Here is a 57,671-nt window from a genome sequence, read left to right as displayed (position 1 = left end):
GAGCGATGATACTACAAATAGACTGGCGAGGAGTAGGTGTTTGGCTTTCATTTTGTACATGGATATTTTGAAAAAATTTAGGAGATTATTCCGCGTAAACCGCCCGCTGTTACGAGAGGGGTAATAAGGCTACAGTTTCGGTCATAATTTTGCGTGTTCGTTTCAGCACACGCATCTTTCTGAAGCCTTCCTTAAATTACGCATTTATTGCTTTCCCTAAATAGTGATACCTCACCTTTGTGGTATAGACCGCAAGACCGAAAATTATCCCTTGTTCTTCCCGGAAAATTATCCGGCCCTGTGCGATCTCCACACGTTGCACACCCTTTGTAGTGAATCGTTAAAATATCCTCATTCAAAAAACGGAACGCCCTTTGTAGCATACTTGCGCATGCCCTCCTCGTTGATCTCCACTCCAATGCCCGGTTTTTCTGAAAGCGTGATGAACCCGTCTTTCACCATCGGCCCGTCGAAGGTGACGATCTCCTTGAACATGGGGTCGGTGTGGAAATAGATCTGCCATTCCAGGATCAGGAAGTTGGGCACAGACGCACACACATGACACGACGCCATCGCACCGAGATAGGAAGCCACCATGTGTGGCGCAAAAGGCACATAATAGAGATTGGCCAGGTTCGCAATGCGCTGCCCCTCTCCCAGCCCACCGGCTTTTTGCAAGTCGGGCATTACAATGTCCACGGCACCGATCTCCAGCATTCTCCGGAAACCATAGGCGAGGTAATGATTTTCACCGGCGCAAATGGGCGTTGTAGTCGACTCGGTGATGTTTTTGTAGGCTTCTACATTCTCGGCGGGTATAGGTTCTTCCAGCCAAAGCAGGTTCAGCGATTCAAAACGTTTGGCCACTTGCTGGCCCGTCACCGCATCGTACTTGCCATGCATATCCACACAGATGTCGATCTTGGGGCCAACGGCTTTTCTCACAGCCGAGATCTGGTCGAACATACGCTGCAATTCCGCGGGGCTTGCCGTCCAGTTGTAGGCGTCATATTTGTTGGGGTCCTTGGCCTCATCAATGTCGAACTTCACGGCGTTGAAGCCCATCTTCACGGCTTCCATGGCGCTCTCGGCAAATTTCTCGGGCGGCGGTGACTCAGCGCGATACAAGGCCGTGTCGCAATATACACGGATGCGATCGCGGAATTTTCCACCCAGCAATTGATACACCGGCAAACCCAACGCCTTCCCCGCAAGATCCCACAAGGCGCTCTCCACCGCCGACAGCACGGCGACATACATACCCGACTGCGCTCCTTCAAAAAATCCCGACTTGCGGATGTCTTCAAACAAACGGTTCACATTGAGCGGGCTCTTGCCCTTCAGCCGTTCGCCAAACATTTTCACGAGGTGGTACGTGCCCGGCGTGGCATCCACACCCTCGCCGCAACCCCAGACGTTTTGGTTCGTCAATATTTTTACAAAAAGACTATGACCGTTCCGGATATAGCCGCATTTGATGTCGGTGATCTTCAGGTCCGAGGGTGCAGACAACAAAGGCGTTCGCTGCAAGGCCGTCTCCAGTCCTTTTCCAAAACCTGATAGAGCAGAAAAACCCAACGCACCCGCCAGGGCACTTTTGGTGATGAACGCGCGTCGCGATGATTGATGAGTCATGTGGTTGTGCTGTTAGATGATAGATAGGTTACCATGTGCGCGTTTTCAGATACTCCTGGATCTGATCCTTGGGCACGGGAAGTTTGTCGATGTGTTGATTGAGCCACTGTGAGAAATCTTTTTCGATGGCGTCAGACCATTTGGAGTCGATCTGCCCCGGCGTGTACTTCTGTTCGCGCAAGCGCTGATGACCAAACATGTCACGCAACCGCACGATCTCGGAAGTCTTCACCACTTTTTCGGCGAGGTGCGGTGGAATAAAGATCACACCACCATTGCGACCCAACACCACATCGCCGGGGAGCACCATGGCGTGACCGATGCGAGTGGGTTTGTTAATGCCCACTAACGTGGTGTTCAGATCGCCATTGGGATCGTTGAGGTGGTGCGAGGGATGATACGTCCTGAAAAATGAAGTAAACGATCCGATCTCTTTCAGGCCCACGATGTCGCGGATGGCACCGTCGTAGACAATGCCATTACCGCTTTTGGTGTAGATGGAATTACCCAGGTTGTCACCAATCGTAGGCCCGTCTTCATGCGCACCGAATTGATCCACCACATACACATCACCCTTTGCCAGCATATCGATGGGCCACGAGTTTTGCGATTTGATGCGACCGTCCTGTTCGTGTCCCTTCTTGTCGATGACCCGCTGCACGTCCGGCCGGCCCGGCATGAAGGTGGCCGTTAACGCGCGGCCTACCAGCACGCTGTCGGGGTTGATGCATTCCCAGCCGTCTTCGTAGTTGTGTTTATAGTTCTCGCCCTTCAAGACAGCCCACGCTTCTTCCAGCGTGACCAGCTTCATGCGCTTCAGGATATTGTCGGGCACTTTCGGGCGCCCGTCTGGAAAGCGTTCGCCTTTCCATTCGGGCGTCAGAAAGAGCAGTTCCTCTTTGGAGATCTGTTGGGCTTGTGTGGCCAGCATCGGAAATACGGCACACAGAAATAAGACAAGTCGCTTCATGAGTCAAAGTCTCGGGTCAATGAAATAGTTAACATTCGGGATCAATTGGCATCCCACCATAATTTTGTGTCCAGGTTGTCGGGTCCTTGGTCGTCGATGGCCTGCTGAACGTTGGTGCTGTTCACCAGGATCTCCGAAGGCGGATACGTGAGTCGCGTGATGAAATCAACCGTTCTACCGGGATAGGGATTCACCGCCAGGACGGGAAAACCGGTGCGTCTGAAATTTGCCCAGGCCTCGGGACCATTCAGGAAGGAAGCGATCCAATATTCGTATCCGATCTGGGCCATTTCATTGCCGGTGAACGTTGCCAGCATGGCGGCTGCATACGTATCGCGATCGGCACCTGCCACGGCGGAGTTGGCATCGTACAACACCATCTGGTTCATGTGCGCATTGATGCCCGCCACGAAATAATCGGCTGCCACGCCGGTCGTTATCCATCCCCGCACACGGGCTTCAGACAACAACAAGTTGGTCTGACCGGCCGTGACCAGGAACATGGGTGAGGTTCGTTTCACCATGCGCGTCCGATCGATCTGGCTGAACGCATAGCGACTGCCACCACCTGGCAAGGCTGCGCCGGCCACGTCGGCCGTGCCGTCCGTGCTTCCCATCGGCATGCCATACTGGTTGGCCGCTGCGGTCGTTGCCACACCGGCGACTTGCGCCGGGCCCGACGACGCTCCAACATAACGAACAGCGATGGCCGACAGCCTTGGGTCGTTGTTGTTTTGAAGCGCCTTCACAAAAGGCTCCGCCAGATAGAAGTTGGCCGCTTCTGTACCATTTAACAAATTGCCGAGTGGGTTAACAAAATTGGCGTCGTGCTTGACCACCGCGTTGTCTACGTTATCCGTAATAACACCACCGGCAAACGCATGGGCCACAGCCGCAGCGGCTGCCGTTGCATCTCTTTCACTGAGACGCATCCCGGCCCGCAGCAAAAGCGAGTATCCGAATTTTTTCCACTTTGCAATGTTCCCGCCAAACAGCACGTCGGAGGTTTCAATTTTGCCACCGGCATCCAGGGCATCGGTGGCCGCCGTTAGCTCCGAAATGAGGCCAGGATAAATGACGTCCTGTTTTTGATAGTCTGGAAAGAAGACCTGGCCTGGGAAACCTTTTCCTGCATCGCTGTACGGAATGCTTCCATAGGTGTCGGTGAGGATCATGAACGCCTGGGCTTGCACGATACGGGCCATGTTCATCAGGTTGGCGCGCGTCGGATCAGCCTGGGTCTTGCCTATGGCGTCGCTGGTGTACTTCACCACGTTCTGATAGTAGTTTGTCCAATTCGCAGGCGTGTTGTTGATGTTCACCTGGTTGAAATTGGCACCCAACAGCACGCCCGTGTTCGACGAAATGGCCTGCTGCACAATACCCAATTCATAACTCGCCGTCCCGGCCGGATACGATAAAAAGATCACGGCATCGTTCAGGACCAATGCAGGGTCCAGGTTCGTGATGCCGGTCTTGCTCGTGTTGATATCGTCAAAGTCTTTTTCGCAAGAGGTGATGATGCTAAAAGCAAACACCAGCAAACTGAGGTTTAATATCTTTTTCATGCGATGTGTAGATTAAAATTTGACATTCAAGTTGAACCCGATGCTCCGTGTTGTGGGCACACTCGGCGACTCCAAGCCCACCACGTTGTCTGAACTGTAGCTGAAGCTCTCGGGGTCGATGTTGGGAACCCACTTCTTGATCATCAGCACGTTGTTGGCCACAAAGCTCAACCGGATGCCTTTGATGGGGAAGGTTGCCTTCAGGAATTTCGTGAAGTCATAGCCCACCGTGATCTGGCGAAGTTTCCAGTAGCCGGCATTGTAGATGACCGGCTCCACGATGCCCGAACCGCGCACCACCGAATAGAAGTCTTCGGCGAAGGCAGCCTTCTCATTGATGTTGCTGTTAACATCGACACCCACGCCGACCACGGCACCCTTCTGTGCACCCGTGACCGGATCTACGCCACCTTCCCTACCCACCAGGGTTTCCTTGGAAAGCCCGTGACGATAGGCATTGAAGTTTGTTCCCGACAACACCTTGCCTCCCAACTTGAAGTCGATGAGGAAGGACGCCGTGATGCCTTTGTAGTTGAAGGCGTTGGTGAACCCGCCCACCCATTTTGGCAATGCACTGCCGAAAGGAATCAATTTGGTCGTGGGCAAAGCCACGCCATTGGCCCCGTAAACGATCATGCCTTTGTGATCGGGGTTGATGGAACCGTCGTCTCTCCGGTAGCCGAAGCCAACGATCTGACCCATCTCCTGTCCGACGATCTGTTGTACATAGCCGTTGAATACGTGCGTTCCCACCGTGATATTCTCACCGGCATTGTCTGTCAGAAGGCTGATCACTTTGGTGATGTTATAGGCACCGTTGAAAGTAAAGTCCCATTGAAAATTGTCCGTCCTCACGGGAACCACGTTCACCATAAGTTCGATGCCCTTGTTTTCGCTTTTGCCATGGTTGATCAGCGTGTTGATAAACCCGGAGGCATCCGAGATCTGCGCCCGAACAATTTGATCGGTGGTGATCTTCTTATAGACGGCCACATCCATGTTGAGGCGGTTACCGAACATCTTCAACTCGAGTCCTAACTCCGTTTCGTCTACTTGCATGGGGCTTAAGGTGAGATTGGGTACGATGGTACCGGAAGTTCCCACGGGCTGTCCTTGAAACTGGTTGGCATTGACCGTATAGATCAACTGTTGTGAATACGGCGGCACGTCCGAGTCGCTGCCCACACGGGCATAAGCGGCCCTGACCTTACCGAAGTCCAGCCAATTCATATCGCCACCCAGCATCTGCGAAAAGACATAGCTGGCCGATGCCGAAGAATAGGACTTGCGCCGGTTGCCGGACGACAAGGTCGAGAACCAGTCGTCGCGCGTGGTGAGATTCAAGTAGAGGAATTGTTTGTAGTTTACTTCCGCCATGCCATAGAGGGAATTCACACTGCGTTCCACCAGGTCATAGGTCGGATCCTTTGCGCGGCCGTTTTGAACGGTATACAAATCTTTCACAGCAAAGTCCGTCACCTGCACGGTGTTGGCGTCCAACCGCCGGTGCATCCGGTTTCCACCCACGCTCACATCCAATCCAAAGTCTTTGAAATCCTTGTCAGCTGTAACAAGGAAGTCGACGTTGGTCTCGCGGAAGCGGCGCGACTCCTGCGTGTAGAGGCCGTTGTAGAACCCGGGCACGGCCGAGAGTATGGACCCCGAACTGATGGAGGCTTTTCCGGTAGGCAGGTTGATGTAGTCTGCGTCGCGAGACCAGTAATCTTGTCCGCCACGAACCTGCAGACTCAGCCACTTGGTGAAATTATATTTTGCCGAGAGGTTTCCGAAGATCCGGTCTCTGCGGATATTCTGCTTCACCTTGTCGAGCACCCAGTAGGGGTTGGTGCGGTTCGTGAACCGGGAATAGACATACTCGCCACCACCGGGATTGAAACGGTTGTCGCGCAACACATCGAGCGGCATGGTGTTGGCCATGGCATACAACGACGTGGGTATGGAATTGTCCTGGTCGGAAACTACCGGGGGATTTTTGTTATACTCGTTGGCATAGTTCACATTCCCCTTAAAACTCAACTTGGATGACAGGTCATAGCCAAAGCCCAGGTTCAACGTCTTGCGGTTGAAGCTGTTGTTGGGGGTGATGCCCTTGCTGTCCATGTTGGACACCGACAAATTCATCCCTCCCTTTTCGCCATTGGCAGACACCGAAACACTGTTGGTAAAATTCTGACCGTGGCGGTAGAACTGGTTGATGATACCCTTTTGAGCAACATAGGGAACCTGGACATTGTTGAACAGGATCTGCGTCATCCCCGGCTCGATCTTAGGTCCGAAAGACCACTGGCCTGTTGTGGGGTTGGGCAACGCTCCCGCAGAAGCGGGGCCGAGGCCGTTCTCGCCCTGTCCGTAGGTATATTGATAGTCTGTGTAATCCAGCGCTTTTTCGTCTGTATAGTTCATGTTATAGGTCACGCCCACCCCCTTGGTGAGGGAGTTCCGCGACTTGGTCGTGATCATGATCACACCGTTCTGCGCACGCGATCCATACAAGGCCGCAGCCGTTGCACCTTTCAACACCGTCATGCTTTCGACGTCGTCGGGATTGATGCTGTTGAGACCGTCGCCACCGTCGGTCGAGGCGCCACCACCTTTGTTGGCTACCGAATTATCGCCAGCGGTATTTCCCTGGTTGGTCCCAAAGTTCGTGTTGTCGATCGGCACGCCGTTGACCACGATCAGGGGTGTGTTCTGACCACCAATCGAAGACTGACCGCGGATGCGGATCTTAGAAGAACCACCGGGACCTGTGCCCAACGAGGTCACGTTCACCCCGGCGATCTTGCCTTGCAGTGTGTTCATCACGTTGGTCGAACGGTTCACGGCAAACGCATCGGAGCTCACCTTCGAAGTGGAATAGCCCAAGCTCTTTGCCGACCGCTCGATACCCAGCGCCGTGACCACCACTTCATCCAGCGACTTCAGGTCGGGCGTCATGTTCACGTCAATCACCGAGCGTCCCGCGATCGTAACTTCTTGTGTGGCATAGCCCACAAAAGAAAACACCAGCACGGCATTTTCGTTGTCCACCACAATGGAGTAGTGACCGTCGGCGTCGGTTGTGGTTCCGGTAGTGGTTCCTTTCACCACCACGTTCACACCCGGAAAGCCCGCTCCGCCTTCTTCGCGGATGGTACCCGTCACGGTCTGGGCCATCAACTCTTCGCGGCGTGCCATTTCACGCACCATGTCGCGCTCGTGGAAGGTGTTAAAATCTTCAGGCTTGTTGAGGGCGAGCGCGGGCACAAGCACCGTCGAACTCTGAGGTTGCTCAGCGGCGTGGACGGTTTTCTTGTAGATGACGTAGAAGCCATCGCCGGCCTTTTCGTAATAGAGACCCGTGTCTCTCAAGACGCTGTCCAGGGCTTGTTCCACAACTTTGAAGTTGTGGGCCGAAAAGCGTACCTGCTTGTTTTCAATCCACTCATCCTTGTAGGCGATGGAGATCGCAAAGGACCGTTCCAATTCAGTCAACGCCTGCTTCAACGAGCTGGCGTCCCCGGCGCGCTGCTGCATGGCGCGAGGACGGTTAGCCGCCGCATAGACGGGGTCGTGCTGCGACATGACCTGCAGATGCGTCAAAAGCAACATGCCGAGCAGTAGGTAGCGATTTTTCATAGGTTAGGTTTTTTTAGGTTGTAGCTGATTAGTTTTTTTTAGGATCTACATGTTTACAATTCGTTAGGTTATCTCTCTCTTTTCTATTTTATGTTTAGTGTGTTATTCATTCTATCTCATTCTTCGATGGTGATCGTAGACCCCTCGCGCGTGATCTTCAACTGAAAGGCCTTTGCCATTTGCTGCAACAGGTCTTCGGCACTCGCCAGCGGCATAGATCCCGACACCGTTTGCTCCAGCAACGTGGCATCGGCCACCTTCACTTCCAGTCCATAGTTATCGCGGAGCATGCGCACCATCTCGCCAAGACTGGTGTGGTTGAGGATGATCTTGTTTTGCGTCCAGGCCGTGTACAGCTGCGGGTCCACTTCCTCCTTCTTGTATTTCTTTCCCTTGAATTCCACCATATCGCCCGGCTTCATCAGGATCTTCTCCTGCGATTCCGCCATGGGCAGGTTCAGCCGGATCTGACCGGACTTGAGGATGACCGTGGTCTTGAGCGTCCGCTTATAAACATTGAACATCGTGCCCAGCACGTCGACGCTCACACCGTCGTCGGTGCGCACGCGAAAGGGTTGGTTGGTTTTGGTATGCACCACCGAGAAGAACGCCTCGCCTTCGAGCCAGATCTCGCGGTCGGCCTTATCGTTCCAGTCCTTGAGAATGCGCAGGGTTGAGTTGGCATTGAGGATGACCTGGGAATTGTCTGGCAACACCACGGTCCTGGTCTCGCCATAGGCCGTGTGGTATTCTTTCCAAGGCTCTTGCCGCTGGAACAGAAAAAACGCGCTCACCATAAGGATGAGTGTGACCGCCGCCGCGGCATACCAAGCGCGAGCGAGCCCCGGCTGATGGCTTTTAAGTTCACGGTCGTTGTCGATGTTGCGGATGCGGTCCCAGAGCTGGGTGAGGTCCTCGTGGCTCAGGGTATGGTTGGAGAACCGGATGCTCTCCAGGATGGCGCGGGCCTCCTCTACATCCTCTCGCTTTTCGGGGTGCTGCTGAAGCCAGCCCTCCCAAAAAACGCGCGGGCTTTCGTCGGCAGGGTGCGACACCCAATACTGAAAATAATCATCGGTAACGAAATCATTTACAGAGAAGTTAACGTACTTTTTCACGGGTCGTGGGTCTAGGATTTTGAACGAATAAGCTTTAAGAGGGGGCACCTGGTGATTTCTCACCGTTTTTTTTGAGATTTTTTTTGGGAGGCGTATTTCAGGCCCTGGGCATCGCGTTTTATTGCGGAGAAGACAGGATTTCAGAAAGGCAAGTATCTTAGGGCGGGTGAAATGCAACGGGGACCTTTAATTATAGGGAGATGACTATGTCTGAACAATACCACGAACTATCCCTCTGCACCCTCGCCCACCCCGACAAGTTTTATTTCATTCATCAACATATAGTAGACGCGCAAACCGCACAAACGGCGGATGCCAATACTAAACCCATAGCCATTGTTTATGCCTTGGCAGGACTATACCTGATGATTGAGAAAAACTACACCGGCCGCCAGGTTCAACAAGCCCATCTGCAGCTCTCCAAAAACAAAAAGAATTTACCCTCGATCAGTCTACCTGAAAAAAGAGGTGAAATAACCGCCCAGGAAATTTTGAAAGCGCCACCTGGGCCGCAACGAGACGCGGCGATCAAAGGTTGGTGTCTTTCGGTTTGGGATGCTTATGAAAACGTTAGGGACGCTATTATCACCTATTGTGACGAGAATTTAAAATAACACGGGAGCCCTACCGGATGCCCATGTCACTTTCTCAATTTCAATTGTCTGACCGTTAGAATTTTACAGAAACAGGAACACCACCTGCTAAATTTTGGCATTCGGGACTTGAAATATTCCGCTACTTTTGTCTTAAGGAAGTTAGCCGCTATTTATTGAATGCGTTGAAAAAATCCATCGATCTTGTTTTGGTAATTGATATATATAAATACCCATCCATTATTCTATAACCCTTAATCGTTAGTACCATGAAGAAAATGTTAATTCTATCCGCGGGTCTACTCGCAGCTTGTTTCGTAAATGCGCAAAATACATTTCCCGCAACAGGGAAGGTCGGCATTGGCACGTCCAATCCCACCACCAACTTGAGTATAGAAGCATTGGAGGATCAAACCGTATTGGGTGCAAACACACAGTCTGCCATTCGAATATGCAATTATTTTGTCACGTCGTTTGGCCGGCGGTCGGAACTCCAATTTGCGCTGTCCTATCTTCCGGACGAAACCCTTGCCGTTATCGCAGCCGAATATTCAGCATTTATTGGTGGAGACTTGATATTTGGAAACCGTGCAACCAATAGCGCCCAAATACAGGAACGCATGCGCATCAAGTGGAATGGCAATGTGGGTATTGGCACAAACACTCCCGCTGCTAAACTCGATATTTTTGGAAATAATGCAACCACTACAAACCTCATACTTTCAGCAGACTATAGCGACCGATATCGTTGGAGGATGAAAACCGTTGACCGGGGTAGTACCATCGACATGGATTTTACAGCTTCAGACTATAACGATGCAGAGCAAACTATTTTAACACTGACGCATCCTGGTTCAACCCGCCCCGAATTTAAGCTTATAAACAACACGATCGTGGCCAACGATGGAAACGTGGGCATCGGAACCGCCAATACCTCCGCAGCAAAACTTACCGTTGCCGGCGATATCAATTCACGGGAAGTGCGGGTGAATATAACCGCAGGTTCCGACTTCGTTTTTGAAAATAGCTATGATCTGAAAAGTCTGATCGACGTCGAGCAATTCATCAAGGCCAACAAACACCTGCCCGAAATTGCCTCGGCCGAAGAAATGAAAACCAACGGACTGCAACTCGGCGAAATGAATATCAAACTCCTCCAAAAAGTAGAGGAACTCACTTTATACATGATCGAGTTCAGGAAGGAAATGGATTTGATGAAAGCTGAGAACGAGGCTCTGAAGAGTCAAATAAACAATCTGAAAAAGTAAGTCAGTCAATATTCGCGATGAGTTAAAGGCCTTTATACAGGGCCTTTTCTTTTTTCCACATTTTGCGGCGCTCCAACCATCTAGACCGGACGAGACACCCGTTAAGATCCCTCCGCGACTTTTTCCCTTGTAACTGGACATTATTTTCCGCAAGATCTTGAGATCATCTTCCTTATTGGCCAGGTGCCCGGAAAACGCAATTTCATATTTATGCCTTTTCCCCTTCACGAGAAAATAGACCATGTAGTAATCTTGCTTGCCCACCGTCGTATGAAATTCAGCCCATTTGCAAGGGAATTTATGGATCACGGTGTCTTTTGGGTTCGACACCCAGGTCGTTTTTTCCCCTGCCTTCATTTTAACAAACAGGATCGAAAAACATAGATCCGCGGTCATGTCTTTGCTCAATTTTGCATCACTACGTTCTATGTAGCTATCACATCCGTTCGCAAATCCGATCTGCAGTGTCTCGCCGCGGGTAAAGGTTGCAAAATCAGAACCCCGCGAACGGGTTGCCTTAAAACCTTTGGGTAGCTTAAACCTTATTCCGTTTGACGCGTATTTTGTTTGCCCGAACAGGGCGATATTACTTATCCCAAAAAAAATGATCAGAATGAATTTCGTCATGAAAGAAAGTAACTAAAAAGCTTTGTCAGATCTGTAAAATCAAAAGTATAGCCATCGTTATGCAGCAAATTTGCCCGGCTCGCTAACGGCACTCATATTCCATCTCCCCAAAGGTGAATACGGGCGCCTCGTATAAAAAATTATTGGGCGTAACACATCGTATAGCCTTGACATAGCCGTCGTCATTGTAGTCAACGACATAATCGATCGCGGGCTCTGTCGGATAGGTGAACTGCGGTGTGGCATGTATCTTTAAAGAAAGAAGGTTGTTGATGCTCGGCTCATAGTCGAAAAAATATATCTCGATAGTCTTAAGATCCGGTGAACCCGCAAAGAATCTTTGGTGATTGTCGAACGAAAGCAATTCAGCGCCAACAATCTCCTCCTCATCCAGGGGGCGCAAATAATAGATCTTGGAGACATTACTGTCGGCATTATACTCATACCGGACACGATAGTATAACGTCTGCAGACTTTTAAACTCCTTCGATACCAGGCGATCTTTTTCATCGTACCCGTATACCACTTGACTCTCTACTGGGCGATTGCCTTGCTGAAACGTTCTCAAGCTTGGCTTTCCATTACTACCATAGCTAAAAATGTAGTTTTCACCGGGGGGATCGGGATTCTCCGGCCGGGGCAGGGTGTATGACAATTGTTTGACTTTCCCGTTCTCATACGTCATGCGGTATCGCTCGTAAATGAGATTTCCATGTAAATGCCGGATTTCTGTTAAATGGTGATCAGCATCATAGACATATGAATAGGATTCGACGCCCCCTAAAATGAGCGAGGTAGGTGAACAAATTTTGGTTTCATCGTCGTGGCTACACGTAATAAAAACAACAAGCATGATAACCAGCAAAACATAGACAGAAAGTCGCGAACCCATCGGCATTAGAATTTCCATAATGATACAAAAAAATATGATTTTCCTCGCCTTGTTTTAGCGCACCCGCTAATTTAGCGCAGCCAACGAAAGTTCACATCAAATGCGCGCATACCCAAAGGTAAAAGACCCAATTTAGTAGGCACCTATCCCGCGCTTGTCAAGGCAGGGGGTGGTCTGGTTTGGGATGATGTGTTGGAATACCGCGTTTGGTGCCATCCTCACGATGGGGCGCCAGATCTTGAGAATGGCAATGACTACTTCTATGCTTTCGACAACTATGAGGACGCCCTCACCTTCTCGCAACAAACCCAAGGCGCCGAACAACCCCTGGCCCTTGTCCAGCAAGACGAGTTCATAGACGAATCCGAACCCGGCAACTATGTTCATGTTAAAGAACAGCGATGGACCGAATGGCCCGTCGAGTTTCTGAACCGTCCCAGAAGGACAACCAATACCATTCCCGACTTTTTCTCTCCCGATGCTCCGCCGAATAAGCTTCAAATATTACGGGGACTGTTCTAAGATTTCGCGCATTCTTCCGTTCGAAAACCTATGAGTCGGGTCCATAGCGCCACAGACAAGCTAGCGTTTATTCTGTATCTTTAAAATCAGTTAACGCCTTGCATCAAAATCAAATATCTCAACTATTTTTTTCCCTGTGGGAATACTCTCGAACCGGCCATGGGGCATGTTTTAACTACAGCCATCTATCCTAAAACTTCTCCATTTTCCATCGCATTTTCTGCTCCACCATTTCCTTCTCAGCTTTTGTAAGCCGGATGACGAATGCATCTTGCCCAGTGCCGATGTAGACGTAAAACTTGTAGGGCGACCCATTGGCGGTCATGAACTTTTCCATGTAGTTGAAAAAGTCCTCGTCATACCAATCATCATAAGACTTTAGTTGGAAGGCGCGGAGGGTGTCGCCATCCTGAAATGAAATGTGGATGGGACCGTTATCGGTTTCCCATTCCTCCTTGATTTGTTCGGCTCGCAGATAGCCTCCTGACAGTTCGACGAATTCCTTCACGGTGCTGGCGTAGACCATGTTGCCATTCAGCACGTCGGCTTCCAGGTCGTGCCACCAAACTCTTTTGGGGTCTAGTTGGGCAATTTTAAGATTGATGTAGTCTTCTTCTTGAAGGGAATCGTAGACATCAAACTCCTCCCATAGTTGTCGCTCAGTGGCTATCGAAGATAGCCGTTGGGTGAGGGAATCGTCGCTAAGGCTTTTGTAGTCTTCAAACAAGCCTGCCTGTCTTAAGTTTATGACGCCCGTCTTGAAGCGGTCTTTTATCGAGGGACGCTCTTTTTTGGTGGACTCGTTGTGCTTCGACGTACACGCTGCAAGCAGCCATACGCAGAACATAAATAGTAAGTGTCGCTTCATGATCAAACTAGGTTAGAAACAGGTGACAGGCAAGCGGGTGATTTGCCTGTGTCGCGTCAATCGCAAAAGCATACCAAACCCATCCCTTTATTGAGGCATACCTGGAGAATATTATTCATTTTCTGGTAGGCTTTTTTATGGTATTCCGAGAACCCTCTTGAGGACAAGATGGTCTTAATATTGCCTGTCATCTCCTCGACCTGAAAATTCATTATACGAAAGTCTTTAAAGTACATGAACTCCATTGACTTTCCCTCATAAAATGCGGTTAACTCAGAAAGCAATTTAAATTCCTCAAAGTCAAAAGAATCGATATAGTCGTCCTCGTTCGGATATTCTGGGGTTCCCTGTGAATCAAGAATAGAATAGCAATCAAACATATATATTCATTACACAACAAAGTCTATCGTTTCTCCTGTAACGGTTGTCATGGTTACAAATATAAATTATTTCGCATACCCCCAAAGGGTCCCTACCGCTTAATCCGCCTTGGCGGATTTCCCATCAAAACCTGGGTGAAACCCCGGGGTAGGCTGAACAGGAAAAATCATGCGCCACGTGCGCACGAAAATCGAGCACCCGGCTATCACCGTCCGCACCATAGTCTCCCGTCTCGGGGACTATGGCGCCTCACGGGTTGCCCGCTCGATAATCTATGGAAGCTGAGAGGCGACATAGTCCCCGAGGCGGGAGACTATGTCGCGGGCGGGTCGTGGGCCGTCTCCCGTTTCGGGGACTATGGTGCCTCACGGGTTGCCCACCCGATAATCTATGGAAGCTGAGAGGCGACATAGTCCCCGAGGCGGGAGACTATATCGCGGGCGAGGGGCGGGCTGCGATGATATTGTCCCATTGAATAATGGCCTGTGAGTATTTGGAACCCCAGATCCTGGCACGGCCTTACCCATCGGTCAATGCCTTTCCGGTTAGGGGCAGTTAACAATCTTATAACATTCCTAATTCCAACCTTTGGTCTGGACAAAGCATCTATATAGACGTATCTTGCTGCACCCGATGGCGAGTTTTTTCTTAACCCTGATGCGATGAAAGCTATTGTAAAACTCCTTCTTCTCCTCGGCTGCGCCGCCTTGTTCGCGTCGTGCCACCTTTTAAATCATGGCGACTGCTGCACAGAGATCAGCGTCGATGTTGATGTGATCGTGAAAAACAAAGACGGACAGAACCTGCTGGACACCACCACTCACAACCACTACACGGCCGACAGCATCCGCCTTTACTACTTGAAAAACGGCGTGGCTAAAGAGGTGTATTTCCCCCTCCAGGACGCTCCCCGCAATTTCTTTATCGAGCAAACCAACGGAGAAGCCACCCTGCGCTTCTTTGCCGACGCGACGCCATCTGATACAGAAACCACCACCCTCATCCAATGGCGCGCCGGCGACAACAGCGATATCGACACGATCTACACCGAGATGTTCCACTTCAATTCCTCCTCAGTTACGTGCAACAAGGTGACCTATAAAAACAAAGTGTTCTACGACATCAACACCCCGTCTGATTCCACCGGGGACAGGTTTAGGGTGGTCAGGATTGTAAAATAATGTTCGCACACCTGTGACTTCCAGGGTTCTTTTTGATCCCAAAGTTGTACATTGGTCTTGAACGGCCTTTATCATGATGGCAAAAGGAAGAATAATCACGCTCCTGATTTCCCTATTGGCAACGGGCGCCTACGCGCAAACCGACATCCTGGTCGACGCGAGAGACGGAAAACAATACAAAACCGTAAAGATCGGGGACCAAATCTGGATGGCCCAAAACTTGGCCTACGCCAACGAACTCGACCACCGGCTTGATCCCCACAAAAAAGAACGGATCCTTTCCTACGGCGACTCCCTCGCCCTCGGCGACAAGTATGGCTTTTACTATACTTGCGAAGCCGCCCAAAAATCCTGCCCTGCCGACTGGCACCTGCCCACCCGCTATGAATATGAAAAACTACTGAACTCGTTCTCCTCAAAAAAAGAGGCCTACATCGAGCTACAACCCGCGGGCCACTCTGGTTTTAATGCCCTCATGGTGGGATGGTTCTATGTTTACGACAATGAAAGATTTGGCGAATTCAAATCCATGAACCATTCAACCATGTTTTGGACCGCGCCCGCCGGCAAAAGAAGTTCGCCCGCGGTAGTGTTCAATTTTCTGCACAAGGCAACGATCTTGGTGCAGAAGAATAGTCATGGGGTTTCGGTGCGGTGTGTTAAGGATTGGGCGAGGTGAACGTTTTATGGGAGCATACAATGTGTTACACACAAAAGTGACCTGCCCTAATTGCACAAGCGGCTATACCGGCAGGATCCAATTCAAAGTTGGAGAGGTTTGGCAGTATGACTATCAAATTGGCGACGTCCTAAAAGTAACCCCGGGTGATACGGCATTGCTTGGAGTGGATGTGATGGTATACGGCATTTCAGAAAACCCCGTGTGCCCGGCTTGTGACTTCTCCAATGGAGAAGAGTATGATATCCTTATTAAGGATCTAACCATCGTTGAGTGTAAACTGATGGTTGATCCTTCACTTTATTTATCTGTCAATCAGGGATGTTATTATTTCTTACCCGTTGGTCCAAAGACGCAGCCTGGCCAACTTAATGAAGCACCGGGTTCTAAATTTTAGGGCGGCATTCATTCTGCTAAAGGAATGATCCAACAGGATCTCACTTAGATCCATCCTCTCGGGGATGCTCGTTAGCCAGAATGCTGCCGGCAATTTGGAGGGCTTTTTCGAAAATGATCCCGTTTTGCTGGTCGATGGCGAGAGGGTGTTCTTCTTCGATTACTTGTATAGAGGGGATGAGGCCCACCTCATTCTCTGTGGCAACAGCCTTTATATTGATCGTGTTGCCGTAGGTGGGTACCGTTGTTTGCATCCATCCAAAATACGGCCCTTCATTCACGCGTTCTGGGTTGTTCCAAAGTTGATTTCGCTTTCGAAAGTTGTCTTCGCTGATGGATGTCCAGACGTTGAAGATCAAATTCTGGTGGTGATCAATGATAGGGATGGTGAGTCTCCCGCAGTGAAAGAAATGTTGCTCGTCTACAACGCATAGGCTTTCGGCCAGACTGATTCTTTGCGGTCTTTCATCGGGCGGAACGGAATGATAGTAGTCCGGACGGTCGCTTCCAAACGTAAGGGGTGCTTCATCGTACGTTCGGCCACAGCAAGAACATTGGTAGACTGTTCTCCCCCATGTTTTCTTTTTGATCAGTGTCAAGGTCTGTAGATTTTGATCAGTGGCTTGAAGATATCGGTTGGCCACTTGCCGTCAAAACGTCGCAAGATATTTAACAGGACGAGTAACCCCGGCCTTAAAAGGCCGGGTTACTCAAATGGCATTGATTGGGTTGCTGAATCTGATTTGATACTACATTTTAGAAACCGGCAGCAAATTTCGCCTAAGCATCCGGGATCACCGGCTCTACCAGTTTAGCCAGCTTCTCCAGCGATTCCTGCCAACCCAAATAGCACATCTCTACCGGTATTGCGGCAGGAATTCCTTCTTGTACAATTTTTATTTCCGTGCCGGCAATGGTTTTCCGGAGCGACACCGACGTCATCATTTCTCCCGGCAGGTTCGGGTCGTCAAATTTATCGGTGTACTTCAAAAACTCGCCGGGCTTTACTTCCACGTATGTGCCCCCGAAGGAGTGACTGTGACCGGTTGAAAAGTTTTCGAACGACATTCTGAAGGAACCGCCCTTCTTGGCATTCATTTCGTGGACCGTGCAAAGAAATCCGTAGGGAGGCAACCATGACGCGATGGCCGAAGCTTGTGTGAAGGCGCGGAATATTTTTTCCGGATCTGCTTTTAATATTCTATGGAGGGAAACACTGTTAGACATGAGATTTGTTTTTTTCTTTACTTCCTACTCATCAGGCTTTTCGGATGCGCCCGTTTTTTAAGTGGTGCTGCTCCACTGAACGTTGTGTTAACTTCAACAGAACAAAGGTGACAAAAGAATTGTTATCAAACGGAGGTGGAATACGACAGATTGAAAGGGCGTTCGCGACACCATGTCGTTTGATCATACACTGTCTTGACTCATGCAACGCTTCGTATGGGCTACCGGCGCTTGTCTATTTAACCATCATTTTATTGTTCGACTGAAAGTTATAATCGCCAGCGCCTCGATGACAACGATCGCGAGCATTAAAACAATCCACATTTGGTCTTGATAGGGTTGGAACGATGACCGGGTCGCTAAATTCGAAGCAAACAATTTACCACAATTGATCGAGCCCATCCGACAAACAATCCAAAGAGAAAGAAAGCCAGACCCTTTTTACCTTTTCTAATGGCAATTTTTCGAAAACAAAATGCCGGGGTAAACATGGCAGCGAAGAGAAAAAAGGAAAATAGCCATTGTATGGCAATCTGATCGTAGTGTGTTTCCATAGTTGATTTCAATATAAGTCATCACCGCGTGCCCGCCAAAGCAAAGTCTCCTTCGTCAAAGCGAAGTCTCCCGCCTCGGGGACTTCGCTTTCTCACAGCCGCCAACACCTCCTCCCAAGCACCTCCTAAATCCGAATCAATATACCTAGTCACCCGTCACCATCACCGAGGGGAACACGGGCCAGGGATCGCAGTGGAAAGCCCACAGCGACGGGCTGGGCTGGCGCGTAGGGCGAGGACTTGGAACGGAGAGCCCGGTGCCCCCGCCTCGGGGGCAGGCCTCCTATGCATTTGATTCTTAACACCTTCCAACGGATGGCACAGGGCCTGGTGCCGCTGCGTTTTAGGCTTTTTAAAAATGTATACCTTTACCCTTCCAAAAGAGGAATCTCATGAAGATCTATCACGGTATCGATGATTTTGTGCGGCTGAACTATGCGGTGGTGACCAGCGGGACGTTCGACGGGGTGCATGTGGGCCATCAAAAGATCTTGTCGCGACTGCGCGAGACGGCCGCAAAAAACGGGGGCGAAACGGTGGTGATCACCTTCTGGCCCCACCCTCGGCTGGTGCTGCACCCGGAAGATACGTCGTTGAAATTATTGAACACCTTCGAGGAAAAGGCTGCCTTGTTGAAGGCCCAGGGGATCCATCACCTGGTGCGGATCCCGTTCACGAAGGAGTTTTCGCAGCTGTCGTCGGAGGAGTTTATTACGCAGATCATTGTGAACACGATCGGCACGCGGAAGCTTGTGATCGGCCACGACCATCACTTCGGAAAGAACCGCGAGGGCAGCTTCGAGCAACTGCTGGCCGACGGCCCCAAGTACGGCTTTGCCGTGGAAGAGATCCCGCGGCAGGACATCGACCACGTGGGTGTGAGCTCGACCAAGATCCGGCAGGCGCTGGAAGAGGGCGACATCGATACGGCTACCCACTTCCTGGGCAACTTCTACAGCCTGACCGGTCGCGTGGTGATGGGCGACAAACTGGGCCGCTTGCTGGGCTACCCCACGGCCAACATCGAAGTGGACACCGCCTACAAACTCGTCCCCGCCGACGGCATCTACGCCGTGACCGTGGACCATGCCAACAAGCGTTACAAGGGCATGCTCTACATCGGCAACCGACCGACCGTGAATGGCGTGAAGCGCAACATCGAGGTGAACATTTTCGACTTTGCGCAGGATATTTATGGCGAATCGCTCACCGTCAACTTTCACAAACTGATCCGTGGCGACATCAAATTCAGCGACCTGGAAGCTTTGAAAGCACAGCTCCACTTAGATAAGATTGCCGCAATGAAGATATTAGGCTAGCATGAAGACCCCGACCCCACTCTGGACACCCTCCCAAACGGTTATTGACCAAGCCAACCTGACGGCCTTCATGCGCTGGCTGGGAAACAAGAAGCACATGCAGGTGAGCCACTACAGCCAACTGTGGGAATGGTCCACAACAGAGCCGGACCAATTCTGGGAACACGTGTGGCAATACTTCGACATCCTGCACGACGGCTCCTACAAGACCGTTACCAACGGCCAGCCTATGCCCCACACCCAATGGTTTGAAGGCACGCGGCTGAACTATGCGGAACACGTTTTTCGCAAGGCCACCACAAAGCAGCCGGCCATTGTGTTCAAGGGCGAAACGGGCGATGTGCGGGAAGTGTCGTGGGAAGAGTTGAAGGGGCAAGTGGCGGCCTTGCAGCACTACCTGGCGAGCCGCGGAGTGAAGGCCGGCGACCGGGTTGCCGCCTACCTGCCCTGCATCCCTGAAGCCTCGGCCGCCTTTCTGGCCGCGAGCGGTCTGGGCGCGACATGGTCCAGTTGCTCGCCCGACTTTGGCACGCCGGCCGTGATCGACCGCTTCGCCCAGATCGAGCCCAAAGTGCTGATTGCCGTGGACCACTATCGCTACGGTGGTAAGGTATTTGACAAGACCACGACCATACAAGAATTGCTACAGGCCTTGCCCACGGTAGAGACCGTGATCGTGCTGGCCGAAAATAACACGGCGTTCATCCATCCCAAAGTGGCGATCGTGCATTGGACGGAGGTGACGCGCAACACAGCGCTGCCGCTCGTCTTTCAGCGGGTGCCATTTGGCCACCCGTTGTGGGTGCTCTATTCATCGGGCACCACTGGGTTGCCAAAGGCCATCGTGCACTCCCAAGGTGGCATCCTGCTGGAGCAATTGAAGTACGGTGCCTTTCACAACGACTTCCTCCCCGGCGACCGTTGCTTCTGGTATACCACCACCGGCTGGATGATGTGGAACTATATTCACGGCAGCCTGCTGGCTGGCGGCGTGATGGTGCTCTATGATGGCAGCCCGGCGTTCCCGGACCTGAACGCGTTGTGGGAGTTTTCGGCGGAGGTGGGCATTCATCATTTTGGTACGAGTGCGGGCTATCTGTTGGCAAACATGAAGGCCGGCATTGCTCCTGCCCGTGATTTTGACCTCTCGCAGCTGCGGTCGATCAGCTCCACAGGAAGCACCTTGCCACCGGAAGGATTTGCGTGGGTATACAAAGAAGTGAAACCAGAGATCTGGCTGGTGTCCATGAGCGGAGGCACGGATGTGTGCAGCGCCTTTGTGGGAGGAAACCCGATCTGGCCTGTCTATGCCGGGGAGATCCAGTGCAGGGCTTTGGGCTGCGCGTTGGAAACCTTTGATGAGCATGGGGAAGCGATTAAGGACGAAGTGGGCGAAATGGTGATCACCCAGGCCATGCCTTCGATGCCGATCTATTTTTGGAATGACCCTGCCTTCAGGCGCTATACCGAAAGCTATTTCGAAACCTTCCCCGGCGTGTGGCGGCATGGTGATTGGGCGCGGATCACACCCCGTCAGGGTGTGGTGATCTATGGGCGGTCGGATGCCACGCTCAACCGCGGCGGCGTGCGCATTGGAACGAGCGAGATCTACCGGGCGGTAGACAAAGTGAAAGAAGTGAAAGACAGTTTGATCATCTGCCTGGAAAAAGAAGGGGGGCAATTTTGGATGCCACTGTTCGTGGTGATGCAAGACGGCACGGCCCTCAGCGAAGCCATTAAAACAAAGATCAACACCACCCTGCGCAACGACTACAGTCCCCGGCATGTGCCCGACGAGATCATTGCCGTACCCGATATCCCCTACACGCTCAGCGGCAAGAAAACAGAGACCCCTGTGAAGAAGATCCTGATGGGGAAAAACGTGAAGGAGGTGGTGAACGCCGGCGCGTTAAAGAACCCGGAAGCGATGGAGTTTTTCACAAGGTTTGTGAAATGATCCCGCTTTAGACTTTGATCCTTACCGATGGTTAGCGGTCGGGCGTTTTACGCATTTCTGATTCCGCGATCCTGAAAAATTCCATCAACGCATACATGTGGTTCGCCATGCTATCAAAATGAACGGGAAGATGGCCATGTTCGTGGATGATATACATGTGATACAACTCTAAAAGCGTGTTTCGGTACTCATCGGCCGTCGACGATTTTAGCAACTGATCCAATTGCTCTACAACCTCCACCGTCAGTCGCGAAGACTTTGGCGGTGTGATGGACGCGTGGGGATGTTCTGGCGCAGTGGGCATAGGGGTCAATGTGAGTGATCCTTTTTCAGTACAATTGAAGTCTTCCTGGAGTTTTTGGCGACAATCTTTTTAAAGGGCTGCCGGCTCCTGGTGCTTTTCTTCAGATAAGAAGCCTTATGAGGCGATCTTGCCGGTTCATCGGTTCTTCTGACAAAGAATTGCGTGGCATCCACCATTAAAATCCCAAGCGGCCCGTCTAGTACCATCACTACCCGGCATCCTTCTGGTAGGTAATACGGCAGCGGTTCATTCACCTTTGAAAGGATATCGTCCCCGTCAGCGCCCAGCAAGTCGCGCAACTCCATTCTAATATCGCTTCTAACTTGCGCCAATTCCGATTCCAGTTTCAGGATATCGTCTTCATTCAAAATAATAGCCTTCGACAACTCGCCCTCTCTATCACTCCCGATATATCGGAAAACACTTAAATTGAATTGATTATTCCGGATCTGCGCCTGCGACGACACATAAGAAAATTTCGCAACACTCTCCCGTTGGCGATAGGTGGAAACGATCCGCTCAATATCCTCATCGGTCCACCCCGTTGTTTTCCTGCCGATGATTTGTTCCTTACTGGCATCGATGAACACCACGCTTTTTGTTTTACGCGCTTTGTTGAAAATTATAATAGCCGCCGGAATGCCTGCACCATAGACCAGACGTGGTGGCAAAGCAATAACAGCATCGACAAGATTCTCCTCCACCAACGATCGCCGGATCACCCCTTCCCGCTGACCTCTGAACAGCACGCCCTGAGGAACCACCAGCCCCGCTCTTCCCTGTGGTCCAAGCGTTTCGACGGCATGCTGCATGTAACCAAAATCTCCCCTCCCCTTCGGCGGGCACCCTCTCAAAAAGCGCCGGTATGGATCGCGTCTTGCCTCCTCGACCGTTGGCCCTTCGGCATCCAAAGGCAGCGCCCCGACAACGATATCAAAATGCATCAACCCACCCTGCTCAAGGTGACGCGGATTACTAAAAATATCGCCTGCTTCTATATGAACATTATCCAAAGCGTGGAGAAGAACATGAAGCTTCGCCGTGATCCACGCCTCCCGGCTAATGTCCTGTCCATAAAGCGAAACGTTCCTTGAGCGCATTCCGCTCAGGCTACGCACATGTTTGGCCATTTCGATCAACGTCGATCCCGTGCCTGAAAATGGATCACAAATCCGCATACCTTCCTTGGGTTCCAATAGTCTGGCCAGCAGCATCGAAACGCTGGGTTGCGTATAGTGCTCACCCACCCCGGTCAAACCGCCAAAAAAACTTTTCAGAAGACAGGAAACGGCTTCCCCAAGGCGAACGTTGTCGCTCAGATCGAGCATCGGGTTGGCGAGGTCTGCGACCAGCGTTTTCAGTTTCCGGTTTCGCAGTCCGGAGGCGTCTGCATTGAAAGCGATCCCCTTGAGAATCTCCTCTGGTAAGCCACGGCTCCCTCCCACCAGATCAGAAAGTACACGATCAATCCTGGTCGCAAATCCGGGATGATTTCGGTTGTCGAACAAGTGCTCAAGGGTGTTCTCCCATAACAGGGGAAACCGGAGGCGCTTCATCCGTTCATCGATCGCTGCCTGATCATCACTAAATTTCTCGCGAAGCGTCTTGTGTGTCTTATTCCAAACATCGCTGGCGTGCTTTAGTAGCAGCACCGCCATGACCTGGTGGAGCTGCGTGCCGGAGTGGGAATGACCGAAAAATGATTTTCCCGCGAGGACCACCAGCCTGTTGATACGTTCCTGAACCATCTCTTCCATTGCCTTTCTTATTTTGTTTCAACAATTTTCATAAGCGCCTGGGTGACGACGCGCTGCTTCTTCTGCATAATTTTCCTCAAAAGGAGTTCCTCCTTTTTTACCAATTTATCGATGCTGACAATTTTGTGCTGAATGTCTTCCGAAGGTATGATCACCGTGACGCGCTCCAACGTTGTCTTCGCAACGTTTGGCATATGCGATCCCGAGGCATTGTTTAAAAAAAATTGCTGGACAGCAGACTGGTTGAGATACCAGGCCAGGTATCCCGGCACAATTTTTTCGGGGTCGGGTCGCAGCACAAAAAATGCGGACGAGGCGATCGCCTTCGGCAAGTTCAGCTCAAACACAATAGCAAAGTTGTGCGCACCTTTCGCAATGAAAAGGATGTCGCCCGGCTGGAGAAATGAACTGGGATTGATCTTCCGCGAAAGCACCGTGGTGAGCGTGTCGGCCTTGATGGCAGAGTAGCGATTCGAAAGATCTTTCATTTGAATGACCCGCAGTTCGCCACCCGGTTCGGGTGTCACCCTTTTCCGAAAAGAGTATCCCGAAAAAATACTGGAGACCACGGTTTTGATGTTCCTTTTCGTGACCATAACGGTGAAGCTATACTACAAAGGAAATTTATTCCGGAAGGGTTATGCAAATTTTTTTTCTGCATAATCCCTAAGATGTAGTTCAACCTTCATCTACAGATTCAATCACCACGACGTCAAGAACCTGGCTATCAAAATACTATTCAAAAACACATCGCTCAATCTTTTTTCGTTTCCGACACTTTTCTACCCCACTTTTAAACGCATCGCACAACAAAAAAGGCAGGACCGGGGTCCTGCCTTTTCAAAATGGGGAGTAGAATATTATTGTATCACGACTTTAACGCTGATGGGGCCCAGGCTTCCGCGGACCGTCAGAACATACACACCGGGTGCGAGGGTTGTGGTGTCGACCGCATAGATCAATTCGCCAGTGCTCTCTGTTTCTAACGCCTTGGACAACATAGCTTGTCCCTTGGCATCTCTCAGGTCGAGGGCGATCTGCTCGCCCGAGCCATAGCCCCGGAGATTGACATTGAGGGGCACACTTTGTGCCGGGTTGGGGAAGACGATCAACGTCTGTGTTTCCGTGCCGCCGGTATTGTTGACGGCCACCATACCCATATCGGTTACTTTACCTTCAAAATCGGTTTGACGCAGGCGGTAGTAAGATACACCCGTGTAAGGCGTTTTGTCGATCGTGGAATACACGGAAGGTAGATTAGTAGTACCCGCACCTTTCACGCGAGCCACCTCGGCGAACTTGCGGGTGTCCTTGGTTTTGTCGACGATGAAGTAGTCGTTGTCCAGTTCGGAGGCCGTGTTCCAATCCAACAGCACCTGGGTTCCATCGAGTTTGGCGGTGAAGCTGAGCAGTTCGACGGGCAAGGGGTTGTTGCCGTTTCCGGAGGCTAATGTGAAGGGGCTGAACGATGTTACGATCGCCGAACTTCTCACCGTGCCGGTGGCAGGCGATACGTTGCCGGTGGTTCCGCCGTTTCCATGATCCTTCCAGGTAGTGCCGTTCCAGCGGGCCACTTTGATGCTGGTCAAGTCATTGACCCATCCGGAAAAGTCATCCCAGCTGAGCCAAACAACGGCCTGAGGGCCTACAATTGTGGGGGCCAGGATCCAGTACTCACTGGTTTGCATACGGATCAGCGTGGCATCCTTGCTGGCAAGGCTATAGCTGGCGTCGGGGTTGCTGTGGAAATACTCTGCCTGGAATGTCGGGTTGACCGTTGTTACACCCGTGATAGCGATGGGACGATATTCGCCATCTTTACCTACCGGGAACGTAAAGTCAGTACTACCAACCTTTTGCATGGGTCCGTCCACATAGCTGTCGTTGCTTGGCGTGGCAACGGAGGAGCCAGCGCTCATGAGCAGCATGTTTGCAGCGGAGCTGATAAGATTTCCGCTTGTAAAGGTTAATATTCCTGACACCGTGAGGCCTTTTGCCAGAGTAACCCCCGTAGGGCCGCTATTGCCGAGTTGCAGATTCGTTAGCGTGGTCGCTTGCGTTCCTCCGATGTTTTGATCGGTCACGCTGGAGAAGAGCACGGTGCTTGTAGTCGCTTCGGTGAACGTCGCGCCCGTGTTGTAGGTCCAGTCACCGTCATTTATTTCGAACACAAAGGCTCCAGTTGTAGAAAGTTTCCCGCCCGCCATGGTGAATGTTCCCACCGTTACGTTGGCGCCCAGGGTTGATGTGTTTGAGCTGGGGCTGTTAAATGTAAAGGTGTTGCCCACCGTCAGATCGGCCACTACACTCATCTTGGCCGTTCCAGCCAGCGTTACACTCAGGTTGTTTACGACGTTGCCTCCTGAGGGGAAATCAAAAGTAGCCGAGCTGCTTCCGGCTAAAGAAAGGTTGTAATAATCTACGGCCAGCGCGCTGTACGTTCCCGAGCCCGCCTGGTTGAAGGTTATCGTACCACCATCAAGGTTATAGCCGCCGGTCATTTCAGGATAGGTATTGGTAGTCGTTTTGCCTATGAGGAGTTGTGACGTTCCCGTCATGTTCAAGTCTCCACCGCCACCAAGGGTGAAGGTACTGGCATCCAAAATGGCAGCATCCTGGATGGTCAGCGAGTTGTCGACAGTGGTACTTGCCGCCAGGGTCTTCGTTCCGGCGTTGGAAATGGAAAGGTTATAGTAGGTAGTGTTGGGCACTTTAACCGTTTGCGCTCCGGCTCCATTATAGTCTATGGAGTTGGGTATGGCGTCGGTATTGAGTACACCGGTTGCCAATACGGCACCGGTTACAGAATAAAGGGCGTTGGCATCGTTTACCCATATCGAGGTCGTGGCATTGGAACCCGTAAGGTTGTTCGTGTGCGTTACGGTACCCGAGTTTGTCAATGTGGTATTGGCCGCCAGGTTAATGATCGGTTGAATAGTGAGGTTTGCTCCCGGCACGATAGTTTTTGAAGTGTTCATGTTTATCGTGCCCGATCCAGTGATCGTAGCGGCGCCGGTCGAACCAAAGATCAATGCATTGGTGCCGTTAAGGTTCAAGGCATTGGCCGCCATGGCCAGCGTTCCATCAATAATAACCTGATCGCCTCCAACGGTGAGCGCCCCCCCCATGGATAGTGTAGTTCCGGCATCGATCTGAAGATCTCCCGCAACGTTAATGGCCACTGTGGTTGTCGATGCACCCGTACCCTGCAAGATCATATCCCGGCCAATCGTCCATGCAGTGCCTCCAAATGGGGTGATTTTTCCGGTTCCAGCTGTTTTCAAATCGTAGTTCGTCGTTAGCGATCCGTTTGAAGCCGTGAGTGTGCCTCCGGATTCGACAAATACGAAATCGGCTGTGGTGCCGGACGTGATTCTCATGGTGTGTGTATTCAGAATATACACCATGGAAGACGTTATCGGAGTGCAGTTGCAAACTACGAGTGGGGACCTCGTCCTGGACCAGGCCGTTGCGTCTCCCCAGGTGCTGCTTTTGAAAGAATAATAAGAGGCCACCATGGGCGTCGCACTGGCGTTTTTGGTACCCACTACGAACGTGTGATTGAAATCAGTCGCGGCCAATCCTGATCGGGCTACGACAGGAGAAGCCGGCGTGCCGGCCGAGGCCACGTGCGCACCTACGCCATACGGGGGACCATCCTGTGTCTCGAGTTTCAAGTCTGTCACTACGCCCTGACTCGAGAGGGAAGTCATGGTCACACTCATCGTGTATGTCCCCCCGACAAGTCCCGAAATAGAGATCAAGTCGTTCATGTCGGTAACTCGCTGGATGGCCGTGCCTTCATTATCATTATAGCTTACATCTGTGGCGGTCAATGCATCGTTGTGCTCAACAATTACGTATCCGCCCGTTGTGGCATTGGCTGTCGAGGTCACTTGAACCGGTCGATAGCTTACTGAGCTTCCCACGGGAAACAAACCATACAGCGATCCTGCCGTGGGGCTGATGGCCGTAGCGGAAGGAAAATATCTTTTAAAGAAGCCGCCATAGCAAATCCCTGCCGTGCGGACAAGCGCGGCACCGCTTCCATTACCCAGTTGAAGGGTTTGTCCATTCAGATTGACGTTCCCTGCGGTCATGGTGAGGGTGTTCACAACGGTGGCGGTAGTAGACGCTGCGAGCGTTAACGGCCCTGTCGTATTCAAAGTGACTCTGTAAAAACTCTGTCCTGCAGTATTGGTAATGGTCTGCGTTCCCGTGCCACCAAAAGTCGTGGTCACGTTGCCCGTCACCGTGTTGCCGGTGTTGGTCCAGTTGCCTTTAACCGTAATGTCCCCGGCAAGCGTGGTCGTACCACCACCATTGAAGGCAATGTGATAATAGGTACTGGAGCCTGAGTTGAGCGCTCTTGCCGTCTGGGCACCGGATCCGTTGAAGGTGATGGTCCCCCCCGTGATCGTGTAGGTCCCGGTGAGTTCAGGGAGGGTCACGCCCGTCTTGGCCATCCGAAGGTCCCCACCGCTCGCGGTTAGTTTGGCCGACCCGGCGGTTTGACTGAGGGTGTTGGACTGCATGTCGAAAATGCCGGAGGTCATCGTCAATGTGCGGCCGTTGGTGATGAGAATATTCCCCGTCGCGGTAACTTTACCGCTAGCGAATGTATTGTTGATGGTGAGGTCATAGAATGTTTCGGCATTGACGGTTTGGTTGTTTGCGCTGCCGCTGAAGGTCACCTTTCTGGTGCCCTCGGTAAACGCGCCATTATCGGTCCAGTTGCCGGCGATGCTTATATCAAATCCGTTAACGTCCAGGGTAGCCCCGGTACTAATGGTAAGATTGCCGTTGATCGTGGTGGCCGCCCGAAGCCTGGAAGTGGCCCCGTTGATGATCAGGTGATGAAAAATCCCTCCGCTGCTATTCACCCTCCGCGTGCCCGAAGTGGGTTTAAATTCTACGGTGTTCCCCACACCAGAAGCAACGAGGGTGGTCCCTCCAAAGTCGGCTGGCTTACTGTAGAACAAATAGGATGTGGTGGTGGCGTTTACAAAATTTCCGTTCCCTGAAAAGGCCGAAGGCGTGATAATGGAAATCTTACCGTTGTTCGTTGCCGTTTTTCCATTGATGCGAAAGGTACCGCTGTTGTCGAATTTAAGGTCGGTACCGGCAAGAATGGTTATGTTGGACTGACAGCGGATATCGCTGCTGTTATTGTTCACACTGTAATTGCCGGTCCCACTCAGCGTGGAGCCTGCCGTATTTCCCATCCTGAGGTCACCCTGGCCGGTGCCGTTCACGAGGCCGTCCAGCACCAGAGTGTTCAGATAAATATGGCGACCCGTACTGATGGTTAAAATACCGGTGGCCTCGACGGTCAGGTTGCGTATGGTGGCGTCAGCGCCGGTGGTGCTCCAGGTAACCGTGCGTCCTGCGCAGATCACAACATTGGAGGTCGATGTCGGTATAGTTGTCGCCGCGGCACCGGCGCAAGAAACGGTGGACCAAGTGGAGGCCGTTGCCCAGTTACCATTCTGACGTGCGTAATAGGTGGTTTGCGCGAAAGCCAGCGAGCCGATGAGGCAAAAAATAGCTGAAAAAATAGCGCGAGGCGTAACCCTCCCTAGTTTTGATAAAGTAACCATAAAAACTTGCTATAGACGTTATTGTTTACAAAGATAAAGATAAGGATTATAACGATGGCAGGGGGACGTCGAGGGTATGCTTTTTCATTGTCATGAGCCTAAAATTTCACACCATGGATCACCCTGTTCCTTTTAATAAGCCACACCTGCATTAAGTAACACCCCAAAACTAGCCATTTATACCGTCAAACCCGGTGTCCGACGCAAACATTACATGGCGCATGTAACATCCGGGGCGAATTTGTCAAACAAAATTCGCCGTTACACCATGGCGTCCCTTCTCCATCTTCCAGCAACGGGTATTTTCCGTGGCAAGCGGTCTGAACGACTTCTAGCGTTATCTAATCCGCTATTCAAATCGTCGGGTGCATCCTCGATAAGACGCCTCGCACGCTTCATTCTTTTTGCAAAAAGCTGCTCTGCAGCAGGTCCACCTTACCGCTAAAATCCATCGCCTGCTTTTGTACATTTCAAAAAACAACAAAGGTTGAAGCTATCATTCTCTGAAAGAATACTCGCCTCTCGTTTCCCTCCGGCATAATTTCCTTTTAAAAGCTGCTCTCTCCAGCAGCAAAGTATCCCACGGGCCATGTGTATTTTTTTGCTACTTTATCACCACTATAACCAAACCACCATGTCCTTACCAAAATCCCTGGGATGGCTCGTGCCGTTCGTCGTTCTCGTCGCCCTCTCGCTTCTGCTTAATGCCTGTCACAGCGGAAAACCTACGCCGCCCCGGGTGCTGGTGTTTTCCAAAACAAAAGGCTGGAAGCATTCGTCCATCCCCTTTGCCGATGCGGCCATCCAAAAACTCGGAAAGGAAAATGGCTTTGCCGTGGACACCACCAAGAATGCGGCATATTTTGTTGACGACAGTCTGAAACGCTATCATGCCGTGGTGTTCAACAACACCACGCGCAACGTGCTGAATGCTGAACAGCAAGCCGCCTTCGAGCGCTACATCCAGGCGGGTGGCGGCTACGTTGGCATCCACTCTGCCGCCGATACCGAGTATGAATGGCCCTGGTATGGAAAATTGATGGGCGCCTTTTTTTCGTGCCATCCCCACAATTCCAACATCCGCACGGCCACTATCAACGTGACCGACAAAACCCATATCTCCACCAAAGATCTCCCCGACCATTGGGAACGCAGGGACGAATGGTATAACTACCGCTCCTTCTATCCGGGCATAAAAGTGCTGGCCTACCTCGACGAAAACACCTACGAGGGTGGAACCAACGGCGCCAATCACCCCATTGCCTGGTATCACGAATTCGACGGCGGCCGGGCCTTCTATACCGCCAGCGGCCACGTGGACTCCAGCTACACCGAGCCGCTGTACCTGGGACACCTTTTGGGCGGCATTAAATATGCCATGGGCAAAGGCGTTTTGGATTATAGCAAAGCGTATTCGGTGGCCACACCCGAAGAAAACCGGTTTGTTAAAACCACGCTGGTCAACGACCTCAACACACCGATGGAACTGGCAGTGGCCAACGATGGCCGCATCTTCTTTACAGAGCTGCGCAGCGCCAACCTCAGCCTGTATAATTCCAAAACCGGTGAATATAAAATTATACATCGTTTCGACGTGTGCATCAAGGGTGGCACCGGCCTCATCGGGGTGACTTTAGATCCGGGTTTCCCAAAACAACCCTACATCTACCTGTATTACGCTCCTCCCACCGACAAAGAGCCGATCATTTTTAATCTTTCGCGATTCGTTTTGAAAGACGACAATACACTCGACCTGGCATCGGAAAAGATCTTATTGAAAGTACCGGTGCAGGCGAACAGCGGCTCCCATCATGGCGGCTCGCTGGCCTGGGACAAGGACGGAAATCTTTACCTGTCCACCGGCGACAGTTCAACCCCCTTCCCTGCCAATGGCTACCCTCCGCTGGACGAACGCCCGGACAAGCAATACTATTCCCAGGACGCCCAGCGCGGCCCCTCCAACACCAACGACTTGAAAGGCAAAGTGCTTCGCATTCATCCCGAGCCCGATGGCACCTACACCATCCCGGAAGGCAATCTGTTTCCCAAAGGTCAGGAAAAGACCCTCCCGGAAATCTATGTGATGGGATGTCGCAATCCCTATCGCATTGCTGTGAATCCGAAAACCTCTGTTTTGTATTGGGGCGAGATCGGACCCGATGCAGGTAAAGACAGCGTACAGGGCCCCCGTGGTTACGACGAATTTAATCAAGCCAAAAAAGCCGGCAACTTCGGCTGGCCCTACTTTGTGGGGAACAACTACGCTTATGCCGATTGGGATTTTGCCAAACAAACCGCGGGCCCGCGCTTCGATCCGGCAAAACCCATAAACAATTCCCCAAACAACACCGGTCTCCAGGAGCTGCCACCGGCGCAACCGGCCATGATCTGGTATCCCTATGCCGCCTCCCAAGAGTTTCCCGAGCTGGGTCAGGGTGGCCGCAGCGCGATGGCCGGTTCGTTTTATACCTATGACAAAGATTCTCCCTCGAAAAACAAATTTCCCGACTACTATGACGGCGCACTATTCGTCTTTGATTGGATGCGAAACTGGGTGCTCGCCCTCCGCTTCGACGAGAATGAGAACTACGTACGCAGCGAACCCTTTATGTCGGCGAACGGCGATTTCAGGAGACCCATCGACCTGGCTTTTGGCAGCGACGGGGTGATGTACATGCTGGAATACGGTTCGGTGTATGGCGCCGACAACGACGACGCGCGCCTTGTGAAGATCGAGTACAATACCGGAAACCGGCCGCCGCAAGCCAGCGCCCGCGTCACTGATTCTGTGGCGCAAGCTGAACTGAGCAAAAAAGTATTCCTCACCTCCGAGCTCCGCAACCTCCCCGTTATACGCGAGGCTGTAGGCGAGACACCCCTGCGGGTCCTCTTTAGCAGTGCCGGCACCAACGACCCGGATGACGACGACGGCATTAGCTATGAGTGGCTTTTCGATGGCAAAACCGTTGGCTCGACCGAGGCCAACCCAAAATACACCTATACGACACCCGGCGTATACACGGCCATCCTGCGCGTCAAAGACAAAGCCGGCCTGACCGACACCGACACGATCATCGTAAAGGCGGGTGACGATCGGCCGCAGGTAGCCATCACGTCGCGCAACAACCGGTCATTCTTCTGGCCCAAGAAGCCGTTCGGCTATACCGTGAAGGTGAGCGACCGCGAGGACGGCAGGATCGATCCCAAAGCGGTTCATGTTTCTTACGAATACATTCCCGAGCCTGTCAGCCTGGACGCAAATGGAAAATCGGAGGGCATCACCGCGTCTGGCAATGTGCCTATCGGCTACTCGCTGATCGCGGGAAGTGATTGCAAGGCGTGTCATACGCTGGATAAGGTTTCGGTTGGTCCCTCCTACCAAGCCGTATCACATCGCTACATCGATAAACCGGACGCCGTCGCTACGCTCACCAAGAAGATCATTGCTGGTGGTGGTGGCGTGTGGGGAACAGAGCATGTGATGGCGGCCCATCCGCAGTTGGATGAAAAAGATGTCAACGAGATGGTGAAATACATTTTGTCGCTTTCGCGGACGAAAAAGGAGAAATCCAACCTGCCGCTCCAGGGCACCGTGGCCTTGACCGACCATCGCGAGGATGAGCCCCGCGGCATCTACCGGTTGACGGCGGTGTATACCGACAACGGCGCGCATGGCATCAAGCCTGTTTCTCAAACCGATGTGGTGACGCTGCGTCAGGCAAAAATGAAAACGATCTACACCGACACCCAAGTAGGCTTCTCGCGGTTTGGTAACAATCTCACGGCCGGCGATCACAAAGCCTTTATGCTGTTGAAAAATATTGACCTGACGGGCATCCGGAAGATTTCCTTTGAATATGCTTCGGACAAAGAAGGATCCATCGAAGTGCGTATGGATTCTCAGGCTGGGCCGGTGATTGGAAAAGCAGCCGTGAAATCAACGGGCGGATTTGACAAACCTGGTACGACCACGGCAACGTTCGACAAGCCAGTGTCGGGAATGCACAATGTATTCGTTGTGGTGGTGAAGCCGGAGAAACCGAACGATGACATCGCGAAAATTAATACGATCGAATTTATGGAGTAGTTTTTTTTACCGCGGTGGCGCCCTCCTTCGCTAGAGCTTCGGCAGGCAGGCAAAGAGCGCAAAGAAATTCATTAGGTTTCTTTGCGGCCCCCGCGCCTTTGCGGTTCAATTTTTTTAGCGGGGAGTACGCTACCGGATGTCCAGCCGATAACGGTTATCAGAAGTACGATGGATCAGGTTGAGGCCGAGCTTTTGACGCAGGTTCTCGATATAGACATCGATGGAGGTGTCGAACAAATAGATCTCGGAACCCCAGATGTTCCGGAGCAGGCTTTCGTGGGAGATGGCTTTGCGCGGGTTTTGCGCGAAGAAGAATAGCAATTCAAATTCAGGGCGGCTCAACGTGATCTCTGCCTCTTTCATTTTCACGGAACTCAGCTTCCGGTTGATCACCAGGTCGCCGATCTTCAACTCGCGGATGCTTTTGCGGATCACAAAATTGCGCTTCAATACCGTATTCACCTTGTAGGTCAGCGCGCGAAGGCCAATCACTTTCTCGATGTAGTCATCACCTCCCGTATCGAGGGCTGCCTCCTGGTAGTAGCTTTCCGATTTTGCCGTGAGAAAGAAAATGTAGGTTTCTTCAAAACGTTTGAGCGCGCGCAGGGCTTTGCAAATCTCGATGCCGTTGGGGTGCGGCATCATGATGTCGAGGATGATGAGGTCGGGATGGAATTCTTTCGCGACTTCGATGGCCTGGAGGCTGTCGTCGATGGACCTTACCTTGAATCCTTCTTTTTCGAGATTGTATTCCAGCAGCTCCAGAATGTCCCTGTCGTCGTCTACCAACAATACCCGAAATGATTTCTTGTCGCTCATATCTTTTACGAACGACAAAATAGGAAACACTTATTATCCCACCTTTACAAGGCAGTTATGAAAAGTTTAATGTTTTCTATTGTTTTGTGCCCAACGACACGGCTAACGCAACGGCTTCCGCGGTGTTGTCGTCGTAATTTACCGTTACCCGGGTGTCGGTATCGAGCCATTCGATGATCTTTTCGAGGCTCTTCTTTTTGACTTTCTTCAGTACAGGCACGCCCAGTTGCTTCAGGGATGCGGCATTGTAATGTTGCTCCAATTGCGATTTCATCGGCACCACCAACAGTTTTTTTCCAAGGTAAAGTGCCTCCGCCGGTGTTTCAAAGCCGGCACCACACAACACTCCCGTGGCGGAGGTCATGCTGGCCGCGAACTCGTCCTTGCTCACCGGGTACACGGAGAGCTTGCCCACGTGATACGGTTTCTTTGCGTGCTTCGAAAAAATATGCCAGCGCACCTGCGGGATGCGCGTGAGCAGCGGCACGAGTTTCTTGTCGTCGTAGGCGGGCAAATAGACGGTATAGTGATCTTTCGTTTCGATCTTGCTTTTCCTTACCGCACTGCGGATAACCGGGGTAAACATGTTGTTGTCATACCGATCGAAATGAAATGAAACATACTTCTCCACGGGCGCGTAATTGTGAAGCACCCACTCCCCCACCGGATCGATCTTTCGCGGCGTCGGGATCTTTGACGACAGCAAGGCCGACTGATGGCTCAGACCGACGCACGGAATGTCGCGCTTGCGGCAAGCCCAGGCCGACACGGGCTCGAAGTCGTTGATCACCAGGTCGTATTTTTCTACCGGAAATTTCTTGATCTCTTTGTAAACTTCCTTCGAACTGTTTCGCTTGAAGGTTTTTACGAAGTCTATCCCTCCGTTGGTGCCAAAAATAAAACTCAAGCCTTTTGACTTGTATTTTACGGGGTAGGACAGCTTAATATCCGCTTGTGAGCCGCTCACAAACAGGTCGAGGTCGCCGTGTTGTTTCAGGGCTGGGATGATGTCTTCGGCGCGGGCGAGGTGGCCGTTGCCGGTGCCTTGGATGGCGTATAAGATCTTCACTTTTTCAGGTTTAAGAATTCGTTGACCAGTCCCTTGAAAATCTTGTCGTTGTCCAGGTTCTCGTTGAGACGCTTGGGGAGTTTCACGGCCTGTGCCTGGGCATCTTCGCTGTAGCGATAGATGCGCCATTGGCCGGCGTCGTACTCCAGGGATGTTAGATTTTCAATCCAGTCACCCGAATTTAAGTAAATAACTTCACCTTTTTCGGTAGTGATCTTTTTCATTTCGGGGTGGTGAATATGGCCGCAAACCACATAGTCGTACTGGTTCTCGATGGCAATGTCGGCGGCCGTCACCTCGAAATCGTTGATGAACTTTACGGCGGATTTCACGCTGTCTTTCACCCGTTTAGAGAGGGATATTTTTTCCCTGCCCAGTTTCACCATGATCCAGTTCACCAGGGTGTTGATGAGAATGAGCGTGTCGTAGCCAATGGCGCCCAGTTTGGCCAGCCATTTTGAGTATTGCATGGTCACGTCAAAAACGTCGCCGTGGAAGATCCAGGCGCGTTTGCCATTGAGCCGCAGCACCACTTTGTTGTCGATCTGGAAAGAGCCGATCCGGAAATTGGCAAACTTGCGCAGCATCTCGTCGTGGTTGCCGGTGAGGTAGATGATCTTGGTGTTTTTGGCGAGCAACCCGGTGATGTGCTTCACCACTTGCATGTGCGACTTGGGCCAATAGCGTTTGCTGAACTGCCACATGTCGATGATGTCGCCGTTCAGAATGAGTTTTTTGGGGCGGATGGTCTTGAGATAGCGCAGCAGGTCTTCTGCATGGCACCCGTATGTGCCAAGATGGATATCGGACAATATAACGAGCTCAACGTCTCGTTTTCTTTTCTTACCCATTTTCGCAAACAATGATTCCCTCAGACGAATCCGAAGGAATCTTCAAACCTATGATGTTGTAGTCTTACGCCACAAAAGTACAGAGGCTGTGTTACATCCCTGCGGACGGTTCGTTATCAAATTGTTACGTAATATAGGGCCGATTTCAGAAATGAAACCGCAGGTACTTTATTTTCTCGCCCAGGGCGGCAAAATGCTCCTCATAACGCGTTTTGATGTCGAAACACTCGGGGCGCAAAACAGAGTTATACATATCGTCCGTAAACTGTAGATCAGAGATGTCGGTCCGGTTTTGGGCTTCTTCCAGGCTGTATTCGTAGAGCGGAGTATTGTCGGTTTTCAAACGGATGTAGCTACCGGGTTTCACCAGTCTTTTGTAGATGTCCATGTAACGCGGACTGGTGAGCCTTCGCTTGATGTCGCGCTTGCGCGGACGCGGGTCGGGGAACGTGATCCACACTTCGTCCAACTCACCCGGCGTGAAAAAATTCTCCAGCAATAAAATGGGTGTGCGCAGAAAGGCTACGTTGGTCAGGTTTTGCTCCGTGGCCAGCGTGCTTCCCTTCCAAATGCGCTCGCCTTTTATGTCGACGCCGATGAAATTCTTTTCGGGGAAAAGTTTTGCCAGGCTCACGGTATATTCGCCCCGTCCGCAAGCCAGCTCAACGGTGATGGGGTTGTCGTTCTTGAAATAGGTGGAGCGCCAGTTGCCCTTGATGGTCTCGTAAACATCTTTGGTGCGCTCGATCACATTGTCGCGCGCTTCGATGATCCTAAACCGTTCCTGTTTTCGTTTCATAAGTCGTTTATTTCCGCCACCACAAAGGTGCTGCCCCCGATGAAGATCATGTCTTCCTTCGTGGCTTGTTTCCGTGCTTCCCCCAATGCCTCGTTCACATCGACCACCACTTTTCCGGTGAGCCCTGCGGCGAGTGCCATGTCCGATAGCGACCCCGCATCCAACGCCCGGGGGATTTTAGCCTGGCAAAAGTAATAGTTCGCGTCTTTTGGCAAAAGGGCCAGCACATCGCGGATGTCCTTGTCTTTTACCATGCCGATCACCATAAAAAGTTTCCGATAGGTTTGTGCACCGATCTGGCGCACCACCTCATGTATGCCATCCACATTGTGCCCGGTGTCGCAAACGGTTAAAGGATGTTGGGAAAGTATTTGCCACCGTCCTTTCAACCCGGTTTGCTGGACAACTTGCTCCAGTCCCTGGCGGAGTTGTTGGCTGGTGATCGTCCACCCCATACCCCGCATCAGGTTGACCGCCTTCAAGACGCCGGCGATGTTCCGGCGTTGATAAAAGCCCTGCAGCGGCAGGGTTATTTCGTTCAATAGGACTTCGCGGTCGCGCAAGACTTCAAGGGTTACATGTCCGTCTACCACACGTTGCTCGACATGATATTCCTCCGAAGCAAAGAAAAGCGTCGCTTTCTGTTTTTTTGCGCGATCCAGGAAAACCTTGTCGATGCCGGGCTGCCGTTCGCTGATCACGACCGGCACATTTGGTTTGATGATGCCCGCCTTTTCGGCTGCGATCTTCTCCAGCGTGTCACCCAAAATATCCTTGTGATCCCATCCAATGTTGGTGATGACCGACAACTCGGGCAGGATCACGTTGGTGGAATCCAACCTTCCTCCTAAGCCCACCTCCACGATGGCGATGTCGATGCCACAAAACACAAAATAGTCGAACGCCATCACCACGGTGATCTCAAAGAACGACGGTTCGATCTGTGCGATCAACGGCTTCACACGCTCCACGAAATCAACCACAAATGACTTTTCGATCTCCGCTCCGTTCACGCGAATGCGCTCGGTAAATTCTTTCAGGTGTGGAGATGTATACAGTCCGGTCTTATAACCCGCCGATTGAAAGACCGACGCCAGCATGTGCGACGTGCTGCCTTTGCCGTTGGTGCCGGCTACGTGAATGCTTTTGAATTTCTTTTGGGGATTGCCCAACGCCTCGCATAGTTTCAGGGTGTTGGTGAGGTCGTTCTTTAACGCTGCTGCACCGATGCGTTGGAACATGGGCAGGTTGGTGTAGAGATATTGGAGCGTCTCCGCGTACGTTTGGGACATGGGGCACAAAGGTAAGCGTTGCTTTTATGCAACGCCAGTATTTTCAAAGCCCGGATTCTTCCCGGGGAATATGAAACTCGTCGGCACTGGATTGAAGGATGGCGAGCACTTCCTGGTAGGCCAGCAACTTGCCTTCGATGTGAGTAAGTTCTTCGGGATCGGCAAAGCCCCGGCGTTCCTTGAGCTCGCGGATGTTTTGGTGCAGGGTGATCAGCACGTCGTGGATGAATTCGATGTAGCGGGGTTGCATACCCGTAGCCTTATTTGGACCGGAACACGAAGGTGACCTTGCCCACGGACTTGTCGGGTACGTTGGCTCCCGTCTTACTGAAGGTCAGATCTTGTACGGCATTGCGACAGATCCGTTCAGCTTCTGCACTCACGGTACTCTGGAGGCGTGTCACCTTGATCACGTTGCCATCCTGGTCCACCTCGATCTCAAACACGAGACGGCCGGTTTCGTTATTTGGCGTCTTAGGGTTGGGTTTCTCGTCCCAGGCCCACCCGGATAGCTCCAGGCCGATCCCTGTTCCTCCGCCGGTTCCGCCTCCGCTTCCTGGGGAGCCATACAAGGCTTTCGAATCCAATGTTCCCTGGGGATTTCCTTTATCACCAGTCTTGCCTGGGTCGTCGCCATTGTTACCAGGCTTGCCTTCCTTCTTGCCGGCATTGTCTCCTTCTGCCTGGCCGCTGCTATTGCTGGGCGGCGTGTATACGGCCTTTGAATCTACTTTGGGCTTAACCGGTTCGACCTTCACTTCAGGCTTGGTCTCAGGTTTAACCTCCGGCTTTTTCTCTTCCGTTTTTTCTTTGGCTTTCTCCTTGACCTCTTCTTTCTTTTCCTTTACAGCCACCGGGCTTTCTTCGTCCTTGCTCGCCAATATCTTTTCGTCCGCGGCCTTGGTGTCTGCAGGTTTTGGTTCTTCGCGAACCTCAGGTTGTTTTTCGGCTGCTATGGTCTCCTCGGGTTGAGGTTGTTTCGCATCTTCGGGCTGGTCCCCGTTATTGCCGATGGGTTCAGTGGGCTGAACATCGCCATAGCCCTGTTTGTCCATCCCGAAATTCAATTCGATGCCTCCCGGGTCGAGCACTTCCCACGGCGGGTCGGGAGCGCGCCATCCGATGATGAAAAAGGACAAAACGATCAAAAGCACCTGTATGCCCGTTGTCGTGAAAAAGGCGATAACCCGGTTTTTGCTTTCTTCTTCTCGTGCTTTCATATTCAGACCGATCGTGTCTCTGATAACGCTCTGGTGTGGCGGATACGTTCAGAGACCAGTTTAAAAAATCAATGCCGACACGTATTGGAATACCTGTCGGCAAAGGCTGCTAATATTTTACAACCCAGACTTTGTCGCCATAGTCGCCACCCTTCATGCCGTCGGCAGTGCCTTGGGCGTTGGCATAGGTGTCGGCTTCGGCTACTGCCAGGCGGTGAAATTTCGTTTTACCAAACGGCGGGATGATCTTGGAGCCGGTGCCTTTGGCGGCCAGTTTCTTGGCGAAGTCCATAATCAAATCTCCGTCGATGGAGCTGGCCACTACAACATAGTAGCGTCCTGTGCGACCGCTCAACGTTTCGATAGTTCCCGCAGCGGGAGTGGCTGCTGCCTTTTCGGCTTCTGCCCTGAGGCGTGCTGCCTCTGCTTCTACGTTTGCCAGACTGTCGGTGATGCGTTTATTTCTGGCGTCGTCTGCATCCCGTTTTTCGCGTGCAATTTTTTCTGCGGCAGCTTTCAACTTCGGTTGTTCATAGCCAAAATACCATACGCCAGCTCCTATGGCAGCCAGCAACAACAATATGCCTAGCACCTTTGGCCATGCCGCGGGGCGTTCTTCTTCGTATTCGGTGTCGCTGAATTTCTGTTGTTCAAATTCCTCAAAGCGCGGAGGTGTGTCCTGCAGGTCGCCTTGGGGAAGTGGTTCGGGTTCGGGGGTGATGGGCTCGGGTTCCGGCGTGACGGCTTCGGGTTCGGGAGGCGTGTCGCGCTTCAATGGCTCATAGTCTACCTCGGGCAAGCCAAAGGTATCGTCGGTATTATCGGTATTCTCGGGTACTTGTTCGTCAGTAGTCTTTTTTCTTCTAGCCATGTTCTGGGCGTTAAGGGTTGATGGAACAGGGTAATTATACAAAAATAAACGAAAATTTCACGGTTACAAAATATGCCCCGCTTGCCAACTACCCCCAACCCCCTCTAAAAGCTCCACGTGATCCCTGCCATGACCTGAAACCCGCGCACCGGATAGTTGAGAAACAACGGGTACTTGCTCGAGGTGATGTTGTTCAACTGCACGAAGGCCGAGAAGCTCTGTGAGAACAAGTACTCCGTCTTCAGGTTCAGGTCGAACGCTCCTTTCAGGGATACGGCTTTATTGGTTTCGGGATCCAATGCCTTCATGCCGCCTTGCGCGATGAGGTCGGCATTGAAAAGGATCTTGTCATACACGTTGATGGAAGCGTTCGCCGTAAGCTTATAGGTGGGACGATGCCATGCTTCGGCAACACTACCCGCGGCGTAGCTGTAATAATCTCCACGCACCATGAACTTAGCGGTTTCAGATTGCGCATAGCTCAGGGCCGCATAGAAGTTTGTACGCTTCGTGCCGTCGATGTCATACACGGTGGTGAACTTGGAGACATCCGTTGTCGTGTTCACAAAGTAATACCAGTTCTTCAGGTTCGTGAAGGCCAGACCGGCGTGGGCCGACACTTTGTTGCCCACTTTGGCGCGTAGGCCGGCGCCAAAGTCGAACGTCTTGTTCGTGTGGAACACCGGCACGTTCGGTGCCTGCCAGATGTTTTCGTTGCTCAGCGATTGCAGCGACACTTTTTCCATGCCGCCACTGAGGTAGGCCACAGCCTCCACGGAAGGGCTCAAGGGATAGGAAGCTTTCACGTCGGGATAGACGTGTGTGCTCTTCTTGTCGATCGAATCGTTCTCAAAAGCAGCCACGAAGCCTACGCTGAGCTTGAGGTCGTCTATGACCTTGAACTCGTATGTCGGCGTTACCTGGAACAAGTTGCGGGGTTTTGCCTCTACCTTCTCGTCCTTGCGGCTGATCATGAAATAGTCGGCTTTGATGGCGATGCGGGAGTCTTCATCGATCTTATAGGCCGATCTGAAATTGAGGTCTACCTCTGTTTCGCGGGCTTTGTACTTGTCGGCCATGTGGCTGAACGAGGCCCCCAGGGTGTAGGCAAAGTCAGCGTTTGTTGCATTCGTCAACTCGCCGCCGAGTTTGAAGAGGTTATACGATTGTTTTATCGAGGCAGCGTCCACCTCTGTGCCCGGCTTGTAACCGTAGAAGTGCGTAGTGCGATTCTCAAATCCGGCATTGCCCGACAAGGCGATAGCATTGCTAAATGACTTTCCGAAAACCGATAAGCCCGTGGAGCCACTGCCCGAATTGCGTCCGTCCACGGGTCCCCTGTCGGAGCTGTTGTGGTAGAGGTGTGCACCCACCAGCTTGTTCTTGTCGCGTCGCGTGTTGTAGTAAGCTTCCAGCAACGGCGAAACGTAATTTCCAAATCCCGCCCGCACATAGCCACCGTATACATTCGAAGGGCTTTCTACTTTCAGCTTCAGGGGCTTGATCGGTGGATTGATGGGGGGCGCCTGCACACTAAAGCTCCGGAAGTCATAGGTGATCGGCGGCTTGATGGTTTCGGCTGGACGCGGCGGGATCTTTTCAAAATTCCGGTTCGCCTTGGGCAACGTGATCTCGCGTTTGTTCACGATCTCGATCTCCACGTCTTCGATCTCCCCTTCTTTCTCCCAATCCTTTTTGGGCGTGGTGCCTTGTTGTGCGCTCACGCTATAGTGACAGAGGAGGCCGGCTACAAACAAGCCTCCCAGGCGGATGTTCCAAAGTGATTTTGTATGTCTTACGTGCATGTTGTTGCTCTTCATCGCAAAAAATGATTAACGATTGTTGTCCAGGGTATCGGCCTGGAGCTGTTTTTGTTTTTCGGCTTCTTTCTGATCCAGTTGCGTCAGCCTGCGACGCGCTTCGTCTTTCACGCTTTGCAGGGGGAATTTATCAATGAGCGACTGCAAAGTAGCCTTCGCCTGGAACAAGTCGTCCATGGCCACAAAATTGTCGGCCAGCAAAAGGAAGGACTTCCCTACCCAATCCTGGTAGGAGGAGAAGTCGTTGTTCAGGCTCACCAATGTTTCGTATGACGCCTTGTATTGTTTCTGTTGGTACAGGATGAGCGCCAGGGAGTATTTGGCTTCGGCGCCAAATTCGTCGTGCGCCGAGTTCAGGGTATTCAGGAATTCATCTTTTGCTCCCTCGAGATCACCCCGCGCCATGGCCGTTTTACCCAGGTACAGCGAAGCCTTATTTTGTGCTGCAGCGTTCACGTTACCCCGCTCCAGGATGGTCTTCGCATACACTTCGGCCGAATCGTATTGACCGAGCAGGTAGAAAGACTCCATCAGTCCCGACCAGGCATTGTATTGATCCTTCTTGCTCGCGGCTACCCGCTCCACCCGGTGAAAGGATGTTACGGCCTGATCGTATTTGCCTTGCTTGAACTCAATGTCGGCAACCCGGGCGATCGTCTTGTTGGCTTGGGTGAACGTGGGGTCATTGCTCAACTCGCGATAGATGGGCAGCGCCTTGTCCAGGTCCTTCAGACGGTAATGGGACTCGGCCATGTAGTAGCGTGCTTCCGGGATCTTCGTGCTTTGTGGATAGGCCGCCAGGTAGCTGGTAAAGCTGCTGATGGTCTTCTGATATTGCTGGTCGAAGTAGAAGTTCTTCGCCGTTTCAAACTCGATGTTCTCAAAGCCCTTGTTGTCGGGACTGGATTGTTTCACCTGGGCCAGGTACTTCTCAAACTCTGCCGAGCGGCCGGCGGTGCTCAACACTTCCTGCAGAGGTAGTAAGGCTTCCTGTGCCGCGGGGTGACCGGGGAATTTATTGATCACGGCCGTGTAGTCCGAAATGGTGCGGTCGTATTGTTTCAGGTTGAAGTAGGATGCTCCCCTGCGCATGTAGGCGTAGGGCAGGAAGCGTGAGTTGGTGCCTTCGCGGATCAGCTGCGAAAGACCATCGGCGGCCGCCTGGTAGTTGCCTTGTTCGATCTCAAATTGTGCCCGCTGGAAGACAGCTTCATCCCGGTATTGTGACTTGGGATAGTTTTTGATCAGGTCCCCAAACTGGGTGCGCGCCTCCGCATACTTGCGCTGGATGCCATTGATCATGGCCGACTGCAACAACACGTAGTCGCTATCGGTCGAGCCGAGGGTGCGCGCCTTGTTGTAGTTGGCCAGGGCGTCGTCGTATTGACGGTTCCCATAATAGCAGTCGCCGAGGCGGATCACGCCGTCGGCATAGTTGGTGGTGGTCTTGTTGCCTTTGTTTACAAATTCTTTAAAGCTAAACAGGGCTTTGTCGTAGGTCTGAAGGTTGAAGTAGGCATACCCCAATCCATAACGGGTCTTCAGCAACACGTCGGGGTCTACTGCTCCCCCCAATCCAACGACGCGCAAATAGTTTGTGGCGGCCTCCTCGTACTGCTTTCCAATGGAAAACGCCTCTCCGCTCCAAAAGCTTGCCAGCGCCACGTAGTTGGGGTCGATGGGAAACTCCAGTGATTTTTTAAAATAGGTCACCGCTTCTTCATACTCCTCCTTATTGAAGAGCTCGGAGCCTTTCAGATAGGCCGCCTTCTGGTAGGCCTGGTTGATGTATTGGTTCCGGCTGGGCAATGCATCGATGTATTCGATCGCTTTGTTGAAATTGTTGCCATTCACATAGGCTTGCGCCAGCAACTCCTTCACCTCCACGGTGTGGTTACTGGATGGGTAGGTCTTCAGGTAGCGTTCAAACTCATCGATGGCCTGATCGGGCTTGCCTGCGTCGTAGGATACTTTGGCGTATTGAAACGAGCTCTCCTCGGCGAGTTTTTCATCTTTCGGGTTCTTGCGGGCGTAGCTGAAGGCGTTCAGGGCATACGGCTTGTTGCCTTGTTTCAGATAGAGGATGCCCAGGTAATAGGATGCATAATAACTCACCGTGTCCTTGGCGGCGGCGGCCTTGTCCAGGTACTCTATACCTTTGGCGGTGTTGCCCGCGGCGTAGTTGGCATAGCCGGCGCGAAAGAGCACCCCGGTCTCCGGCTTGGCATTGTTGTCGAGGTATTTTTGATACGAATCCAGCGCCTTTTTGTAATCGCCTTTATAGTATTGCGCTTCGGCTACCAGCATGGCGATCTCGTTGGCATTGCCCAGGTCCGAGCGTCCCTTCAGGGTGTTGGCATATTCGATCACGGTGTCATAGCGCCCTTGCTTGTAATAAATGTTCGCGATCAGGTAAGGAACGATGTTGGCATAGGATGGGCTGCTCTCGGCCTTCTTCAGGTCGAAGAGGGCTTCCTCGTATTTGCCCCGGGAGTATTCGATAAAACCCGCATAGTAATTGGAGGCCGGTGTGTAGGCGTTGCTGAGGCGTTTCACAAAGTTGAATTGCTCCAGCGCTTCGTCGAGTTTCTTTTGGTTGAAATAGCTGTAGCCCCACTTAAAATGTCCCTGGCTTTGCTGGTCCAGGGTGAGCGCGGGGAAGTCCACTTTTTTGAAATAGCTCGAAGCCTTCACATAGTTGCCTTCTCCATAAAAGAAGTTGGCCAGGTCGTAATACGCAGTCGAGGCTTTGGGGCTGGAGGGGTTGTGGTCGATAAAGTCGTCGATGAGTTTTTCGCCATCGCGGTGTCCCAGGCTGAGGGCACTGAAGGCGACGTAGTATTCGGCCTCGCTCCTGCGCGAATCGGTGGGCGATGCCTGGGCGAGAAAGTCGGTGAACACCTGGCGAGCGGCTCCATAGTTGGCATGATTCACCAACTCTGTGCCGCGGCGGTAGAGCTTCTCTACTTTGTTTTGAGAAAGCTGATCCTGCGCGAAGAGTCCATAACTGCCAAAGACAAAAACAGAGAGAATCGTAAATCTGTACATTACACGTGTGTATGAGTTGTGAGTAAAACAGCGTTGCAAAAAAATTATTGCAAATAAAGAACCAAAAAAATAAGTTGAAAAAATTGTCCGCTGCCCAAATTGCATGGACTTAAAGGTAATGCGGGAAGGTGTGATTGTCCAAATTTGTGGTGCAATTATGCACTTGCCCCGTGCATGAGACGCCACACCAGCTCTCTGAAAATTTGTCCTTCGTCAGCGGACCCGGTGTTCACGCCTTTCAACTTCAGATCGGCGTCTTTCAACGACGCAATGTTGTCGATGATGCTTTGGGGTGGATATTGACGTAAAGCCAAGCTGTAATCACGCACAGCATACGGACTCACTTTCAGTTCACTAGCTAGTCCCTTCTCACTCTTATCTGGAGCTTGCGTAGCGATGAGCAGCTTGCTGAAGAACGAGTAGAGATAGGCCACCACGGGGATCATGGGGTTCTTCTTGGAGTTGCTTTCGAAGTAGTTCACGATCTTATTGGCCAGTAATGTATCGCGATGAAGGATCGCTTTTTGAAGTTCAAAAATATTGTACTCCTTGCTCACACCCACCTGATTCATCACCCGCTCACCGGAAATACTCTCCCCTGCCGGAAGGGATATGATGATCTTATCGATCTCGTTGGCCAGGCGATGGAGATCATTGCCCACAAACTCGCAAAGGCTTTGCACCGCGCGATCGTCGATCGATATCTTCTTGTCCTTGGTGTATTCCAACACAAACTCAGGCAACTGGTTCTCGTAGATCTTTTTCGTGGTAATGGTCACGGCCAGCTGATCGATCTTCTTGCCCAATTCGCGGCGTTTGTCCAGCGACTTATGTTTGTGGCAGAACACCAGCACGGTGCTGGGCACCTGCTTGGTCAGGTAGTCCAGCAGCAACTTGCCGCCGATGTCTTTGTTGAGGTCCTGGATGTCTTGCGCCTCCTTCACGATCACCACCTGCCGTTCGGCCATCATGGGAAAGCGGCGGGCGTGGGTGAGGATGGTCGCCATGGTCACGTCCTTGCCATAGACGATCACCTGGTTAAATCCTTTTTCCGCCTCCGACAACGCGTGTTGCTCGATGTAGTCGGAGAGCAGGTCGATGTAGAAGGTCTCCTCCCCTTGCAGGAAATAGACCGGTGCATATTTGCGGGCCTTGAGGTCGGTTAATACTTTCTTAACACTGGCATCCATATCAACTCACGTTCTTTTTCTTGCTAAAGGTAATGGCCGAACCGATACCCACCAACGCCCCGGCAAAATGCGACTCCCACGAGATCTCCGGGTCGGTGGGCAACACGCCATAGAAGACGCTGCCATAGAGGATCAGCACCACGATGGAGATGAACAGGGACAGGAAATCGCGCCGGAACATGCCGAAGAAGATCAGGAAGAATGCCAGGGCATAGACCAGGCCGCTGGCGCCGATGTGGTTGGCCGGCCGGGCGAAGAGCCACACCAGGATGTTGGTCCAGAAATAGCCGCGAAAGAATACCTGCGCGCCGATGCGGTTATAAAAGAAGAAAAGCACCGCGCCCAGGAACAAAAGCGGGATGGTGTTGGAGATCAGGTGGAGGATGCTGCCGTGAAGCAAGGGTCCCAGGAAAATGCCCAGCAGGCCCTGGAAGGTGCGGGGCACGATGCCGAACTGCCTCAGGGGCACCCCGAACATCACCTCCACATAAAAAGCAGCCCACATCAGAAAAACCAGCCGAAACGGAACTACCGAACTACCAATCACCGAAGTATCTGACGCCATATGCAACCGGCTTTTCGCCACAATTGCAAAGATGAAAATTGCTTCGAAATGAAAATGAAAAAAAGGCCGGGAAGACGAAAATTAATTTTTGGAAGGGTCGCTGATCATGGTCAGCTGCAGCAGCTTGGCCTCCTCGGCATTGACCTTGTTCATGCCCCACAGGCCGCCGGACGAGGACGCTATTTTTGCGGCCAGCTCCTTCAGGACCTTGTATAGCTGGACGGCAAAGGCGTTATCGATCTTCTTCCACAGGGCGCTGATCTGCCCCAATTCCTGGATGAGCAAGGGGGTGCGTTGTGTGGACTCGTAGGGATAGCTTTGGATGAGGATCTTGAGTTTGTCTTCAAAATCCTGGGAAACTTCTTTGAAATAGCTGGTCAATTCCGTGTCGCCTTTCTGGCGCGACTGGGTCAGGTTGATGGCCTCCCGGATTTCCTTGCGGTCGATATCACCGTCGGCGCCGGCGATGAGGATACATACCAATAAGGGAGCTTTGAGCATGAGCTCCATTTCCGAGTCGTTCAGACGAGAGAATCCTTTTACCATGACACCTATCATAAAAGCTAATCAAAATTTCTCAAAGCAAGCCGATTTCCAAATTTTTCTTTTCACGAATTGCCCCCGTTTATCTCCAATGACATATATTGTATGGATTTCCATTTTTTTAAGAAGCCAGGCAAGGAAATGAACCGGCTTCAGCCATGAGCGGAGAATGTACTATTTAACCTGACCGTAGATCATGTACGAAAAAGACCCTGTTAAGATCTTTGTTGTTGAAGATGACCCCGCCTACACAAAATTCCTCAAATACGTCCTGGGACTGAATCCGGATTACGAGGTGGAATACTATACAACCGGCAAGGACTGCCTGGCAAACTTGTATAAAAACCCCGCGATCATCACCCTGGACTATTCCCTGCCGGACATGCCGGGCGAAAAAGTGCTGGGCCAGATCCGCGGTCACGACCCCAACATCAACGTCATTATTGTATCGGCGCAGGAGAAGATCCACACAGCCGTAGAGTTGTTAAAGTCCGGCGCATACGATTACATCTCCAAAGATCACGAGACCAAAGAGCGCCTCCTCAACTCGATCAACAACGCCCGGAACAAGACCTCCCTGATCAAGGAGATCGACCACCTGAAGAAGGAGATCTCAGAAAAATACGAATTCGAAAAAAGCATTGTGGGCACCAGTCCGGCGATACGGCGCACGTTCGCCTTGCTGGAAAAAGCGGTCCAAACCAATATCTCCGTCAGCATTTCGGGCGAAACCGGCACCGGTAAGGAGCTGGTCGCAAAGGCCATACATTATAATTCAAAGCGAAAAAGCAAACCGTTTGTGGCCGTGAACATTGCGGCCATCCCCCGGGAACTGATTGAAAGCGAACTATTTGGCCACGAGAAGGGGGCCTTCACCGGGGCCGTTACACGCCGGATCGGCAAGTTCGAGGAGGCCGAAGGCGGCAGCATCTTTTTGGACGAGATCGGCGAAATGGATTTGAACCTCCAGGCAAAGCTGCTCCGCGTCTTACAAGAACGCGAAGTCACCCGCATCGGCGGCAACCAGGTGATCAAGCTGGACGTGCGCATCATCGCCGCCACACACAAGGACCTGGCCGAGGAAGTTAAGGGCGGACGTTTCCGGGAGGATTTATATTATCGCTTGCTGGGCTTGCCCATCGTGCTTCCTCCCCTCCGCGAACGTGGCAACGACGTGCTGCTGGTGGCCAAGCATTTCCTGGATCAGTTTGCCACAGAAAACCAGATGCGCAAGTTCAAGATCACGCCCGAGGCCCAGGAAAAATTGATGCAATATCCCTTCCCCGGGAACATCCGCGAGCTAAAATCGATTATCGAGTTGTCGGCTGTGATGGCCGAAGACCAGGAGATCCGGCCGCAAGACATCAGCTTTAACAGTACGGCCCGTATGGAATCGTTCCTCTACCAGGAAATGACCATGCAGGAATTCATGTACCGCATCATTCGCCATTTCCTCAACAAATACGACAACAACGTTTTGGAAGTCGCCAAGAAACTGGATATCGGAAAATCGTCGTTGTATCGCTATTTGAAAGAAATGGAAGAAGCAGGAATTTAGACCTATGGCATGAAGCTTCAGAACTATGTGAACAAAGGCGCCTTCTATGAGGCGGTGGTAGAAGATGGATCGGATATCATCTTCATTGTAGATTTCACGGGAAAGATCCGCTACCATAACGCCTCGGTTCACGAGACGCTGGGCTACCGGTCGAAGAGCCTCATCGGCAAAAACTTCTTCGACTACATCCTGCCGTCGACGGTCCAGGACCTGAAAGAACAATTCAAAAAAAGCCAGAAGCGCGCCTACTCCGAAAATGTGGAGTTCCAATTTCTTTGCAAGGACCTCTCCTATCGCTACCTGGAATTCAACGCCATCAACCTGAAGCACAAGGAAGGTCTCGACGGGTTCATTCTCGACTGTCGCGACATCGCCCAGCGCAAAGAAGACGAAGCCGAGCTGGTGAGACTTCAAAAGGCGAAGGAACAATTCCTGGCCAACATGAGTCACGAAATCCGGACACCCATCAACGGCATTGCCGGGATGGCCAACCTGTTGAGCCAGAATCCAAGTCCCGAGGAACGAGAAACCTACCTCAACGCTATACGCCACTCCGCCGAAAACCTGAAGGTGATCATCAACGACATCCTCGATTTGGCGGCCATCGAATCGGGCAAATTGCGGCTGGAGAAAATTGCGTTCAACCTCAACGATCTCGTGCCGTCCCTGCTGAGCACCTTCACCTACCAGGCACGCGAAAAGCGGATCACGCTGGAACATAAGATCGATGAAAAGCTCAACAAGATCCTCCTGGGCGACCCCGTGCGTCTGAACCAGGTGTTGATCAACCTTATCAGCAACGCGGTTAAATTTACGCACAACGGCTCCATACAAGTTATTTGCACCCTGGAACGCGAACAGAAAGGCATCTGCTGGGTGCGCACGGAAGTGATCGATACCGGCGTGGGCATCCCCGACGAAAAGCTGAACACTATCTTTGAAAGCTTTAGCCAGGCCGATGCCAGCGTGACCCGAAAATATGGCGGCACCGGGCTCGGGCTCACCATCGTGAAGCAGTTGGTGGAGCTTCAGAACGGCAGCATCACGGTGAAGAGCAAAGAACATGTCGGCTCGGCATTCATTGTGCTGGTGCCTTACGCCGTGGGAAAAGTGAACTCCTTTTCGGTGACCTCACCCAAAAATGAAAAAGCATTAAAAGAAGTAAATGCGTCACAGCTTTATGTGCTGCTGGTGGAAGACAATGATATCAACCGGCTGTATGCAAAAAGCATTTTGAAGAACTGGCAATGTTTTACCGACACGGCCGAGAACGGGCTGGTGGCCCTGGAGAAGATCAAGAACCAGGAATATGACGTGGTGTTGATGGACATCCAGATGCCGGTCATGGATGGCTACGAGACCACCAAAGCCATTCGCATGATGGACCCGCCCGTCAGCAACATTCCCATCCTTGCCCTCACAGCCAATGCCACGAAAGCCGATGTAGAGAAGTGCATCGCCGCCGGCATGAACGACTATCTGCCCAAGCCCTTCACCCCCGATGATCTTTACCGGAAACTCTTCAAGGAACTGAGGATCCAGCCCCTTCAAAAAACCAAGAAGAAGAACACGACCAAGCCCAAAGCCTATAACCTGGAATACCTGCGCTCGGTCTCGGGCAACAACGAAGAGTTTATCCGCGAGATGGTGCTCACCTTCACCCAAACCATCCCTCCCGTGTTGGTGGACATGAAAGCGGCCGTCGAAAGTTTGGATTGGGAGAAGCTTGCGCGGTTGGCACACCAGATCAAGCCGTCGTTTACTTTGATGGGATTGAACGCGCTGCGCACCAACATTCTGTTCATTGAAGAGAACAGCAAGCAATTGAGCAAATTGGACGAACTGCCGCGCGTGGTCGCTGACTTTATCCGGCAATGCGACCTCATTCTCCCCGAGCTGGCGCGTGAAGCGCTACCGGGATAGGTCAACGGATCATTCCCTATCCCGCGCTTCCGAACTCAATTCATGACAGCAATTTTTCTATAGATCACCGACGAGTCACCGGTTTGGATGGACATGATGTAGATGGCGTTAGGCAATCCACTCACGTCTACCTGTTGAGGTCCATCCGAGAAATTCCGTTGGAGATTACCCGAAAGGACGGTAACACCACGTTGGTCGATCATCTTCCAGGTGTAGTCCTTTTTCAGCGCAATGTCCGTGCTGATGTTCAGGCGATGTTTGGCAGGGTTGGGATAGATGTTCAACCCGTTCAACTCGGCCATCACCGGATCATCCACACCGACCACGATGATGCCTTTCTTGCGGCTCGTCTTCACGATCCTGGATTGCAGGATGCGGCGGGGCGCATTCTTCTGCTGCACCCATGCCACGATATACAAATTATCGGGGTCGACGATGGGTACGTCCAGTGTATAGTCGGGCGCGCGGAGCTCGGTATCGCCATCGTTCCACGAATGCGTGACGACGAATCCTTCCGTTTTATCCAGCAGCTTGCGCAGCACATTACCATTGCCATTCACTCCATTCTCCAGCAGGGCCGATTGCAGGATGACGGGCTCCGATAAAGGATTCTTTGCATTCGAATAGGTGTAGGTTATCCGGGGACGCATATGGGTGTCGTCGCCGGTTTCATGCACGCTGTCAATCTCGATCTTGAACAACGGATCTTCAAGCGAACGACGATCGATCTCGTCGCGCGTGATCTTGTCGTAGGCGCCATTAAAATTCGTATTAAAGTAATCGCCCTGAATACCGTCCATGAGGGTGGTGGGTGGTTCAGAAACGCCATAGAAGAGGGCGCGGGCCTGCTGGTCCACCGCGTTGTCCTTGTTCAACTGATCGACCACCGGCGTGGACAGGTGATATTGCATGAGGATGAAGTCGGACGAATCTCTTTCCGCCATCTCCGCGTCATACATATCCTGGAGCGTTTGATCGGACAGGTTGGACGGTCCGTAATTGTCGTTCGTGAAATGTTCCACCAGCACGTTGCGGTTCTTCTCCCCGATATAGATCTCGTCGAAAGCAAATCCTCCGTAGGGAGTTTTATCATTGTCATTGTCGTCGTTGCTGGCAAACGCAATACGGAATACCACCAGCGCACGCTTATCGACGGGGATCTTGTCCAGGTTGAAGCGGGCATTGCGCCACACCTTGCTTGAATCGGACCATGCAAAGTTGTCTTGCCCACCCGGCTGGCTGGACACATCGCGTTTGTTGTACCAGTTGATTCCATAGCCATCGGCGTTGCCGACGGTTTCCCAGGTGCTGCCTCCATCCACTGAATATTGCACCACGCAACCGTCGAAGCCGATCTGGGCATCCGACCAATAGTTGATGGCGATCATAGGACGTTTCAATTTTTCAAGGTTGAGACACGGTCCGATCACTTGAGAGTTTTCGTTTTTATAATACGTGCTGTAATCCGTAGTGGAGTTTTGGTTCTTGCCGGTCCACCAGGCATTGTGCCCGGGGGCTGAAGGTTTAACTACACCCGTCGGCGGTCCGAAGATCCAGCTTGTATCCGAGGCCGGCAGGGTGCTGGTCAACGCTACCCATGAACCGGGGCCGCTGGAGAAATCAGTGCTGTACCCTGCGGTCGGGCTGGGTATGTTATAGTCGAGAATAAATACTTTCTTCTTCTTCGCGGCCGTACAACCGTCGTTGGTTTGGACGGTCAGCAGCACATCATAGACCTTGAAGATATCGTAGCGGTGATTCGGATCGGTGTAGGTGCCGGAGTTCTTTCCTCCTGTGGTCACGAGAGCTCCCGTGGGGCCGCTGATCACATCGCCGTCACCAAAATCCCAATCGTAATGGACAATGGAACTGAAGCCTCCGGTTTGTGTGGCATCTTTGAATTCTGTGGTCTCCAAACCGCTGCAGAATTTTGTCGATGTAAAATCTACGACCGGCACAGGGCCGACGCGAAGATCTTGTTCGTCCGTGTTGGAGCACCCCTGATCGGTAGTCACCGTTAAGGTCACGGTCTTAAGTCCTGGCGATTGATACTGGTAAACCGGATTGCGTGTCACCCCGTCGTTTCCGTTACCACCTTCACCATAGATCCACTCATAGGAAATGATGTTGCCTCCGGACGTGTTGTTGGGGATCGTGGAATTATCAGAGAACGTGACTTGCGATTCAATACAGATGCTTGAAATCGTAATATCTGCCACGGGCGCCGAGAACACCGTGATGGACTTGGTCAATGTGGTGGTGGCGTTCAGCGTGTTGGTAAAGGTGTAGCTGATGGGATAGTTTCCTGCGGGAAGACCATCCGTGTCGAGCATAAATTCCGTTGTCGTACCCGTGGTCACCGAACTGATCCGCAATTGGATCATTGGATTGGTGCTGGAGAAAAACGTTGGACTCTTGGAGGTCGGGTCGTTCACCGACGGATAGCCGATCAATCGCGGCAAGCCCGACTCTGCACAAATCTGCGGTAATCCGTTCACATCTGTGGACTGGTTCTCGATGCTGAAATCGATGGTGGTCACCGGGTTCACAATAGTATTTCTCGAGAACGAATTCTGGCACGTGTTGGCGTCCGTGAAGGTATAGGTGATGGTGATCAGACCATAGCCGGCGTTAGCCGGGTTGAACTGGTCGGTACCGGCGATAATACCGGGTCCGGTGAAGATGCCTACACCACCTGTTTTCGGGAAGCCATCCAACAATTCAATGGGATTGTTTTCGGCGTATTGCGGTTTCAGGTTTGCAAAACTAACCTCGGGGAGCTTGTTGATCTTGATGAACACCTGGTCGGAAGAAGGACCGCAGGGACCAGAAGGTCCGGCGCCGTCAGGATCGTTGGTGGTCAACGTCAGCGTGATGCCACCGGCAGCGATGTCGGCGGGCGTCAGCGTATAGGTTGACGTGGGGCTGTTCACGTTCGAGAACTGCGCAGCGCCGCTGCCGCCACTCCAGGTCACCATCGACGTGGTGCCACTGTACGATCCGGCGAGGTTCACAATCTTATCTTCACAAACGGGGAAGTCAACACCGGCATTGACTTTTGCCGATTCATTGACATGAATACTGATATCGGCATATTCCGCCAGACAGGGTCCTGATCCATCGGGGTCATTGGTGGTGAGACGGAAGGTCAGGGTGTTGGTCACATCGGCAAGCACTACGCCATAGTTCGAGGCCACCGTGGTGCCGGTGACGCTGGTGGCCGATAGCGTTCCATTCGAGGTAACACTGCTCCAAAGACCCGATGTGGCGCTTCCGCTCAATGTTCCCGTAAGGTTGATCATCGCCGGTTCACAAACGGTATAATTCGCAGGTAAGGTCAGGCGGGCCTTGCGATGTACGCCGATCGTAACGTCATCCGATACCACGGTACAAGGACCTCCTACGCCGGGGCCGTCGGGATCGTTGGTCGTCAGTCGCAACACAACGTTGTTTCCAATATCGCCAGCAATAACCGTATAGGTAGCCGTCACGGTCGTTCCGCTCACGGCTGAAGAGGAGATCGTTCCACCGCCGCTAACGATGGTCCATGTGCCACTCGTTGCGCTTCCTCCCAAGGTTCCTGTCACGGGAATCGTGACCGGCTCACAAACGTCAAAGTCCGCTCCTGCATTGACGGTAGCCACTGGGTTGACGGTAGCCGTCACAAATTTGACGGGGCCGGCACACGTATTGGCGGTCGGCGTGATAGCATACGTAACGGTTCCTTGCGAGGCGTTGGTGGTGCTCAGCATCTGGCTGATCACCGATCCGTTGCCGTTAGCGGCGCCCGTTACATTGGCTGTTGGAGATGCCGTCCATTGAAAAGTTGTTCCCGCCACATTCTGAGGGGCAGGAGAAATATTGATCAGCGCTGTTCCGCCACTGCAGATCACCACGTTCGCTGCGGTGGCCGAGGGTAGCGGATTCACGGTTACAATAAAGTCGATCGACGTTCCCGCGCAACCATTGTTATGCGGCACGATCCTATAAATGACAGTGCCGGCGACATTACCCGTATTCTTCGGGGCATCGGTGATGTTGCCCGCGCCACTGGCCGTGACGGTCAAGGGATCGATCGGGCCGGTGATGCTGGCGGTCCAGGTGAACGTAGTCCCTGCTATGGTAGACGATGGAACAAAACTCAGAGGCTGCACGCTGCATATCGATTGCGACAAACTCGCTACCGGGTTGGTCATCACCGGTACAGGTTTCACCGTCGCCGTGACATCAAAGGGTATGCCTGGACAGCCATTGGCCATCGGCGTGATGCGATAGGTGACCGATCCGGTGTTGATGCCATCGGTGCTGGAGAGAACCTGTGAGATCAGGCTGCCCGAACCCGCGGCGGCACCGGTAACATTTGTGCTGGCGAAGACTGTCCACGTAAAGGTCGTGCCTGTCACGCCGTTGGGATTAGTGATCGCAATGGACGTAGACGATCCGGAGCAAATGGTTTGAGGCGATGCAAAAACGTCGGGTATGGGTTTCACCATCACCACGTACGACACCTTGGTGCCGCTACAACCCGCGTAGGCAGGCGTGATGTCATAGATGATGAATCCTGTGGCGTTCGAAGTATTTACCGGCGTATCCGTGATGGCGTTGTTCCCACTGGCCGACACACCGGTCAACGCGCCGACAACGGTCGACGTCCAGGTGTAGGTCGTTCCAGCAATCGTGGACGTGGGCAAAAAGTTGAGCGGCGTGCCACTGCATATTTCCTGTACCAGCGAGGTGGGCGAGTTTGTGATGACCGGTTTGGGATTCACGGTGACCGTCACGTCAACAAAGTTTCCGGAGCAACCTGCGGCGCTGGGGACGATGCGATAGGTGGCACTTCCCGGCGTAATACCATTTGTAGAAGTCAGGATCTGGCTGATCATGGAGCCATTGCCGGCAACAGCACCCGTAACGTTGGTGGTTCCCACCACAGTCCAGCTAAAGGTCGTACCCGAAACTCCGTTGGGGTTGGTGATCAGAACGCTGGTGGAAGAACCCGAGCAAATGATTTGCGGCGAAGCGGCCACCGTCGGCACCGGTTTAACCGTGACGTTCACGGCGTAGGTCGAGCCATTGCATCCTGCTCCGCTGGTGGGCAGGATCAGATACGTTACATAGCCAGGGTTCACACCATCCGTAGAGGTGAGCAACTGGCTAATCAGGTTGCCGCTTCCGGCAGAAGCACCGGTTGCATTGGTGGCGCTCTGAACGGTCCAGGTGAAAGATGTTCCAGGAACTCCGTTGGGGTTGGTGATGGCAATGCTGGTTGTCTGACCACTACAGATGGCAGCGTCAGCCGCCGAGGCGTTGGGATTAGGATTGACATTGAGAGCGGCAATCGCGCTCGTGATTGGCGGCGCACAGGTGCCACTTACGGTGACGGTGTAGTTGCCAGCGTCCGTCAGGGCGGCCGCCGGTATGGTGAATGTGGATGCGACCGCTCCTCCTATCGGGGACCCATTTTTATTCCACTGATAGGTGGGCGATGTGGTGACGCCTGCATTAACGGTGAACGTAACCGGGGTTCCTACGCAGACTGTCTTGCCAGCCGGGCCCGCAATAATTTCGGGATTCTCCTGAACGATCAGTACCGATGCCGTGCTGGTTACCGGCGGCACACAAGTGCCCGTTACCTCTACGGTGTAGGTTGCTCCGTCTGCCGTAGCAATGGCGGGTATGGTGTACGTGGCAGCGGTCTCCCCTGCTATGCTGACCCCATTCTTTTTCCATTGATAGGTGAGCGCAGTTCCGGTGGCTGTTACGGTAAAGGAAGCGGGAACACCTTCGCACAAGGACTGCGTTGCTATCGGTTGACCTGTGATTACGGGTGACGTGTTCACGATCAAGGCGGCATTGCCACTGGTGACCGGGCTTCCACAGATGCCGTTGACGGTCACGCTATAGTTGCCTGCATCAGCTGTGGTAACACTTGCAATACTGTAAGTCGGGTTGGTGGCACCGCCAATGGGCGAACCGTTTTTAAGCCATTGATAGGTGGGGTTGGTGGTCACGCCAACATTCACGCTGAAGGTTACCGTAGCACCCGCGCATACCGTTTGGCTGGCAGGACCAGCAAGGATCTCAGGTAACTCCCGCACGGTTAAAACAGAACCATTGCTCGTTACGGGAGGTGTACACGTGCCGCTGATCATGACGGTGTAGGTTCCGCCATCTGCTGTAACGATGCTGGGAATCGTGTAGGTAGACGCAGTCGCGCCTCCGATATTGACGCCGTTCTTCTTCCATTGATACGTGAGCGCAGTTCCGGTTGCCGTTACACTAAACGAGGCCGGTACTCCTTCGCACAGTGCCTGAGTGGTCACGGGCTGTGCGGTGATAACGGGTGATGTGTTTACCGTCAGGACCGCGTTGCCACTGGTGACAGGGCTGCCGCAGATACCGTTGACCGTGACACTATAATTACCGGCATCCGCCGTGACAACACTCGCGATGCTGTAGGTCGGGTTGGTTGCTCCACCGATAGGCGAGCCATTCTTAAGCCACTGATAGGTCGGATTGGTCGTCACCCCAACATTCACACTAAAGGTTACCGGCGCGCCTTCGCATACGGTTTGACTGGCGGGGTCGGCCAGTATCTCCGGCAACTCTCGCACGGTCAAAACAGAAGCAGTGCTGGTTACGGGTGGTGTACAAGTGCCGCTGATGACAACGGTGTATGTTGCTCCATCCGCAGTAACAATGCTGGGGATCGTATAAGTCGATGAGGTTGCTCCTCCAATATTAACACCATTCTTTCTCCATTGATACGTTAACGCAGTTCCCGTTGCCGTTACACTGAACGAGGCCGGAACACCTTCGCACAATGCCTGACTGGCTACAGGCTGTGCGGTGATGGCCGGAGCGGTGTTCACGGTCAAGACCGCGTTGCCGCTGGTGACTGGAGTGGCACAGATGCCGTTGACCGTCACACTGTAATTGCCTGCATCCGTTGTCGCAATAC

40 protein-coding genes (1 of these 40 running past the window's edge) are annotated in these 57,671 nt (G+C 52.3%); 11 read left to right on the top strand and 29 right to left on the bottom strand.

Translation table 11 applies throughout. From position 1 onward, the window contains the following. The 6 genes from BUB30_RS00200 to BUB30_RS00175 form a co-directional block, all read right to left on the bottom strand. Nucleotides 1-51, bottom strand: partial view of an RraA family protein gene (locus tag BUB30_RS00200; RefSeq protein WP_073134587.1) — the start only. 876 nt of this gene lie to the left of the window's left edge; only the first 51 of its 927 coding nucleotides appear in the window; its start codon is at nt 49-51; the stop codon falls past the left edge of the window. 300 nt (nt 52-351) lie between these two features. Beyond that, on the bottom strand, nt 352-1,635 hold the full coding sequence (locus BUB30_RS00195; protein ID WP_073129737.1) for a mandelate racemase/muconate lactonizing enzyme family protein: 1,284 nt from the start codon (nt 1,633-1,635) through the stop codon (nt 352-354). Nucleotides 1,636-1,663: 28 nt separating this feature from the next. After that, nucleotides 1,664-2,605 (bottom strand): RraA family protein, encoded by a 942-nt coding sequence (locus tag BUB30_RS00190; RefSeq protein ID WP_073129735.1) that lies wholly within the window; start codon nt 2,603-2,605, stop codon nt 1,664-1,666. A 41-nt stretch (nt 2,606-2,646) separates the two neighbouring features. Continuing rightward, complete coding sequence (locus BUB30_RS00185) at nt 2,647-4,173, bottom strand: SusD/RagB family nutrient-binding outer membrane lipoprotein (RefSeq protein WP_073129734.1); 1,527 nt, start codon at nt 4,171-4,173, stop codon at nt 2,647-2,649. Nucleotides 4,174-4,185: 12 nt separating this feature from the next. Continuing rightward, complete coding sequence (locus BUB30_RS00180; RefSeq protein WP_245804007.1) at nt 4,186-7,812, bottom strand: SusC/RagA family TonB-linked outer membrane protein; 3,627 nt, start codon at nt 7,810-7,812, stop codon at nt 4,186-4,188. Nucleotides 7,813-7,928: 116 nt separating this feature from the next. Then, nucleotides 7,929-8,930 (bottom strand): FecR family protein, encoded by a 1,002-nt coding sequence (locus BUB30_RS00175; RefSeq protein ID WP_073129732.1) that lies wholly within the window; start codon nt 8,928-8,930, stop codon nt 7,929-7,931. 206 nt (nt 8,931-9,136) lie between these two features. On the opposite strand from BUB30_RS00175, the gene BUB30_RS00170 reads away from it, so the two are divergent. Both BUB30_RS00170 and BUB30_RS00165 read left to right on the top strand, forming a co-directional pair. Continuing rightward, nucleotides 9,137-9,544 carry a DUF5946 family protein gene (locus BUB30_RS00170; protein WP_073129730.1) on the top strand — a complete coding sequence of 136 codons (408 nt, stop codon included), beginning with the start codon at nt 9,137-9,139 and terminating at the stop codon, nt 9,542-9,544. Between the two features lie 248 nt (nt 9,545-9,792). After that, nucleotides 9,793-10,791, top strand: a complete 999-nt coding sequence (locus BUB30_RS00165) for a hypothetical protein (protein ID WP_073129729.1) — start codon at nt 9,793-9,795, stop codon at nt 10,789-10,791. On the opposite strand, the gene BUB30_RS34745 is transcribed toward BUB30_RS00165, so the two are convergent. After that, nucleotides 10,702-11,418 (bottom strand): hypothetical protein, encoded by a 717-nt coding sequence (locus BUB30_RS34745; RefSeq protein WP_143164698.1) that lies wholly within the window; start codon nt 11,416-11,418, stop codon nt 10,702-10,704. The genes BUB30_RS00165 and BUB30_RS34745 overlap by 90 nt on opposite strands. Nucleotides 11,419-11,500: 82 nt before the next feature. Next, nucleotides 11,501-12,103 carry a hypothetical protein gene (locus tag BUB30_RS00160; protein ID WP_143164697.1) on the bottom strand — a complete coding sequence of 201 codons (603 nt, stop codon included), beginning with the start codon at nt 12,101-12,103 and terminating at the stop codon, nt 11,501-11,503. Nucleotides 12,104-12,502: 399 nt separating this feature from the next. On the opposite strand from BUB30_RS00160, the gene BUB30_RS00155 reads away from it, so the two are divergent. After that, entirely contained in the window at nt 12,503-12,832 is a 330-nt protein-coding gene (locus BUB30_RS00155) for a hypothetical protein (RefSeq protein WP_221408649.1), read from the top strand. 190 nt (nt 12,833-13,022) lie between these two features. Here the strand turns inward: BUB30_RS00155 and BUB30_RS00150 are convergent, their stop codons facing one another. After that, nucleotides 13,023-13,700: a hypothetical protein gene (locus BUB30_RS00150; protein ID WP_143164696.1), complete on the bottom strand. Its 678-nt coding sequence runs from the start codon at nt 13,698-13,700 to the stop codon at nt 13,023-13,025. A 1,043-nt stretch (nt 13,701-14,743) separates the two neighbouring features. Between BUB30_RS00150 and BUB30_RS00140 the strand changes: the two genes are divergently transcribed. The 3 genes from BUB30_RS00140 to BUB30_RS00130 all read left to right on the top strand — a co-directional run bounded on the left by BUB30_RS00140 (nt 14,744) and on the right by BUB30_RS00130 (nt 16,338). After that, nucleotides 14,744-15,262: a hypothetical protein gene (locus tag BUB30_RS00140; RefSeq protein ID WP_073129720.1), complete on the top strand. Its 519-nt coding sequence runs from the start codon at nt 14,744-14,746 to the stop codon at nt 15,260-15,262. 73 nt (nt 15,263-15,335) lie between these two features. Beyond that, complete coding sequence (locus tag BUB30_RS00135; protein ID WP_073129718.1) at nt 15,336-15,941, top strand: FISUMP domain-containing protein; 606 nt, start codon at nt 15,336-15,338, stop codon at nt 15,939-15,941. A gap of 7 nt (nt 15,942-15,948) precedes the next feature. Then, nucleotides 15,949-16,338: a hypothetical protein gene (locus tag BUB30_RS00130; RefSeq protein ID WP_073129717.1), complete on the top strand. Its 390-nt coding sequence runs from the start codon at nt 15,949-15,951 to the stop codon at nt 16,336-16,338. A 40-nt stretch (nt 16,339-16,378) separates the two neighbouring features. Here BUB30_RS00130 and BUB30_RS00125 read toward each other — a convergent pair whose 3' ends face one another. Both BUB30_RS00125 and BUB30_RS00120 read right to left on the bottom strand, forming a co-directional pair. Next, nucleotides 16,379-16,936 carry a DUF2199 domain-containing protein gene (locus tag BUB30_RS00125; RefSeq protein WP_178376977.1) on the bottom strand — a complete coding sequence of 186 codons (558 nt, stop codon included), beginning with the start codon at nt 16,934-16,936 and terminating at the stop codon, nt 16,379-16,381. Nucleotides 16,937-17,117: 181 nt separating this feature from the next. Continuing rightward, nucleotides 17,118-17,564, bottom strand: coding sequence for an SRPBCC family protein (locus tag BUB30_RS00120; protein ID WP_073129715.1), 447 nt, complete (start codon nt 17,562-17,564; stop codon nt 17,118-17,120). Between the two features lie 946 nt (nt 17,565-18,510). On the opposite strand from BUB30_RS00120, the gene BUB30_RS00115 reads away from it, so the two are divergent. Together BUB30_RS00115 and BUB30_RS00110 are read left to right on the top strand one after the other, a co-directional pair. Next, nucleotides 18,511-19,437 carry a bifunctional riboflavin kinase/FAD synthetase gene (locus tag BUB30_RS00115; protein ID WP_073129713.1) on the top strand — a complete coding sequence of 309 codons (927 nt, stop codon included), beginning with the start codon at nt 18,511-18,513 and terminating at the stop codon, nt 19,435-19,437. A gap of 1 nt (nt 19,438) precedes the next feature. Continuing rightward, nucleotides 19,439-21,394 (top strand): acetoacetate--CoA ligase, encoded by a 1,956-nt coding sequence (locus BUB30_RS00110; RefSeq protein WP_073129711.1) that lies wholly within the window; start codon nt 19,439-19,441, stop codon nt 21,392-21,394. A 31-nt stretch (nt 21,395-21,425) separates the two neighbouring features. Here the strand turns inward: BUB30_RS00110 and BUB30_RS00105 are convergent, their stop codons facing one another. The 4 genes from BUB30_RS00105 to BUB30_RS00090 form a co-directional block, all read right to left on the bottom strand. Then, nucleotides 21,426-21,698 (bottom strand): hypothetical protein, encoded by a 273-nt coding sequence (locus BUB30_RS00105; protein ID WP_073129709.1) that lies wholly within the window; start codon nt 21,696-21,698, stop codon nt 21,426-21,428. Nucleotides 21,699-21,703: 5 nt separating this feature from the next. Further along, nucleotides 21,704-23,455: an N-6 DNA methylase gene (locus BUB30_RS00100; RefSeq protein ID WP_073129707.1), complete on the bottom strand. Its 1,752-nt coding sequence runs from the start codon at nt 23,453-23,455 to the stop codon at nt 21,704-21,706. An 8-nt stretch (nt 23,456-23,463) separates the two neighbouring features. After that, nucleotides 23,464-24,051, bottom strand: coding sequence for a restriction endonuclease subunit S (locus BUB30_RS00095; RefSeq protein WP_073129706.1), 588 nt, complete (start codon nt 24,049-24,051; stop codon nt 23,464-23,466). Between the two features lie 264 nt (nt 24,052-24,315). Further along, the gene (locus BUB30_RS00090; protein WP_143164695.1) at nt 24,316-29,055 is read right to left on the bottom strand and encodes a T9SS type A sorting domain-containing protein; all 4,740 of its coding nucleotides are present in this window, start codon (nt 29,053-29,055) and stop codon (nt 24,316-24,318) included. 634 nt (nt 29,056-29,689) lie between these two features. Here BUB30_RS00090 and BUB30_RS00085 point away from each other — a divergent pair. Continuing rightward, on the top strand, nt 29,690-33,142 hold the full coding sequence (locus BUB30_RS00085) for a ThuA domain-containing protein (RefSeq protein WP_073129702.1): 3,453 nt from the start codon (nt 29,690-29,692) through the stop codon (nt 33,140-33,142). 129 nt (nt 33,143-33,271) lie between these two features. Here BUB30_RS00085 and BUB30_RS00080 read toward each other — a convergent pair whose 3' ends face one another. From BUB30_RS00080 to BUB30_RS00020, 13 genes are all read right to left on the bottom strand, one after another. Further along, nucleotides 33,272-33,961 carry a response regulator transcription factor gene (locus BUB30_RS00080; RefSeq protein ID WP_073134583.1) on the bottom strand — a complete coding sequence of 230 codons (690 nt, stop codon included), beginning with the start codon at nt 33,959-33,961 and terminating at the stop codon, nt 33,272-33,274. A gap of 76 nt (nt 33,962-34,037) precedes the next feature. Continuing rightward, nucleotides 34,038-35,030, bottom strand: coding sequence for a glycosyltransferase family protein (locus BUB30_RS00075; protein WP_073129700.1), 993 nt, complete (start codon nt 35,028-35,030; stop codon nt 34,038-34,040). After that, nucleotides 35,027-35,881 (bottom strand): UDP-2,3-diacylglucosamine diphosphatase, encoded by an 855-nt coding sequence (locus tag BUB30_RS00070; RefSeq protein ID WP_073129699.1) that lies wholly within the window; start codon nt 35,879-35,881, stop codon nt 35,027-35,029. Before BUB30_RS00070 ends, BUB30_RS00075 begins: the two co-directional genes overlap by 4 nt. A gap of 145 nt (nt 35,882-36,026) precedes the next feature. Further along, the gene (gene trmB, locus BUB30_RS00065; protein ID WP_073129697.1) at nt 36,027-36,680 is read right to left on the bottom strand and encodes a tRNA (guanosine(46)-N7)-methyltransferase TrmB; all 654 of its coding nucleotides are present in this window, start codon (nt 36,678-36,680) and stop codon (nt 36,027-36,029) included. Continuing rightward, nucleotides 36,677-37,972, bottom strand: coding sequence for a bifunctional folylpolyglutamate synthase/dihydrofolate synthase (locus BUB30_RS00060; RefSeq protein WP_073129696.1), 1,296 nt, complete (start codon nt 37,970-37,972; stop codon nt 36,677-36,679). Before BUB30_RS00060 ends, trmB begins: the two co-directional genes overlap by 4 nt. A 43-nt stretch (nt 37,973-38,015) precedes the next feature. Beyond that, the gene (locus BUB30_RS00055) at nt 38,016-38,222 is read right to left on the bottom strand and encodes a hypothetical protein (RefSeq protein ID WP_073129694.1); all 207 of its coding nucleotides are present in this window, start codon (nt 38,220-38,222) and stop codon (nt 38,016-38,018) included. Nucleotides 38,223-38,232: 10 nt separating this feature from the next. Continuing rightward, nucleotides 38,233-39,192 carry a hypothetical protein gene (locus BUB30_RS00050; protein WP_073129692.1) on the bottom strand — a complete coding sequence of 320 codons (960 nt, stop codon included), beginning with the start codon at nt 39,190-39,192 and terminating at the stop codon, nt 38,233-38,235. Between the two features lie 109 nt (nt 39,193-39,301). Next, nucleotides 39,302-40,063, bottom strand: a complete 762-nt coding sequence (locus BUB30_RS00045) for a hypothetical protein (RefSeq protein WP_073129691.1) — start codon at nt 40,061-40,063, stop codon at nt 39,302-39,304. Between the two features lie 104 nt (nt 40,064-40,167). Further along, nucleotides 40,168-41,883, bottom strand: a complete 1,716-nt coding sequence (locus tag BUB30_RS00040) for a porin family protein (RefSeq protein WP_073129689.1) — start codon at nt 41,881-41,883, stop codon at nt 40,168-40,170. A 12-nt stretch (nt 41,884-41,895) separates the two neighbouring features. Continuing rightward, complete coding sequence (locus BUB30_RS00035; RefSeq protein ID WP_073129687.1) at nt 41,896-44,931, bottom strand: tetratricopeptide repeat protein; 3,036 nt, start codon at nt 44,929-44,931, stop codon at nt 41,896-41,898. 155 nt (nt 44,932-45,086) lie between these two features. Further along, entirely contained in the window at nt 45,087-46,121 is a 1,035-nt protein-coding gene (gene holA / locus BUB30_RS00030) for a DNA polymerase III subunit delta (protein ID WP_073129685.1), read from the bottom strand. Nucleotide 46,122: 1 nt separating this feature from the next. Next, the gene (locus BUB30_RS00025; protein WP_245804006.1) at nt 46,123-46,686 is read right to left on the bottom strand and encodes a rhomboid family intramembrane serine protease; all 564 of its coding nucleotides are present in this window, start codon (nt 46,684-46,686) and stop codon (nt 46,123-46,125) included. An 81-nt stretch (nt 46,687-46,767) separates the two neighbouring features. Then, on the bottom strand, nt 46,768-47,232 hold the full coding sequence (locus BUB30_RS00020) for a hypothetical protein (protein WP_073129683.1): 465 nt from the start codon (nt 47,230-47,232) through the stop codon (nt 46,768-46,770). Between the two features lie 193 nt (nt 47,233-47,425). On the opposite strand from BUB30_RS00020, the gene BUB30_RS00015 reads away from it, so the two are divergent. Next, nucleotides 47,426-48,787: a sigma-54-dependent transcriptional regulator gene (locus BUB30_RS00015; protein WP_073129681.1), complete on the top strand. Its 1,362-nt coding sequence runs from the start codon at nt 47,426-47,428 to the stop codon at nt 48,785-48,787. A gap of 9 nt (nt 48,788-48,796) precedes the next feature. Continuing rightward, nucleotides 48,797-50,710, top strand: a complete 1,914-nt coding sequence (locus BUB30_RS00010) for a PAS domain-containing hybrid sensor histidine kinase/response regulator (RefSeq protein WP_073129679.1) — start codon at nt 48,797-48,799, stop codon at nt 50,708-50,710. 35 nt (nt 50,711-50,745) lie between these two features. Here BUB30_RS00010 and BUB30_RS00005 read toward each other — a convergent pair whose 3' ends face one another. Further along, nucleotides 50,746-57,639 (bottom strand): PKD-like domain-containing protein, encoded by a 6,894-nt coding sequence (locus BUB30_RS00005; protein ID WP_221408648.1) that lies wholly within the window; start codon nt 57,637-57,639, stop codon nt 50,746-50,748. Nucleotides 57,640-57,671: the final 32 nt, after the last annotated feature.

This window comes from Chryseolinea serpens (assembly GCF_900129725.1).
GTDB lineage: Bacteria > Bacteroidota > Bacteroidia > Cytophagales > Cyclobacteriaceae > Chryseolinea > Chryseolinea serpens.
Note: the sequence above shows the minus strand (reverse complement) of the source record. Positions and strands in the feature narration are given on the sequence as shown.

Excerpts from the sequence above, each read along its gene's own strand:
- BUB30_RS00195 (WP_073129737.1), bottom strand. The coding sequence starts at position 1,635 with ATGACTCATCAATCATCGCGACGCGCGTTCATCACCAAAAGTGCCCTG.
- BUB30_RS00190 (WP_073129735.1), bottom strand. The coding sequence starts at position 2,605 with ATGAAGCGACTTGTCTTATTTCTGTGTGCCGTATTTCCGATGCTGGCC.
- BUB30_RS00185 (WP_073129734.1), bottom strand. The coding sequence starts at position 4,173 with ATGAAAAAGATATTAAACCTCAGTTTGCTGGTGTTTGCTTTTAGCATC.
- BUB30_RS00180 (WP_245804007.1), bottom strand. The coding sequence starts at position 7,812 with ATGAAAAATCGCTACCTACTGCTCGGCATGTTGCTTTTGACGCATCTG.
- BUB30_RS00170 (WP_073129730.1), top strand. The coding sequence starts at position 9,137 with ATGTCTGAACAATACCACGAACTATCCCTCTGCACCCTCGCCCACCCC.
- BUB30_RS00165 (WP_073129729.1), top strand. The coding sequence starts at position 9,793 with ATGAAGAAAATGTTAATTCTATCCGCGGGTCTACTCGCAGCTTGTTTC.
- BUB30_RS34745 (WP_143164698.1), bottom strand. The coding sequence starts at position 11,418 with ATGACGAAATTCATTCTGATCATTTTTTTTGGGATAAGTAATATCGCC.
- BUB30_RS00160 (WP_143164697.1), bottom strand. The coding sequence starts at position 12,103 with ATGACGTATGAGAACGGGAAAGTCAAACAATTGTCATACACCCTGCCC.
- BUB30_RS00150 (WP_143164696.1), bottom strand. The coding sequence starts at position 13,700 with ATGAAGCGACACTTACTATTTATGTTCTGCGTATGGCTGCTTGCAGCG.
- BUB30_RS00140 (WP_073129720.1), top strand. The coding sequence starts at position 14,744 with ATGAAAGCTATTGTAAAACTCCTTCTTCTCCTCGGCTGCGCCGCCTTG.
- BUB30_RS00135 (WP_073129718.1), top strand. The coding sequence starts at position 15,336 with ATGATGGCAAAAGGAAGAATAATCACGCTCCTGATTTCCCTATTGGCA.
- BUB30_RS00130 (WP_073129717.1), top strand. The coding sequence starts at position 15,949 with ATGGGAGCATACAATGTGTTACACACAAAAGTGACCTGCCCTAATTGC.
- BUB30_RS00120 (WP_073129715.1), bottom strand. The coding sequence starts at position 17,564 with ATGTCTAACAGTGTTTCCCTCCATAGAATATTAAAAGCAGATCCGGAA.
- BUB30_RS00115 (WP_073129713.1), top strand. The coding sequence starts at position 18,511 with ATGAAGATCTATCACGGTATCGATGATTTTGTGCGGCTGAACTATGCG.
- BUB30_RS00110 (WP_073129711.1), top strand. The coding sequence starts at position 19,439 with ATGAAGACCCCGACCCCACTCTGGACACCCTCCCAAACGGTTATTGAC.
- BUB30_RS00105 (WP_073129709.1), bottom strand. The coding sequence starts at position 21,698 with ATGCCCACTGCGCCAGAACATCCCCACGCGTCCATCACACCGCCAAAG.
- BUB30_RS00100 (WP_073129707.1), bottom strand. The coding sequence starts at position 23,455 with ATGGAAGAGATGGTTCAGGAACGTATCAACAGGCTGGTGGTCCTCGCG.
- BUB30_RS00095 (WP_073129706.1), bottom strand. The coding sequence starts at position 24,051 with ATGGTCACGAAAAGGAACATCAAAACCGTGGTCTCCAGTATTTTTTCG.
- BUB30_RS00090 (WP_143164695.1), bottom strand. The coding sequence starts at position 29,055 with ATGGTTACTTTATCAAAACTAGGGAGGGTTACGCCTCGCGCTATTTTT.
- BUB30_RS00085 (WP_073129702.1), top strand. The coding sequence starts at position 29,690 with ATGTCCTTACCAAAATCCCTGGGATGGCTCGTGCCGTTCGTCGTTCTC.
- BUB30_RS00080 (WP_073134583.1), bottom strand. The coding sequence starts at position 33,961 with ATGAGCGACAAGAAATCATTTCGGGTATTGTTGGTAGACGACGACAGG.
- BUB30_RS00070 (WP_073129699.1), bottom strand. The coding sequence starts at position 35,881 with ATGGGTAAGAAAAGAAAACGAGACGTTGAGCTCGTTATATTGTCCGAT.
- trmB (WP_073129697.1), bottom strand. The coding sequence starts at position 36,680 with ATGAAACGAAAACAGGAACGGTTTAGGATCATCGAAGCGCGCGACAAT.
- BUB30_RS00060 (WP_073129696.1), bottom strand. The coding sequence starts at position 37,972 with ATGTCCCAAACGTACGCGGAGACGCTCCAATATCTCTACACCAACCTG.
- BUB30_RS00055 (WP_073129694.1), bottom strand. The coding sequence starts at position 38,222 with ATGCAACCCCGCTACATCGAATTCATCCACGACGTGCTGATCACCCTG.
- BUB30_RS00050 (WP_073129692.1), bottom strand. The coding sequence starts at position 39,192 with ATGAAAGCACGAGAAGAAGAAAGCAAAAACCGGGTTATCGCCTTTTTC.
- BUB30_RS00045 (WP_073129691.1), bottom strand. The coding sequence starts at position 40,063 with ATGGCTAGAAGAAAAAAGACTACTGACGAACAAGTACCCGAGAATACC.
- BUB30_RS00040 (WP_073129689.1), bottom strand. The coding sequence starts at position 41,883 with ATGAAGAGCAACAACATGCACGTAAGACATACAAAATCACTTTGGAAC.
- BUB30_RS00035 (WP_073129687.1), bottom strand. The coding sequence starts at position 44,931 with ATGTACAGATTTACGATTCTCTCTGTTTTTGTCTTTGGCAGTTATGGA.
- holA (WP_073129685.1), bottom strand. The coding sequence starts at position 46,121 with ATGGATGCCAGTGTTAAGAAAGTATTAACCGACCTCAAGGCCCGCAAA.
- BUB30_RS00025 (WP_245804006.1), bottom strand. The coding sequence starts at position 46,686 with ATGGCGTCAGATACTTCGGTGATTGGTAGTTCGGTAGTTCCGTTTCGG.
- BUB30_RS00020 (WP_073129683.1), bottom strand. The coding sequence starts at position 47,232 with ATGGTAAAAGGATTCTCTCGTCTGAACGACTCGGAAATGGAGCTCATG.
- BUB30_RS00015 (WP_073129681.1), top strand. The coding sequence starts at position 47,426 with ATGTACGAAAAAGACCCTGTTAAGATCTTTGTTGTTGAAGATGACCCC.
- BUB30_RS00010 (WP_073129679.1), top strand. The coding sequence starts at position 48,797 with ATGAAGCTTCAGAACTATGTGAACAAAGGCGCCTTCTATGAGGCGGTG.